This window comes from Brevibacillus halotolerans, assembly GCF_026891775.1.
GTDB lineage: Bacteria > Bacillota > Bacilli > Brevibacillales > Brevibacillaceae > Brevibacillus_B > Brevibacillus_B halotolerans.
On sequence record NZ_JAPTNK010000027.1, the window covers coordinates 1 to 49,419 of the forward strand.

45 protein-coding genes and 10 pseudogenes are annotated in these 49,419 nt (G+C 38.7%); 12 read left to right on the top strand and 43 right to left on the bottom strand.

Going from position 1 to position 49,419, the window contains the following annotated elements; translation table 11 throughout:
* Positions 1-838: 838 nt before the first annotated feature.
* Positions 839-2,293: an MDR family MFS transporter gene (locus O0550_RS22525; RefSeq protein WP_258427266.1), complete on the bottom strand. Its 1,455-nt coding sequence runs from the start codon at positions 2,291-2,293 to the stop codon at positions 839-841.
* 174 nt (positions 2,294-2,467) lie between these two features.
* Between O0550_RS22525 and O0550_RS22530 the strand changes: the two genes are divergently transcribed.
* Both O0550_RS22530 and O0550_RS22535 read left to right on the top strand, forming a co-directional pair.
* Positions 2,468-3,061, top strand: coding sequence for a TetR/AcrR family transcriptional regulator (locus O0550_RS22530; RefSeq protein ID WP_003339298.1), 594 nt, complete (start codon positions 2,468-2,470; stop codon positions 3,059-3,061).
* A gap of 470 nt (positions 3,062-3,531) precedes the next feature.
* A complete protein-coding gene (locus O0550_RS22535; protein ID WP_255253013.1) occupies positions 3,532-3,666 on the top strand; it encodes a hypothetical protein in 135 nt (44 codons plus the stop codon).
* A gap of 892 nt (positions 3,667-4,558) precedes the next feature.
* Here O0550_RS22535 and O0550_RS22540 read toward each other — a convergent pair.
* From O0550_RS22540 to O0550_RS22555, 4 genes are all read right to left on the bottom strand, one after another.
* A complete protein-coding gene (locus O0550_RS22540; RefSeq protein WP_003339296.1) occupies positions 4,559-5,230 on the bottom strand; it encodes a hypothetical protein in 672 nt (223 codons plus the stop codon).
* Positions 5,231-5,493: 263 nt separating this feature from the next.
* Entirely contained in the window at positions 5,494-6,573 is a 1,080-nt protein-coding gene (locus O0550_RS22545; protein WP_258427267.1) for a hypothetical protein, read from the bottom strand.
* Between the two features lie 136 nt (positions 6,574-6,709).
* On the bottom strand, positions 6,710-6,994 hold the full coding sequence (locus O0550_RS22550) for a hypothetical protein (RefSeq protein ID WP_268900763.1): 285 nt from the start codon (positions 6,992-6,994) through the stop codon (positions 6,710-6,712).
* Between the two features lie 148 nt (positions 6,995-7,142).
* Positions 7,143-7,811: a septal ring lytic transglycosylase RlpA family protein gene (locus O0550_RS22555; RefSeq protein WP_003339293.1), complete on the bottom strand. Its 669-nt coding sequence runs from the start codon at positions 7,809-7,811 to the stop codon at positions 7,143-7,145.
* A gap of 400 nt (positions 7,812-8,211) precedes the next feature.
* On the opposite strand from O0550_RS22555, the pseudogene O0550_RS22560 reads away from it, so the two are divergent.
* Positions 8,212-9,546: pseudogene (locus tag O0550_RS22560) on the top strand (IS1182 family transposase).
* On the opposite strand, the gene O0550_RS22565 reads toward O0550_RS22560, so the two are convergent.
* The 12 genes and pseudogenes from O0550_RS22565 to O0550_RS22615 form a co-directional block, all read right to left on the bottom strand.
* Positions 9,533-9,817 (bottom strand): hypothetical protein, encoded by a 285-nt coding sequence (locus O0550_RS22565; protein WP_003339288.1) that lies wholly within the window; start codon positions 9,815-9,817, stop codon positions 9,533-9,535. The pseudogene O0550_RS22560 and the gene O0550_RS22565 sit on opposite strands and share 14 nt — an antisense overlap.
* A gap of 164 nt (positions 9,818-9,981) precedes the next feature.
* Positions 9,982-11,166 (bottom strand): inositol-3-phosphate synthase, encoded by a 1,185-nt coding sequence (locus O0550_RS22570; protein WP_258427269.1) that lies wholly within the window; start codon positions 11,164-11,166, stop codon positions 9,982-9,984.
* Complete coding sequence (locus O0550_RS22575; protein ID WP_309304393.1) at positions 11,163-12,494, bottom strand: alkaline phosphatase family protein; 1,332 nt, start codon at positions 12,492-12,494, stop codon at positions 11,163-11,165. The genes O0550_RS22570 and O0550_RS22575 overlap by 4 nt, the downstream gene beginning before the upstream one ends.
* Positions 12,495-12,526: 32 nt before the next feature.
* Positions 12,527-13,405: a UbiA-like protein EboC gene (gene eboC, locus O0550_RS22580; protein ID WP_258427271.1), complete on the bottom strand. Its 879-nt coding sequence runs from the start codon at positions 13,403-13,405 to the stop codon at positions 12,527-12,529.
* The gene (locus O0550_RS22585; protein ID WP_003337532.1) at positions 13,402-14,232 is read right to left on the bottom strand and encodes a sugar phosphate isomerase/epimerase family protein; all 831 of its coding nucleotides are present in this window, start codon (positions 14,230-14,232) and stop codon (positions 13,402-13,404) included. Before O0550_RS22585 ends, eboC begins: the two co-directional genes overlap by 4 nt.
* A 14-nt stretch (positions 14,233-14,246) precedes the next feature.
* A complete protein-coding gene (locus O0550_RS22590; protein WP_101668228.1) occupies positions 14,247-15,044 on the bottom strand; it encodes a TatD family hydrolase in 798 nt (265 codons plus the stop codon).
* 13 nt (positions 15,045-15,057) lie between these two features.
* Positions 15,058-15,909: a sugar phosphate isomerase/epimerase family protein gene (locus O0550_RS22595; protein ID WP_258427272.1), complete on the bottom strand. Its 852-nt coding sequence runs from the start codon at positions 15,907-15,909 to the stop codon at positions 15,058-15,060.
* A gap of 73 nt (positions 15,910-15,982) precedes the next feature.
* Positions 15,983-16,551, bottom strand: a pseudogene (locus O0550_RS22600) (hypothetical protein).
* A gap of 441 nt (positions 16,552-16,992) precedes the next feature.
* Entirely contained in the window at positions 16,993-18,423 is a 1,431-nt protein-coding gene (locus O0550_RS22605) for a PQQ-dependent sugar dehydrogenase (RefSeq protein WP_258427273.1), read from the bottom strand.
* 299 nt (positions 18,424-18,722) lie between these two features.
* Positions 18,723-18,962, bottom strand: a complete 240-nt coding sequence (locus tag O0550_RS22610) for a hypothetical protein (protein ID WP_396125776.1) — start codon at positions 18,960-18,962, stop codon at positions 18,723-18,725.
* Positions 18,963-19,000: 38 nt separating this feature from the next.
* Positions 19,001-19,096, bottom strand: a pseudogene (locus tag O0550_RS24770) (hypothetical protein); the annotation flags it as partial.
* Between the two features lie 146 nt (positions 19,097-19,242).
* Positions 19,243-19,422 (bottom strand): annotated as a pseudogene (locus O0550_RS22615) (IS3 family transposase); the annotation flags it as partial.
* 157 nt (positions 19,423-19,579) lie between these two features.
* Here O0550_RS22615 and O0550_RS24775 point away from each other — a divergent pair.
* The gene (locus tag O0550_RS24775) at positions 19,580-19,708 is read left to right on the top strand and encodes a helix-turn-helix domain-containing protein (protein WP_003339275.1); all 129 of its coding nucleotides are present in this window, start codon (positions 19,580-19,582) and stop codon (positions 19,706-19,708) included.
* A 182-nt stretch (positions 19,709-19,890) separates the two neighbouring features.
* Here the strand turns inward: O0550_RS24775 and O0550_RS22620 are convergent, their stop codons facing one another.
* The 4 genes from O0550_RS22620 to O0550_RS22635 all read right to left on the bottom strand — a co-directional run bounded on the left by O0550_RS22620 (position 19,891) and on the right by O0550_RS22635 (position 23,752).
* Complete coding sequence (locus tag O0550_RS22620; RefSeq protein WP_258427276.1) at positions 19,891-20,823, bottom strand: phage tail tip lysozyme; 933 nt, start codon at positions 20,821-20,823, stop codon at positions 19,891-19,893.
* 729 nt (positions 20,824-21,552) lie between these two features.
* Positions 21,553-22,254 carry a DUF4367 domain-containing protein gene (locus O0550_RS22625; RefSeq protein WP_258427277.1) on the bottom strand — a complete coding sequence of 234 codons (702 nt, stop codon included), beginning with the start codon at positions 22,252-22,254 and terminating at the stop codon, positions 21,553-21,555.
* Positions 22,238-22,735 (bottom strand): sigma-70 family RNA polymerase sigma factor, encoded by a 498-nt coding sequence (locus tag O0550_RS22630; protein ID WP_121474856.1) that lies wholly within the window; start codon positions 22,733-22,735, stop codon positions 22,238-22,240. The genes O0550_RS22625 and O0550_RS22630 overlap by 17 nt, the downstream gene beginning before the upstream one ends.
* A 99-nt stretch (positions 22,736-22,834) precedes the next feature.
* Complete coding sequence (locus O0550_RS22635) at positions 22,835-23,752, bottom strand: stalk domain-containing protein (RefSeq protein WP_258427278.1); 918 nt, start codon at positions 23,750-23,752, stop codon at positions 22,835-22,837.
* A 696-nt stretch (positions 23,753-24,448) separates the two neighbouring features.
* Here O0550_RS22635 and O0550_RS22640 point away from each other — a divergent pair.
* Positions 24,449-24,835 carry a YybH family protein gene (locus O0550_RS22640; protein ID WP_258427279.1) on the top strand — a complete coding sequence of 129 codons (387 nt, stop codon included), beginning with the start codon at positions 24,449-24,451 and terminating at the stop codon, positions 24,833-24,835.
* Between the two features lie 240 nt (positions 24,836-25,075).
* Here the strand turns inward: O0550_RS22640 and O0550_RS24780 are convergent.
* From O0550_RS24780 to O0550_RS22650, 3 pseudogenes are all read right to left on the bottom strand, one after another.
* Positions 25,076-25,576 (bottom strand): annotated as a pseudogene (locus O0550_RS24780) (LCP family protein).
* 26 nt (positions 25,577-25,602) lie between these two features.
* Positions 25,603-25,835: pseudogene (locus O0550_RS22645) on the bottom strand (hypothetical protein); the annotation flags it as partial.
* Positions 25,825-26,381 (bottom strand): annotated as a pseudogene (locus O0550_RS22650) (sigma-70 family RNA polymerase sigma factor). The pseudogenes O0550_RS22650 and O0550_RS22645, both read right to left, overlap by 11 nt.
* Before the next feature lie 64 nt (positions 26,382-26,445).
* Between O0550_RS22650 and O0550_RS24875 the strand changes: the two are divergent.
* Entirely contained in the window at positions 26,446-26,535 is a 90-nt protein-coding gene (locus O0550_RS24875) for an alpha-helical endospore appendage domain-containing protein (RefSeq protein WP_487277094.1), read from the top strand.
* Between the two features lie 214 nt (positions 26,536-26,749).
* Positions 26,750-27,355, top strand: coding sequence for a prolyl hydroxylase family protein (locus tag O0550_RS22655; RefSeq protein WP_003339262.1), 606 nt, complete (start codon positions 26,750-26,752; stop codon positions 27,353-27,355).
* Between the two features lie 211 nt (positions 27,356-27,566).
* Here the strand turns inward: O0550_RS22655 and O0550_RS22660 are convergent.
* A pseudogene (locus tag O0550_RS22660) lies at positions 27,567-27,738 on the bottom strand (transposase); the annotation flags it as partial.
* Positions 27,739-27,768: 30 nt separating this feature from the next.
* Between O0550_RS22660 and O0550_RS22665 the strand changes: the two are divergent.
* Entirely contained in the window at positions 27,769-28,098 is a 330-nt protein-coding gene (locus O0550_RS22665) for a hypothetical protein (RefSeq protein ID WP_258427288.1), read from the top strand.
* A 523-nt stretch (positions 28,099-28,621) separates the two neighbouring features.
* Here the strand turns inward: O0550_RS22665 and O0550_RS22670 are convergent.
* From O0550_RS22670 to O0550_RS22680, 3 genes are all read right to left on the bottom strand, one after another.
* Positions 28,622-28,870: a hypothetical protein gene (locus tag O0550_RS22670; protein ID WP_096885612.1), complete on the bottom strand. Its 249-nt coding sequence runs from the start codon at positions 28,868-28,870 to the stop codon at positions 28,622-28,624.
* A 108-nt stretch (positions 28,871-28,978) separates the two neighbouring features.
* Complete coding sequence (locus O0550_RS22675; protein WP_003339258.1) at positions 28,979-29,233, bottom strand: DUF2325 domain-containing protein; 255 nt, start codon at positions 29,231-29,233, stop codon at positions 28,979-28,981.
* 70 nt (positions 29,234-29,303) lie between these two features.
* Positions 29,304-30,143: a DUF2325 domain-containing protein gene (locus tag O0550_RS22680; RefSeq protein ID WP_258427280.1), complete on the bottom strand. Its 840-nt coding sequence runs from the start codon at positions 30,141-30,143 to the stop codon at positions 29,304-29,306.
* Positions 30,144-30,884: 741 nt separating this feature from the next.
* Here O0550_RS22680 and O0550_RS22685 point away from each other — a divergent pair.
* Entirely contained in the window at positions 30,885-31,664 is a 780-nt protein-coding gene (locus O0550_RS22685; protein ID WP_101669459.1) for an alpha/beta fold hydrolase, read from the top strand.
* Between the two features lie 239 nt (positions 31,665-31,903).
* Here O0550_RS22685 and O0550_RS22690 read toward each other — a convergent pair whose 3' ends face one another.
* The gene (locus O0550_RS22690; protein ID WP_081476680.1) at positions 31,904-32,161 is read right to left on the bottom strand and encodes an SOS response-associated peptidase family protein; all 258 of its coding nucleotides are present in this window, start codon (positions 32,159-32,161) and stop codon (positions 31,904-31,906) included.
* Between the two features lie 27 nt (positions 32,162-32,188).
* On the opposite strand from O0550_RS22690, the gene O0550_RS22695 reads away from it, so the two are divergent.
* Together O0550_RS22695 and O0550_RS22700 are read left to right on the top strand one after the other, a co-directional pair.
* Positions 32,189-32,848, top strand: coding sequence for a GntR family transcriptional regulator (locus O0550_RS22695; RefSeq protein WP_003339254.1), 660 nt, complete (start codon positions 32,189-32,191; stop codon positions 32,846-32,848).
* Entirely contained in the window at positions 32,835-33,827 is a 993-nt protein-coding gene (locus O0550_RS22700; RefSeq protein ID WP_035317992.1) for a DMT family transporter, read from the top strand. The genes O0550_RS22695 and O0550_RS22700 overlap by 14 nt, the downstream gene beginning before the upstream one ends.
* Positions 33,828-34,336: 509 nt before the next feature.
* On the opposite strand, the gene O0550_RS22705 is transcribed toward O0550_RS22700, so the two are convergent.
* Positions 34,337-35,089 (bottom strand): hypothetical protein, encoded by a 753-nt coding sequence (locus tag O0550_RS22705; protein ID WP_258427283.1) that lies wholly within the window; start codon positions 35,087-35,089, stop codon positions 34,337-34,339.
* A gap of 317 nt (positions 35,090-35,406) precedes the next feature.
* On the opposite strand from O0550_RS22705, the pseudogene O0550_RS24785 reads away from it, so the two are divergent.
* Positions 35,407-35,499, top strand: a pseudogene (locus O0550_RS24785) (DUF4062 domain-containing protein); the annotation flags it as partial.
* 54 nt (positions 35,500-35,553) lie between these two features.
* Here O0550_RS24785 and O0550_RS22715 read toward each other — a convergent pair.
* From O0550_RS22715 to O0550_RS22775, 13 genes and pseudogenes are all read right to left on the bottom strand, one after another.
* Entirely contained in the window at positions 35,554-38,145 is a 2,592-nt protein-coding gene (locus tag O0550_RS22715; protein WP_258427285.1) for an ABC transporter permease, read from the bottom strand.
* Positions 38,142-38,825 (bottom strand): ABC transporter ATP-binding protein, encoded by a 684-nt coding sequence (locus O0550_RS22720; RefSeq protein ID WP_003339250.1) that lies wholly within the window; start codon positions 38,823-38,825, stop codon positions 38,142-38,144. Before O0550_RS22720 ends, O0550_RS22715 begins: the two co-directional genes overlap by 4 nt.
* A gap of 24 nt (positions 38,826-38,849) precedes the next feature.
* Positions 38,850-39,788, bottom strand: coding sequence for a VanZ family protein (locus tag O0550_RS22725; RefSeq protein WP_035317990.1), 939 nt, complete (start codon positions 39,786-39,788; stop codon positions 38,850-38,852).
* Between the two features lie 101 nt (positions 39,789-39,889).
* Entirely contained in the window at positions 39,890-40,891 is a 1,002-nt protein-coding gene (locus O0550_RS22730) for a sensor histidine kinase (RefSeq protein WP_003339245.1), read from the bottom strand.
* On the bottom strand, positions 40,892-41,575 hold the full coding sequence (locus tag O0550_RS22735) for a response regulator transcription factor (RefSeq protein WP_003339244.1): 684 nt from the start codon (positions 41,573-41,575) through the stop codon (positions 40,892-40,894).
* A gap of 12 nt (positions 41,576-41,587) precedes the next feature.
* Entirely contained in the window at positions 41,588-41,800 is a 213-nt protein-coding gene (locus O0550_RS22740) for a hypothetical protein (protein ID WP_003337490.1), read from the bottom strand.
* Position 41,801: 1 nt separating this feature from the next.
* The gene (locus tag O0550_RS22745; RefSeq protein WP_258427289.1) at positions 41,802-42,134 is read right to left on the bottom strand and encodes a hypothetical protein; all 333 of its coding nucleotides are present in this window, start codon (positions 42,132-42,134) and stop codon (positions 41,802-41,804) included.
* A pseudogene (locus tag O0550_RS22750) lies at positions 42,059-42,286 on the bottom strand (helix-turn-helix domain-containing protein); the annotation flags it as partial. The pseudogene O0550_RS22750 and the gene O0550_RS22745, both read right to left, overlap by 76 nt.
* 266 nt (positions 42,287-42,552) lie before the next feature.
* Complete coding sequence (locus tag O0550_RS22755) at positions 42,553-43,212, bottom strand: ankyrin repeat domain-containing protein (protein WP_174888166.1); 660 nt, start codon at positions 43,210-43,212, stop codon at positions 42,553-42,555.
* A gap of 110 nt (positions 43,213-43,322) precedes the next feature.
* On the bottom strand, positions 43,323-44,804 hold the full coding sequence (locus tag O0550_RS22760) for an S-layer homology domain-containing protein (protein WP_258427286.1): 1,482 nt from the start codon (positions 44,802-44,804) through the stop codon (positions 43,323-43,325).
* 132 nt (positions 44,805-44,936) lie between these two features.
* Complete coding sequence (locus tag O0550_RS22765; protein ID WP_003337477.1) at positions 44,937-45,632, bottom strand: response regulator transcription factor; 696 nt, start codon at positions 45,630-45,632, stop codon at positions 44,937-44,939.
* On the bottom strand, positions 45,629-47,110 hold the full coding sequence (locus O0550_RS22770; RefSeq protein ID WP_258427287.1) for a HAMP domain-containing sensor histidine kinase: 1,482 nt from the start codon (positions 47,108-47,110) through the stop codon (positions 45,629-45,631). The genes O0550_RS22765 and O0550_RS22770 overlap by 4 nt, the downstream gene beginning before the upstream one ends.
* Positions 47,111-47,716: 606 nt before the next feature.
* Positions 47,717-48,169: a nucleoside deaminase gene (locus O0550_RS22775; protein WP_181748568.1), complete on the bottom strand. Its 453-nt coding sequence runs from the start codon at positions 48,167-48,169 to the stop codon at positions 47,717-47,719.
* Positions 48,170-49,419 lie beyond the last annotated feature (1,250 nt).

Here is a 49,419-nt window from a genome sequence, read left to right on the forward strand (position 1 = left end):
TGGTATAACCGAACCCGAATACATGGTAGTCTAGGCTACAAAACACCTCAAGAAGTAGAAGACTTGCAAAGAAAAGCATCCTAGTACTTAACTTAATTGTGTCCAAGATATTGACTCAAATCCAATTATTCTTGTGTGCTCTTGGTTTTTCCAATTGAGAATTACTGTTGGTATTTATATGTTTGTAATTAGTATAAGTTATTAAAACAACAAAGACAATTTTAGACTTAATCCGGTTGTTTATAAGGTAATCTTGTGCAATCAAACAGACCAAAATCAGTTAAAAAGATTAGTCCACCAAATCAATATTTTACGATTATATAAATTACTTTATTATCCTTTTTATTTACATTAATTGTTAACAATCTTATAATATAACGGAACTATTATATTGGAAGGATTTAGAAAGTGAATTTTAGATTACTTACATTTGTACTTTTACTCAGCTTAGTTAGTCAAACCATTTTAACACTGTTTCAAGCATTTGCTGCTTCAGATGAAAACTATATAACGAACATTCTTTTTTAAGAAGAACAAGTGCATAAGGAAATATTTTATTTTCCTTGTTACAAACGTGAACAACCGGCATGTCCGAATTTAGTTTTTTCAATATCCAATCCTTATTTTTATAATATTGCAAAATAGACTGCCCTAAATAAGGACTACTTTCAGAAACTGTATATGGAGCAACTTCGTCATACACGTAACTAATATGGTAGAATCATATCTGCTTTTGTTTCCTTTTCCATTTTTCATTCAACACCCCAACTTCGCTTTATTTCCCATTTTTCAATCAATTCATAATGTTTCCGTTCCTAATGGTCATAATAGTGACTCGTTAGGTAGGATCTTGAGGTGGCTTCAACAGCAGACTGACAAATGCTCCGCCTAAAGCAAAGCATGCTGTCAGTAAAAAGGTGTCAGAATAAGCAATCATTTCAGCAGCAACCGGATTATCCTTATATTCATTTACTGTATGACTAAAGGTACGCATTGTTTGAAAGTTACTCAAGCAGGCAATCGCCACCGGTATGATTAGATTAGCTCCTGCTGCAGTTAAAGGTGTAATTCTACTGATCATCGAAGCTGGAGCTGATTGTAGAATATATGTGTTTAATGACATCATGCATAATCCCATTCCAATCCCAAGCAAACCGACTATTCCTGCAATTTGTAGATAATGTGTTATGTCACTTATCCGGGAAAGTAGTAATAAAGCCACAGCAATCGTTCCCATACCAGAGCAAGCTAATGGCCGGATCCCGAAACGGTCGTATATTTTCCCACCTACTGGCATCAGCAAACCAGAGGTTATAGCAAGCATGCTCATAATTATTCCCGCATCGAAAGGGCTGTAAGAACGATATTTTTGCAAAAATATCGGAATAAATACTAGCGACCCATTTAGAGCTGCATATTGAATTGTACTGACAATCATGCCCCTACGAAAGCAATAGGCACGAAATGCCCTTAATTCTAGAATAGGATTTTCATGACGGAGCTCATGGATACACAACCAAATCAGCAATAAAGTTCCTGTCCCCCCCATCAGAATGGATCCCCACTTATTGGTACTATGCTGATTTATACTCAAAGCAAGAAGTACAAAAGCTGTTGGTGCTAACATAGCCCCAAGTCGATCAAACGGCTGCTGTTTATTGTGAGTTTTTTGAAGATGTACATGTTTACACAGATGGCGCAAGCCAAGCCAAACAGCAAGCGTTCCGATCGGAAGATTGATCACAAAGATCCATCGCCAACCCATAGCCTCAAGAAACCAACCGGATAAAATCGGTCCTGTTGCTGGTGCAATCAGCATAGGTATACCAATCATCCCCATAATCTGTCCTTTTTTGTCTGGAGGCGCCAGCCTATAAATCATTGCCATGCCAATCGGCTGGATCATTCCCCCACCCAGTCCCTGAATGATACGGAAAGCGATAAGCTGTTCCGAATTTTGTGCCATCGAGCATAGCAGTGAACCAAAGATAAATAACATAATCGTCATTAAATAAGCCCGGCCTGCGCCAATTCTGTCAGAAAACCACCCTGAGATTGGAACGGTAGCTGCCATTGCCAGCATATAACCGTTGATGACCCACTGTAATGTCTCAAATGAAACCTGAAAATCTTGTGTCAGGCTTGGAATAGCTACATTCATCGCTGTACTATTGAGCATAACCATCATCATGCCAGGAATAATTGCAATCATGGCATAAATAAACGATTTACGATTTAACGTAACTACAGTATTTATATTTGAAGTTGCAGCAGATGCGTCTCTTTTAAACATGTACCTCTCTCCAATTCATATTGAAATAATGAACACGGTGTTGATTAACATTGATAATAAAATTATAATTGATTGACTCGGATATCCAATGTTCATCCGCTATCCTTGTGTTCATTAATCAACGGCAACTAGAAAAATGATCAGTAAGTTACTGAAATTTTGGAGGAAAATAATATGGCAAATAGAATTGATCGCCGAATTCTCAGGACTCGTCAACTGTTACGCGAAGTGTTTCTTGATCTGGCGTTAGAAAACGGTATAGACAACATTACCGTAAAAGAACTGACCGATAGAGCTGGTTTGAACAGGGGCACCTTTTATTTGCATTATCAGGATATACAAGATTTTGTTGAACAATTTAAGAACGAAATACTGGAAGGCTTTTATTCAATAATTAAAAAGCTTGGTCACGACATCGATCGGAAAGAGCCTTTTGGTGCCCCGCCACCTTATGGCTATGTTCGCCCCTTTGAATACGTGGTTGAACACAAACGATTCTTTCAGGTATTCATGAGACCAAATGGAGACACGTCCTTCGGATCTCGATTGACCCAATTAATACGTGAGCAGTTTCATGGTTCATATCGCTATTTCAAAACCGAAAACTTGAGTGAGATCCCCGTCAAACAGCAATATTTATTTGCCTACCTTGCCTCTGCCTATGTGGGAACCATTCACTTCTGGATACAGCGAGATCTCGACCTGTCACCAACAGAATTGACCATATTATTCTCACAAATCTCACGCCTCGGATCGGCACACCTTTAATTTCTAAATCCAATCCCAATAAAGCTCTCAGAGTCTCCCTAAATCCATAATTCCACGGTGTGTCCAGATCACGAATAGTTCTTCTTTACCTGCTTTCTCTTTTACAATTCGAATCCCATTTTTTGAACTTCCGCAATACCTCCTGCTCATTTGCGTAGGATCGGCTACCCAAATAACCCATTTTGAATACATAATAATAAAATAAGACTATTATAATAGAAGCAATAAAATTAATAAAAGTCTACGACATTAAAACACGTTTAATATTTGGATACTTCTCTACGCTGGAGCAAGCCAAAAAAGCTATTGAAAAATCATACCCATTTTGGCGGGAAGGCGAACCTGCTTTGAAGGAGCTTACAGGAATAGATTACTGTATGTAATAGGTAAAAGACCGTCCTAGGATGATAAGCTCCCTTAAAGTAGACAGGTGAAATACTAAAACCTGCTGCTCTAAGGGGAGTTTTTTCATGCATAAAAAATGGAGTGCGCAAGAGAAATTGGCGGTTTTACAGGAAATCGAAAGAGGCCAAATAGGATTGGCAGTTGTGCCGCCGCTTGTTCTGCTTTCTCAACTTCAAACTCATGGCGAGCTTCTTCAGTAAGCTTCTAGAGAAGCCTTTTTAGTTTCTTGAGTAGTTTTCTTAGCCACTTTTCTCATTTCCCCCTGTTTTCTCTTGTTTGGTTGCAGATGGATATGAGATCGAAAGTGCTATGAAATAGAGAAATTAAATCATTTGCAACAAAGCATGGGTTTAAAAGAAAAGAGGACGGGTTTACATCAGAAATTACTATTACTGGGAAGTAAGAATATCGCCCTCCTAATAACTGAAAAATAGCAAGGGTGGATAAAATAACCACTCTTGCTATTATATAATTTGAAGACTCTTGATCACGATTTGAAGGAGGTCACAAGAGTACCTTATCCGGAAGAGAAATCTTTGTTAGTTTTATCGTTCAGAGGATATTTAAGCTATTTCTTCCGTCATATAGCCTTGTTCTGAAACTCTTTGAATCGCATAGGCCGCAGCTTGATCTGAGTATAAGTATGTTTTACCAATGGTAATTAGACTTGGTAATAAAAATACAATGGTTACTATAAAGATTAATATGAAGAGGTAATACTTACGGTCATACTGATATTGTCCTTTAACAATTGAAGTAGGTTGCCCTTAGCTTCAAAACTTAGTGTTCCTACCTCAACCTAGAAATGAGGCCCCCTTTGAAGGAAACTCTATATGGACCGTAAGTGTTAGCCGCACCTGCTTCCCGTACTAGTGACAGTACATATTATTATATCACTATAATCTTGTAAAAATCTGGGATATAAATAAATTAAATCAGACTGTGTGCTGTAGCAGCCATTTTAAGAGGTTAAACTGGCCTAGCTCTTATACCATCCACATAGAAAAAAAGCCGATTTCCTGTACGCTAGGAAAAGTCGGCTTAAGAAAAGTAGGTATCTTTAAAAATATTGATCGTTTTACAAGTATGTTTTTAAAGCTTTTCTGCTCCAATCATAATTCCAGTATCTTCAGGGTTTTTCATTTTTATATTTGTAATAAACCATCCATCTTTATATTCTTTTTTCATTTTTTGTACAGTAATAACTGCTTTACCTACACCTATTGTTCCACTTTTATCAATAAGTGGATAATCAAATGTAAACTGGACGGTAGTATCATTGACATTTTTTGTTACGATGTTTTCTACTTTTCCCATATGAGGACTTGATCCACCTGTTACCCAGTAACTTTCATCAAAGTTTTTCTTTGTCTTTTCACGAAGATCAGGAGAAAAAACTGCGTATTGTACCGCACCATTACGATCTTGTATTCCTCGAATCCATGTTTGTAAAGCACCTTCAGCAGTTATGGGCTGTAAATCTCTTTCTAAACGCTGTACTTGATTTAGTAGATTTGTGGAATCCGGTAACACTACATTTATTGAGTTTTTATTTTCATCAATTAATATGTCTCCTTTCAGATTTTCTATAATACTCCGTAAAGATACCATCGTTACCCCATTTTCTACTTTCAATTTTAAAGATCCAAGGTCTTGTCCTTGACCGTTGATGAATAACTGTAAATTTGGTTGGGCCCAAACAGTACCAGCAACTATAACAGATCCAATTACTGAACTAAGAGTTAACTTCCAAATTTTCTTCATAACAACATCTCCTTTATGGAATATTTTTATAATAGTGTTATTTTTGTATGTTTATTAAACATAAAAAATAACTAAAATATTTTTTATTTTCTACGTTATTAATGCATATAACCACCAAAGTGTACAAAAGATATAGTTTACAAAAATAAGCTTAAACAAGCGTTTATTTGTTTTTAAAAGTATAATTTACAAAATTAAAGAAGAGCTTTATTAACACAAGGTATATTTATGGCGTTTCTCCAATAAGTATTTGAAAGTAACATCTAATATGTAACTGTCAAATCTGTAATAATAGCCGGTTTTTTATACTCATAGACTTTTTTAATTTCTTTATCACCTATGTCATACTTATAGATACAACGTATCTTAGAAGTTATGCCTTTAAAATTAACTTCCTTTCCATTGCTAGGTATACCAGCAAAATAAATGAACCGCTCATTTTTAGATAGTACCGCTAACCTTCTAGGGCCAATCTCTGATAATATAGGATTCCGACTTTTTTTAATCATTTGATCTGTTAATATGGTTGTTAATGTTTTATTTGGAAGAGATAACTTATAAATACCACTGCCTTCATCTTTATTTACGTTCTCTCCTCCAAGGATTATAGAATTACCATCAGGTCCATAAGCAATAGAATCAATATTGATAGCTTTTATACTAGTTATCAAATTCATGTCGGATCCATCTAAATTCATTTCGTATATTGAATATAAAATTTGCTTTAGATTTCCCCCATTTTTATTTGCTTCTTTCCATCTTGCAGTGTTCTCTTTCTCAGAAACAAATGCTCCAATGATTTTGTTTTTAGAAATGTCATACATTTCTACAGCACGATCAGATTGTTTAGCATCAAGTATAATAGAATCTTTCTTTTGAACATCTACTTTCGCGATCTTTGAAACAGGAAATGTTGACCCTATTATTATGCTATAGATTGTTTTTCCTTCCTTATCACCAAATCTAGGATTAAGTTGTCCTAAAGTGTCATTCGTGACTTGATAAAATTTTTTATTTTTTATATCTAATAAAAAAATATCCCATGGTCCATCCCCTCTAGCACTAGTATAGACAAGATACTGCTTATTATCTGAAAGTTTTCCATTCAACCAAACAGTTTCATTATTAACTAGATCTTTTTCTGTTTTTTTTTCGGCATCTACTTCCACTATGCTACTTTTACCTTCGTTATCATATATAGAAATAACGAGTTCTTCATTATTGTTAATAAGCGTACCGTCATCTTTTTTCTCTTGACATCCAGACAGAATAACTAACAAAGATAAAAAAATTATAGCAGTAAAACACGTTGCTTTTTTGCATTTACAAAAGAATTCACGCATTATGCTCCTGATCCTTTGCGAAGTTATTTTAGAAATTATAATTACTAAACACCAAAAACAATCAAAACGCTACATATTGTTTTGATGCGATATTTAGTTATTTTCTAGGTGAAAAATTACACTACACGAGTATTAATTATCCACTTTTAGGCAGACTACTCCCGTATAAATCGATGTAGTTTTTTATGAATTGCTGAATGCTCAGTTTCCATTCGGCAAAAAGACGCCCTTCAATGAGTTGCGGAGTAAAACTTACAGAACTCACAGTAGAAACAAAACGTGCCGTTTTACGCTCTTCATCTAATACTTTTAGAATAAGATAAGCAATAAAACGTCGCATAAAGTTGGTTGAATACGGCATTTTCTGTTGTCCCAAATAAGGTAGGAACGTTGAGATGCTGTTTAATACAGAAGACTTCAATGCTCCATCGAGCTTGAAACATAGAAGCAATGGTTTCCACAATTACTTGATGAAGGTTGTCACAAGTTGTAATAATGATTATAACAGGCTCCTATCATTATAATGGTAGGAGCCATTATTGCCGAATAACCGTCCGTTAACTTCTTAATTACCAGCTAATAGTACCTTTAAATAGCCCCTTATCTAGATCATGAAGTTTGGCGAATGACTCTTCAGACATATCTAAAATTCTTCCTTTTACATAAGGACCTCTATCTAAAATTCTAACTTTTGCAGATTTTGAATTTTCATTACTTTTTACAGTGACAGTCGTTTTAAGAGATATTGTTTTATGGGCTGCACCGTCATCTGCTTTTAGACCAGATGCTGTATCATCTTCTTCCCAAATATTAAAATGAGAAACTATACCGCTTTCTGTGTTACTAGCAAGAGGAACTACTGCTTGTGGACTAATTTCTTTCATCTCTACATTAATTGATTCTCTACTTTCTGGCATAACCACTATTGGTGCGCCTAAAGCATCGTAGACTACTGTCATACCAGGTTTTATAACTGGTAAATCTGTTTCGCTATTCTTTGCTTCGCTATTCTCTGCTTGAAGTTTATATTGTGTTAAACTTGTTTTTTTATCTCCTTCTCTTAAAATAACAGGTTTTTCCTGTTCATTAAATTTAACAACTGTACCAGGTTCCATGTATGCGGGAATAGTCGTTTTGTAGTCTGTACTAGTTGAGATGCTTTCACTTGAATTAGCAGCGAAAACAAAATTTGGTATAGCTACAGCGGATACTATACAACCTAATAATAATTTTTTCATTCTAAATCTTCTCCTTTGTTTTTTATTGTATAAATAGTATATAAATACCATACTATTACTTATAATACCAATTATCCTTATTTGTTCAATAGTTTTTTGTATTTATTTGTATAATATAGAAAAAATATGTAACGTAATGCGAATCATAGGAATAATATATCTTTAAAAAAATGTCGATTTTGCCTTAGAGAAACCAATTCAGACCGATGGTTGAGTAAGGTTTTGATGTCCAGATGTTACGGGAACAATCCAAACCCCAGATAATATATTTCCAAAAAACGTCAAATAAAAAAGCCGCCCTTGCAGGCGGCTTCCAGCGTGTAGACAAAATACCGAAAGGTATGGAGGTCTGCACGCTTTTTTGTTGAATGTATGAATATAGCAGAAAGGAGTGAGTTACTTGTTAAAAAAACAAGATGCAGAAGGCCGTTACCAACTGTCCTTTGTTTCGTTAGATGAACTTGTCCCTTCTGATCATTTAGTTCGTAAAATTGAGAAAGCAATTGATTTTACTTTTATATATGATCTTGTAAAAGACAAATATTCGGAAGATAATGGGAGACCAAGTATCAACCCTGTTGTGCTAATAAAGATCATATTTATTCAATATTTATTTGGTATAAAATCTATGCGTCAGACAATTAAAGAACTGGAAACGAATGTAGCTTATCGGTGGTTTATCGGTTATGACTTCACTCAACCAGTACCTCATTTCTCTACATTCGGTAAAAATTATGCTCGCCGTTTTCAAGATACAGATCTCTTTGAAACCATTTTTGTACATATTCTTGGAGAAGCTCTTAAGCATCGATTTGTTAATTCTTCTGTTATGTTTATTGATTCTACTCACGTAAAGGCTAATGACAATAAGAAGAAATACAGAAAGACCATAGTTGAACAAGAACCTAAAAAATATCTATCTTATTTAGAAGAAGAATTAAATCAAGATAGGATCGATCACGGAAAGAAACCCTTGCCAAAAAAGTCTGAGTCTATACAAAAGGAAGTGAAGTTGAGCACTACTGATCCTGATAGTGGTTGGTTTATTAAGGATGAAAAAGAAAGATTATTTGCATACTCTTTCCATGCCGCAAGCGATAAGAACCGATTTATATTGAGTGCAAAAGTAACAGCTGCTAACGTTCACGACAGTCAAATGTTTCAGGATGTATTTAAATCAAGCTATTCATCAAGTAGGAAAACCCTATGCAGTAGCAGTAGATGCAGGCTATAAAACCCCTTATATTGCTAAAATCCTCATTACTTCTGGTATACCTCCTGCAATGCCATATACACGACCACGTACAAAGGATGGATTCTTTAAGAAATACGAATATGCTTATGATGAATATTATGATTGCTATGTTTGCCCTGCAAATGAAGTATTGTCTTATGAGACAACAACCCGTGAGGGTATCGAATATACAGATCGAATCCATCAATTTGCAAAGATTGTTCCTTTCGGAACCAATGTACAAATAGCAAGGATACAGTGAAAAAAATCAGTCGTCATATATGGGCAGAATATATAGAAGAAGCTGATCATCTTAGACATACACTCAAAAATAAGGAAATCTATTCAAAAAGAAAAGAAACGATTGAGCGAGTATTTGCAGATTTGAAGGAAAAGCATGGCTTGAGATGGACCACTTTACGAGGGATTAAAAAAGTGACCATGCAGGTGATGCTTGTTTTTGCTTCTATGAATTTAAAAAAGCTCGCTACGTGGCTTTAGAATCCTGAAAAGGAGAAGCGTAAGCTTCTTCAACTACTAACCTTTTACCAGCAAAAAAATAAAACAAACTCCCCTTATAACAGTAGATTAAGAAGAGTTTGTCCACAGCCTGCAACAACAATATTTGTTGTTTTCCGCTGGCTAAATTCCCCATCCATTCTCGATATTTACCCTGTCCAATACCATCATATTCACATAGTAAAGTATCTTGAATAACACTCCGTTTCCTTTTAATTTCATATTCCAAACAAAATGGAAATTCACCTTCCATTTACGGTATTTCCCATGCCCTTCATCTAAAGGAATATCCTTTGCAAAGAGTATTGGATGTTTTGTCGGTTAAGTTCTTACAATGAACTTATAGGAGATGAGTACGGATGATTGAAACCAGCTTATTTGCTGTGACTTCCAAAATAGTCAAGGCCACCAAGGAGATTAAGCATTGTATTCAAAATGTTTCACATACTTCAATAACATTTGGTATTGTTGATCAAGGGCATATTCATCTGTTCCAATTGGGGATTTAAAGAAAAGTGATAGATGTTCCATTATTCCTGTCTTCCCCTTCTGAAGTGCATGATCCATAAACCGGGAAAGGTCAATTATAAGGGGAGCAGCTAAAATAGAATCAATGCCTAGCCAATTGATTTTCATTGTCATCCTCTCACCTAACCACCCTTCAAAGTCAACCGTATCCCATGCTTCTTTTCTATCTCCTCGGACAGGAAAGTAATCAATCCTAACTTTATGATCAAAATGACTGTACCCTAATATACGTTCTAATCCAATGGACTTTGAATCAATCTTTGTTGAAGAATGCCTCGGATGATCCAAAATTGCACCATCTTGATTCCCTAAGATATTCGTGCTGTACCAACCAACAACATTCAACCCTCGCTGTTTGAACATTTTCCCTAAAACATGTTTATATAAAGTCTGTCCTGTCCTTCCATCTTTCCCTGCTGTCGGGACACCCTGAGTTTCTGCAAGCTTTTGCAGCGCCGGTATCTCAGCCGTCACACTCGGCGTAAAGTTCACATAAGCACATTTTGCCTTCATTGCTGCATAAGCATAAAGCATACCTGGTCGAATATCCGGTGAATTTTCCCTTAACCCGGTCTCAAATGCTTTTAATGATTGATATAATGAATGAGTTTTTGTTTTTTCTTCTGTTGAAGCGGTGTTTATCACAACAATTCTCTCAAGATCATATTTTTTCCTAAATGCCTCGATGTCTTCTTGGATCTTATCCACTGCACTCTCTAAAGTCTCAGGCTCTCCTTTCAATCTATATACTCCTTTGACAAAATCATTCACATTAGCCAGTGGCGCTTGCCAAACAGGAACATCATTAAGATTCATTTCAATCTTCTGCAAAATAGGTTCCTGAATGATGCCATGTCTTTTTACCGCTTCTATCAATGAATCTTTTTGTATATCCCATCCACCAAAAGCAATCTGGTCAAGCGGAGTTAGCTGCAGCGTCTCAAATTCCTTCTCTGAAGAAATAACTCCCCTTAATGGGGCTAGATTTTGATTGACTGCAAAGAGTCCGGAAATCGTTGTTGTTGCAACTGCCCCTAGCATCCCCACAAATAACACACCCGTTTGATATGTCACTTTTTCACCTCTTCTTTTTTTCTTGAAAGTTGTAACAATAAGTCATGGACTTCGGTCGCTTCTAATGTTTCTGGAAGTTCAAAATCTTTCCCTGTTACTACAAGTGATACATAGTCCCCTTCGTCCTTTGGCGGTAAACCGTGAGATCCTTTGATTCGCTCCGGTTCTAGTGGGATTTGGAATGTTTTTGGATTTACAAACAGCTCAACTGGATCATAACCGGGCTTCCTATGAATATCCACATTGTATGCAAATTCTGGTGCCTGTTCGTTGTTTAGCCACCAGTAGTACACAAACCAACTGTCGGGTTCTGCAATTGCAACTAACTGACCCGAAAGCTCATGATCAATCTTATGAGCTCGTTTCTCTTCTTCTCCCCATACCTCGGCTATACCTGGGATTTTTTCGAGAATTGCTTTAACTGCCCCAATATCATGTGGGTCTTGAATATACACGTGGGCCAATTGATGGTCTGCCAAAGCAAAGGCTCTCGACATCTCTAAATCGAGAAAATCCATATTTTCAACACGCTTGATAGCCACATAGCCCTCTTTATTCAGCGTTTGATTGATAAGGATAGGTCTATTAACTGACTTAAAGTTATATTCTGACAAAATAACAAGACGTGTGTGCTCCCTCAATCCGCGCTCTTCCAGTTGCCCGATAAAGTTTCCAATCAAATTATCAATTTCTTTAATCGATCTCCTTGCTGCTTCACTTTCAGGTCCGAACCTTTGCGCGTTATAATCTATATTGGGTAAATATACAAGTGATAATCTTGGTTTGTATTCTTCTAAAACATCTATTGCTGCATCTAAGATCCATTCACTGGACTTGACAGAAGAGAGTGGACCCCAGAAATATTTCAGATCAAATTCCCCATATTTCTCCCTCAATTTTCCGTATAAGTCCCTCGGCTTCGAATCACACCACAAAATCATTTTTTTATCGAGATGGATAGGGGCAGGTGTAACTACATAGTCCGCTGTGCTCAACTTGCTGAACTGCCAAAATAGCACTGCTGTTTCAGCTGTCGGGTCTTCTTTCTTCAGCTTCTCCCAGATTTTTTCGCCTTGAATTGGAACCATCGTCTGATTCCACATTGTAATCTCTTTAGTATCCAAATTGGGGAGTCCATTACAAATAACTCCATGTTCAGCTGGCGGAATTCCAGTGATATAAGTAGCCTGTATTGATCCAGTTACAGCGGGAAATACAGGCTTAATTCTTGCGTGTTGCCCACTTTCTAATAAATTTCGAATATTCGGAGTTAATTCAGCATCGTTCAGATGTTCTGTTGTTAAACTGATAATATCTAATACAACCACGTTTTTTTTCTCCAAAGATACCATCCTTTCATCTATGTGACCGGAAAGATACGAGACATGATATAACTCAGAATTAGGAAAGAGGATACGGAAAAAAAAGCTGGCCATCCTCCGAACGAAGCGGCAACCGCCCCATCCAATAATGGAAGACCTAGTATACATGTTCCGACAGCCTTTCTAATGTTAGGTGATGTCGGTTTTGCTAGTGCCGGTAAAATTCCTGAAAAAGTCCATAACAAAAAAAAGATTACTGCAATAACTGTTGCTCCCCATGTACGGTCGAATTGCAAGAACAGAATAACAATAGCACACGTTAAAACCGCCCCTGCCATAATTCTTACTCGATTCGGATGAATGCCGTTTCCAACCTCGCCTTTGGACATCACAGTAACAGTGAAAATATATAAAAATCCTAATCCCGCTATCCACCAAAATTGCGCTAATTTATCTGGTGCCACACTCAATCCTAATAATAAATTGACTCCTCTACAAATTCCCATTGTCAACGGTCCAAAAACGTCATGATGCTTTGAATAGCGATTATAAACGAATACTAAAACAATGAGAATGCACGCAATCAAAAAACTTATTTTGGACACAAAGCTTACAGATACAATACCAGCCGTAAGGAGTACAAGACCAAAACGGAGCGCTGAACGAAGTGAGATACGGCCAGATGTCAAGGGTCTCTCAGGCCGCTCTTTTTTATCTATTTCAAAATCAAAAAAGTCATTTAAAATAATTCCTGTCGCATATATACATGCACTTGCAAATATGAGAAGGATAATCTGAATGAAGTGATTCTGATCCAAAACTACCCCTGCAATCCAAATACCTGCCAATATATCTGCCATAGCTGTAAAGGTATTCGGAAATCGTATGAGCTCAAAATAGGTGCGAATCTTTCTCATAGGCTGTTAAGGATACTTTTCACATAGTCATAAGATTCTTTGGCAGCCTGTATCGCCTGACTTTCATAGGGGTATAATTCAATGGTAACAAAACCATCATAACCCGTTTTCTTTATAGATTGTAAAACTTCTAGAATAGGAATAGCACCATGCCCTGGTATGAGATGTTCGTGAACTCGGTCCCCGGCAATATCCTCCAGATGATAATGCTTTGTATAGGGTAGCAACTTATGAACTAATGTAGCCGGATCCTCTCCGACACAAAAGAAATGTCCTATGTCAAAATTTAATCCAATCGCCTGGGAAGGAACAGCCTTCTTGAATTCAATAAATTGATCAGATGTTTCAATCAGTAAGTCCGGCTCCGGTTCAACAAGAATTGTCACACCAGATTTTTCGGCATGATCAGCCAATTCCTCCATTGCCGAAATAAAAACTTTATTTGCCCATTCTCTTCCTACATTGATGAGTGGTCCCCCTGGTTCGGTAGACAATGTCTTTGCACCAAGTTTTTGAGCCAAGTCAATGCAGTTATGCGTATGTTCTATACGCTGTCTTCTTTCTACTTCATCTGCCTCAACAAAAGACGGGTGCCAATTATCTTTTATTCCATACAGCATGAACGCATTCAAATTTGATATAGTCATGTTTCGTCGCTTCAACCTGTCTTTAATCATTTCTAACTTCTCATTGGTCACTTCAGGTGGAAAAGCATGCGGGATATCTAGTAAGATTTCTATTCCTTCATATCCGATTTCAGCCAATAAGTCGATTGTTTTTAACAGGTCATATCTTTTAAATCCATTACTGCTATATGCGAGTTTCATGATCTTTTCACCCCTTATGAATCTAGTTTCAATTTTCCAGATTGCTCATAAAAACGGACCGGATTATTCCAAACTAGCTCTTGAATGATATTTTCCGAATACCCTTTCTTTCGAATCTCAAGCGCAGTTTTTACTACATTAAGGGGATTAGACGGGCCCCAGTCTGCTGCCGTATTGATCATGACCTTATTTGTGCTGTAATGTTCGATTATTTCAATTGCTTCGCCAGTTGAAACTTTCGTCGGATAAATTGTCATCCCGCTCCAGCCGCCATATTCGACGGAAAGATCAATAGTATCTGAATTATTATGGTCTATTAATACCCTGTCAGGTTCAAGCCCTTCTTCCCTTAGGATTTCTATCGTTCTTCTTGTTCCCTCCCGCTTATTTTGGTGAGGAGTATGTACCATAACCAACATATGGAGATTCTTAGCCAATTTCAGTTGTCTGCGCATCACGTCTTCTTCCTCTACAGTGATTCTATCAAATCCAATCTCCCCAATCCCTAGACACCGCTCATGTTGCAAGTACTCGGACAGTCCATCGATTACTTGATAGGCAATATCAAGGTTATTTGCTTCTTTTGGATTCATAGCTAAACAACAATAATGATCGATTCCATATTGCTTAGCACGCTGCGGCTCAAAGGTAAGCAAATGTTGGAAGTAATCAAAATAGGTCTCAGGATATCGGCGTTCACTTCCAAGCCAAAATGCTGGTTCCACAACAGCGCGTACACCAGCCAGACTCATATTTTCATAATCATCTGTTGTGCGAGAGTAACAATGGATGTGCGGATCAAAATATTTCATAGGTTTTCTCCCCTCATAAATGGCTATTCTTAAAGTATGGTGTAAGGAATTCGATAGACTCCTTTGCTGCCATAACCGGATTGTCACTGTAGGTATATAATTCTACGGTAATGAATCCTGTATATTCGATTTGTTTTACATGATTAAACAATTGATTAAAGTCAATGTTTCCCTTACCAGGTATAAGATGATAGTGTTTGTGATCTGCAATATCTTCTAAATGGATATTCCATATTCGTGACGTTAGACTTGATAACAGAGTGGGAATATCTTCTCCTATTACGTCTGCATGCCCGAGATCTAGGTTTGCTCCCAACCTATTTGACCCTACTATTTGAATCAGTTCATTTAATTCCTTGCCGTTTTCTATTAGAAGACCAGGTTCGTATTCAATCCCTACGTTGATTTCACGTCGTTCCGCATAGTCCATAATTTCCATTAATGAGTTTATCAGGTGGTTAATTGCCTGATTTGGTGGGTTTTCAGAAAGACACCTACCACTTGTAATACTGATGTTTTTTGCATTTACTTTTGCAGCTAAATCTATTAATTGCTTCGTGTATCTAATTCTCTGATTTCTCACCTCTTCTCTCGCGTTACATAGGGACGGCTCAAATGTAGGTTCTCCAGTAGAATGTGAAAAAAATCCGACTGCCGTATTTCCGTTTATATTTGATATCTCAAGATCATATTGTTCTATTTTTTTTTGCACATCACTTACCCAAGGGGCAGTATGCAAAGGTGGGAAAGCATGCGGTACATCCGCTAGAATTTCCACACCCTTATACCCCAAACGTCCAATTTCTGAAATAGATTCGGGCAATGTGTATCTAGTAAATGCATTTGTACTAAATGCCAGCTTCATCTAGTCCCCTCCTTCTTTTGAAATATATGTGGCATTACAACGCTTATTTGTTCAAAAAGATTTCACTCAACTGTTAAGGCAATACCCGACATAATCTATTCATGAGTATTCTACAAAGTTCCGCGAAGAGCCAGCAGTATAGAAAACTCAATATAAATATTATTGCAATAACCTTTGAATCCATAGTTGTATCAACAGTAGGGCCTAGCACTGGAAAACGGAATACATACAGAATCACCATAATACCCGTAAGTAGACATATTGATGAAAAAGAACAACCATAATTCTCCTCTTCAATTGTAAAAAGGCCACACCATCGCTATACCTAATAAACCTGTTGTAAAGGGAAAGATGATTAGTTCACTCGGCTGAATAATAAATAAAAGGAAAATTGTAAGGATATAAGAGAGGATTCCTTGGGGGTAGAAAGCAAGTAACTAAAAAGATTGGTAATGTGGCTTGAAAACTAATCAGATAGTCTATACCAGGCATAAAGCCCCTGCTGATTGAAACCATAGTGGCAAATGTACTCAGTAAGGCTGTAATAACGAACTTGGCTGCAAGAGACATCTTTTTCAAATGAACATAGTCTTCATCTATCTCTATCATAGATTGATACCAATAACGAACAAACCGTTTTATTAAAATAACCTCCTAAAAATATCCAACCAGTCACTTTCTATACTATTCATTCCCTTGTAATTTTATGCGGTATTGCCAACGTTATTGATTGATGGGAAATGCTAATAAGATGCTGAAATCCTTTTTTCATGACCATTCCTGCTCCTTTATTCTGCTAGTTGGACAAAACTTTAGAACAAAAAATTATTTATCCGGTGTTTCAAGTGAGCAAGTATGGACAGGCGCATTCTCTCCCTCTGGTGTTCCTTCCTATTTTTCATTTTAAGGAACAAAGAATTCCATAAGTTGATGGGCATAGGGTTTGCAAGGTATTGTTGAACAAACCTTATTTCAAAGCTACAATTAGCCCTATTTTGAAATTTTCTCCTTCTTTGGATTTATCGTCATAAATGTAGTAAATGTACGATAAATACGCCAACCGTCCAATTCTATAGTTATAAATCATGGAACAATTTCAAAAATAGTACCTTGGTTAAAATCAGTCACCTTCATAGAGCCATAAACCCCTAAATATAATCTGGTTTGATCCAGATTCGTTCCCAAACTAACATAATAAGCTGATTGAGATCCAAAATTATAATCGGTTTCAATAACACTAAAATCATTTAGTTTACCATCTGTACTTGCCCTAGTATAAGCTAAAACCCCTCTAACCGGAGATCGAGATTCTTCCTTCTGGGCAAGATCGGTAAACACAACGCTTCCCGTTAAATTTGGGATTCCATTCCCCATATATGGCTTTACTCCTGTAAGTGCAGTTCCTCCAAACTTATCGGGTCGGGGATCTTTATGAAAATAACTAGTTAAAGGCTGAAGACGCCTCACTGAAGTTTTGACTGTTTCATTGTAATAAGCCATTGTTTTCTCATCCAAAGTCGAATTCTCAGAACAGCCCCTTATAAACGAAGTAGGAAAATCACCTTCCCACCCTCGCCAACCAAAGTTAATAAATCCTTCTTGGTCAGGATTAGATCTCATTAAAGAAGCTTGAATAAGCTGAGTAACCGATATTGGTTTATAATGAACGAACGAAAAAATCGACTCTACCAAATCCTGTCCGACATTTCCCACATATTTGATATACTGATTATAAAACCTTTGAAATGAAATGCCTGGTATATTGCGAACTCCTTTAGCAATTACCGTAAGCGTTTCCTGAATAGATGAGGGAAGTTCATTAAAACGCGTGACTACGGGTGGATTATTGATAAATGTATTCTTAACTACATCAATTTCAATTATTTTACCAGCTATCTCCATATCATCTTGACTTAAATTAAATGGATCATAGCCTGATCCACCATCTCCAGTTGTTAAAACAAGTTTTCCTGTTTCAGGTGAAAAGTTTAAGCTATTAACACCGTTATGATTAAAAAATGGTCTTCTTATATTAAGTAATGTCCGTCGCTTTTGAGGTTGACCATTCGATTGTAAAATCCATTCTTCAACTGTATCTATATGATCATATTGAGTTTCTCTATTTATCCATCTTAGGTTTAAAGTTCTGGGATCACACGGATTAGGCTTAAAAGATTCAGAAAGAGCCCCTGGACCCTGTGTTCCCGCTACTGAATAATGAAGATAAAACAAACCGTTATAATAAAATTCTGGATGAAACGCTAGCCCTAGCAATCCCCGTTCGTCATATCCAATACCAGAAACACCTTGTTCAGACTTACCTAATTTTATAATTCGCGGGCGAATATCTAAAAAAGTCCTTATAACTCCGTTTCCTATGTAAAAGATCTCTCCTACCTGGGTTGCAATAAATAATCTTTCAATCGAGTCACCTGGAAGTAAAGTTGTTTTCAAAACGGTGGGTAAATTTATCTTACTTACAATGGGTCGTAAACTAATCTTTACTTTTATCACCTAACTTTACACCCCTTTTTATTGTTTTCTATTATAAGAATATGATTAGAACTGTTCTATTAGTATTAAATTAGGGCCAGGGAGTTGGGGAATTTTCCGTTTAATATTGGTCCGTTTTTGGTACGTTCTATGCGGATATTGAAATGGACAAATGGAAATTTAAAATTATTTAAATTACTCAATGCATTTGTAGGTCAAATTTCTGTTCATTTGTTTTGTAAGGAGTTTTTACTGTATGGATTTTAGTACATTATTGAAAGTAAAAAAGAATTTACTTAATAATATTATGAATTAATTATTTAAAGTAACGGAGGCTTGGTAGTATCTTGCTTGTTTCCAATATTGTAGGCGATGATCTCGCCATTGTATAAGTCCATATACTGGATAAGTGCAACATTTTTCCGTCGTAAGGCAGGTAAGTAATGTCTGTGACCAGCTTCTGTAGCGGATGATTCGCCTGAAAATCCTGTTTCAAAAGATGATCCGCAACCTGTATCGGTTGTCCGATTCTCTTTCGCTTTTTTACTTTGAATCGACATTGTAATCCTTCTTCTCTCATAATTCGTTGCACTCGCTTATGGTTAATTTGCATCACTCGTCGCAAAGGTGCAGTGATTTTACGGTATCCATAACGAAAGCGATGTTCCTGACACAAATCTTCGGATATGGACAACCAAAGGATTCACCAACCTGTAAGTCTAATTGTTTTCTCCATCGATAGTACGTAGAGCGAGGAATCCGAGCCACTGGCATGCTAATTGCGTTGATACTTCTCCCTTTATCTCGTTCATCCATTGAACTACTACTTCTGGTGACACCTCCTTTCCCATACGTGTACTGTTTACCTACAGGCTGCTCAAAACGATGTGTCTCGCCATTTCTGTACCATCGCATCCATGTTTTAAGTTGTGTTTTGTTTTTAATACAAAGCTGATCCATCACTTCTTTCACGGGGATACCAGCCAATCTCATCTCAACAGCCTTCATCTTAATTTCCATAGGGTAACTCACTCTCGTTGCCAAAGAAAAAACACCTCCAGGTTACTTCCAAACGGGGGGTCAGTCCCACATTCTACTTGGAGGGGATTTTCCTATGGCTAAAAAAGGTCAAAAATTCAAATGTTATTCCGAGGAGTTAAGCTGAAGGCATTAAAATTTGTATCAAGAAAGAGGGATGTCCTATAAAGCAATAACTAAAGCATTAGGAATACCAAGTTCAACTCAGGTTAAGCAGTGGGTTCGAAAGTTCAATAGCGGAGAAGGGGTTATGGATAAACGAGGATAGAGCCGTTCTGGTGACCACCCTAGGAATGTGAATCACAAACGAACCCGTTTAGTTTACATTCTAATTAATCATCTAATTTAGGGGATATTTGGAAATCTCCTTTTTTATTTGGATATTTTAGACGTATACCCCGAATTAAGTCGGAGGCTGTAACAAACCGCTTATCCTTCTACTTTAACTCCCTATGCAAATCGCTTGTAAATCTCATAAGCATATTTTATGCGGCTAGAATAATCAGGGTCTCCTGCTCGTTCAAAGGACCACTGAAATGCTTTAACGGCCTCTTCTATACCCAACTGTTTAAGTCCTTCGACTCCACCATACTTTTGTAATCTGCGTTCAGTTTCTGAGTCACCGCCTTTTAATTCATACAAAAGGAATTCAAGTTGAGTATTTAACGCATATTCATCCTTACCTTTATGCTTTGCCCAAGCCACTAAGTTTTCCCAACGTCCTGAATATTTACTTGACCATTTAGAATATTTAGTCTCCCATTGACAAATTCCTCGTCCAGGTTTTCTTTCATCATTACCTTGAATTTGATGTGGATCCATATTAGGAGACTCGTGTTTTAAGTTACCCATGATACCAGCAGTTGCTCCATCTGAGAATCCTTCTGATTTAAAAAATTTCCAGGCTGTTTTAAATCTATCACCGCTTGGTGATGAGTCGGGCAGTGGTGTTAGTCCGCCCTCCCCACTGGCATTAGGTATATTGAGCTCTTGTCCAATTTGAAGATTTTTTTCGTTAATATTTGGATTTGCTTTTTTAATCTCCTCAACATCCACATTATATTTTTTAGCTATAAGCCAGAGGCTGTCACCTTGCTGAATCTTATACTTTTTTACTTGAGGAATAGTGTTAACTGCTACTCCTTGAGTCGGTTTGGAATATTTCTGTAACAAAGCCCATGTGTCCTTTCCGACTATCCCATCCACCTTTAGATGATGGTCTATTTGAAGATATCTTACAGCCTGATCTGTTTTTAAGCCAAAAACTGAATCAATGCGTCCTGGTGAGAATCCTGCATTTTGAAGTGCTGTTTGAATCTTAGCTACTTCTGGACCTTTTGAGCCTATTTTAATTACTGGTCGGGTAATTACAGCAGTAGTCATTTCAACACTCCTTAGGAAATAGAATGAATACATTTGTGCTTTTGACATAAATAATTTCTGTAGAAGCGTTTAACTTTATGTGGCCTATTTTTTTACATTTATACAAAGGAAACAGATGACTTAAAGTGGTCTTATCAACTTGTTTATGTAATGAACGAATGAAAAAGTTAAATCACCAGATATAATCCCTAATACATTTATTAGGAATTACAATTGGCTTTTCTATTAATTCTCCCAAATCCGTTGGAGATAACGATCTAAATCATTCCTACGATAAGGACTCTTATTTTTTTATTATTTTCTTCTTTTTTCAATGTAACCTTAGGTTTACCAGTTATTAGATCTAATAGAACAGTATTTTTGGCAATTGTAGCAATCAAAATGTAATAACGATAGGTAGATGCTTATTTTATTTATCGGTACCCCTTCAGCCTGACTTCTATAGAATTCCATTAGTTCTAGATGATCTGGTGTAACTTTCTCATTAAACGGTATTAATATTTGAGAGCTTTGGTTAGGAGAAATCATTAATCTTTGAACTGGTATATGTTTGCTCCTAATGATCGCATATGGAACTTCTTTATCCCCTACCTTGGATAGCAATAAAGTCGGTTACACCTTTGCGCAGTGAATACCGGCTTTATTGCTGTTCAAAATACCTTAGCGTAGGAAAAAATCGGCTTTTTGTATATGCAAACGTCCTAGCAGTAGGATTTCTTTTCGCATCGGTCATGCTTTTTCCATACTTTCTATAATCAAAATCACTGCATTTTTTTCTATTCCTCTTGAAAAAGACAAGGAGTAGGAACAATCATCCTTTATCCACGTGGCGAGATTGATAAGCGAGTTACTTCCCTTGAGTGTTACCTCAATATCGCCATTTTTTACAACATCGGTTTCTTCATAGGATGTATAGTCACCACTGATATCCTCTGCTCCCTTTGCTACTCTATATGTGATTTTTTTACTTCCGTCAGAATAAATAATTTGTGCTAGTTTTCCTGAAATAACTGAAAAGTTATCTATTTTATACCCGGTTGGGATTTTTCGCGGTACAAACAGTTCAAAGGGAACAGCTTTTTTAAGCTCGTCAATCCCTTTCATATTCTCAATCGGGCTAGTAACGAAAACCCGATTCGTTCCCGTTTGTGCGCTCATTCCCTTCTCATTGTCTGCATGTGGAGATGTTTGAATCTGTTTATTGCCCCCGTTGTTATTTATCAATGATGGATAAATGGCCATACCACCAAGTATAACGGCACAACAGGCAGCAATAGTGCTCGCAGGCCTGATCCATTTGAGGTATTGTTGTTTTTTTATCACGGTACTCGCTTCTCTTTTCTTTGACACATTACTTAGAATTCTTTCCTCCATTTGAGGAGTAACTTCGATTTTTTCCATTGCGGAACGATATTTATTCTTCAAAATCATATGCTCCTTTCAGGTTTTTTTTGAGCATATCTCTTGCCCTATACAGAAGGGAACGTACCGTAGATTCTTTCTTTTGGAGAAGAGAAGATATTTCAAATGTGGAATAACCCTCGTAATAATAGAGGTGGACGACTTCGCGGTACTTTACCGGCAGAGTATGAACTGCTTCCAACACCTCTGATTCTTTTTCCGTAATACTTTCTATTTGAAGATTTTCGGGAATTGCAATGGTTTTAAACCATGAAGATTTTAGTTTATTTTTACATAGGTTGATAGCGACGCGCATCAGCCAAGCTTTTTCATGTTCAGGACTGGAAAAAGCAGGCTTATTCCTCATCAAACTGAGCAAAGTATCCTGCAGAACATCCTCTGCATCAGAAAGATTATGTAAATACGAATAAGATAATCTTACTATCGTATTGCCGTAGAATTTCAATGCGTGTGCGACTGTCTCATCCGTACACAATGAAACATCGGGCACCTTGCTTACACTCCTTTCGCCTACAAGTATAAAATCTATGGAATCTAAGAAAGGAGCAAAGAGTATCACCCAAAGCTCCTTTCTCATTAGATAAACTTATTATTTGATCCCGTCAATGATTGTTGATAGTGTTTTCTCATTGACAGGTACGTCAAAGGATAGAGAGAAGCTTGTTCCGTCCTTTGTCCATGTAGCAAGATTGATACTGTCACCTTTACCTTTTACAGTAATTTGGGTATTTCCAACAGGAATCGTTTTAACTTTATCATAAACATTATAATCACCGCTGATGTCAGCATTTCCCTTGGCAGTGCGGTATGTAATTTGATTGTCACCATTCAAATAAGAAATTTTCGCCAGATTGTTACTTATCACGATAATCTCTTTCATTTGATAACCATCAGGCAGGGTTTCAGGTACCGCGAACGTAAATCCTACCGCTTTTCGAGCTTCATCCAACGTGCTGTAGTTTACCAAAGGGTTGGGTAGTCCGATGGAAGCTGGTTTTTTCGGTTTCATCGAGTCGTTTGATATGTTGATAACACGATCTTTTATACTAACACAATTCGGATCAGTCAATAATACCTTGTAGAGGTCAACAGGCACATAAATTGATCCTTCAATGATTGCCGGAGCCACGCCCAAGCTTAGAGGTGCTGTCATTCCGATCGCTTTGCTGCTGTATGCAAAATAGGTAGCATTACCCATGCTTAAATCGGTTTGCATGGTACCATTATCCATATGGATGGTTTGCTTCTGTTCATCCAACGTCAAGGTGAATCCAAGTGCTTCTGACGTAATTTTGAGCGGAACCATAATTTGGTCTTCCATTACAACAATTTTTTCAGTTCCAAGCCCCACCGTCTTGTTATTGATTGTAAGAGTATACTGCGCTACAGGAGATATCTGCGTCACTACAGAAGTGTGTTTCGGAGAGAATACATTGCTTGGCTCAGCGGCAAAAGCAGGAACTGACATCATTGTTGCAGCACATAAACCGACAAGTATTTTTTTCATTTTTAAAACAGTCCTTTCTTTGTATGATTTGTTTTGAATGTGAACTTCTATCCTAAATACAAATGAGCAGTTAAAAATGTTGCAAGCTGAAAAAAATTATTTAGAGTTTTAATTGTGAACTCAACTTTCGCATTATAAAATTCGGTGCAACCGCTTGAGACTCATGAGAATAACGCGAAAATTCCGCGATTGACAAAGAACTCCCTTTCTTGTTTGATTTCTTGGAAGTGACGAACAACCATACAAAAAAAGGGTTGTGCCCTATGCTTCAAGCAACAATATTAGAAGAAATATTTTTAAAATACCTCCTGCATTAAAAAACACATAAGAAAAAGATCTTATGTGTTACGTGGTATTTCCACTTTTAGTCTTTTAAATTCAGGACTATCGAAAAAGAAAAACGGTTTACAATAACGTCCCCGCGTTCCCATTCAAGGTTATCGCTTGCCAGCTCGAATCGGATTAGATCCGGATTATAATGAAAGCACATACAGCATATTAATGAATTTCTGCTAACATCATTTGTATTTGAAATGACAGATACTTATGATAGCCTACGATTGTCAACATTCAATGTGTAGTCCCTATTCAAAGGGTCAGATTAGCACACAAACAGAAGAATTAATAGAAAGGTAGTTCAATAGATATTTATGATGTAAAATTTATCTAATATACTATTTAGGGGAGGAATACTTTATGGAACATGAATTAAAAGAGCTAATTAAAAAGTGTGACCTTGCAATAAAGCAAGAAGATTTTGATACATTGATGAATTACTATACAGATGATGCAATTTTAGTTGTAAAACCTGAAATGATTGCACGAGGCAAAGAGGAAATCAAAAAAGCATTTATTGCAATTGCAAAATACTTTAATAACAGTATTGTACCAACACAAGGGGAAATGATTATTTTAGAAGCAGGAGATACCGCTTTAGTTTTATCCCAAACGCTACTTGATGCTGATAAAGAGGATTCGGAATATTCAATAGATAGAAGGGCAACATATGTGTTTAAGAAAAATCGACAAGGCGAATGGCTTTGTGCAATTGACAACTCATATGGTACAGAATTAATTAATTAATTAATAAAGAGACTTTAAAAGGATTGTGAAATTTTGAACTTAAACTATCTGCAAGAATAAGGGAAACCCTTGATAAATAGGTTTCCCTTAATTATTTATATAAATTTCAATAGTAAAGTTTAACAGAGCCATTTTATTAATAAGTACCTTTACTACTTCTTTCGTTTATTCCTATCCATGCCATTAGAAAAGTAATTTAATCCTAGAGCATCATGCCGGGTGCCTTACAAAATCTAACGCTTATTTCCCATCCAAATGATGGTTTCCTGGTTGTGAGTTTATATTGGTTCCATCTGAGGGATCAGTATAGTTTATTCGCTTATCAACTACGATATCAATACCATTTACTTGATCTATAATTCTTTGGAATCCCTCAAAATCCACCAAAACATAGTGGTAAATTGGTATCCCTAATAAATCTTGTAAAGTCTTTTTCAGTAAATCAGATCCCGTAGTTGTGATATCTTTTTTCTTGTTCCCCTTAATACGGGCAATTTCTACTCTATCATAACAGAGTTAACTTTATAGAACACTCATATCTTGTATTTTTACCTTTGTATCACGTGGAATAGAGACTATTGTGATTTTCTTATCTTTAGGATTAAGGACTATAACCATAATGACATCTGTATTCAAGCTACTCCCCTTCTTTCTAGTGCCCTTTCCTACAATGTCAATAGAAATTGGTACTGCAAATTGTAGCAGTATCTGTAAGAGGTAACAGACGCTCCTACTAATCATACTTGTTTCAATCTTGAGTGTACCCTTGCAGTCATTGGTGTTCTAGTAAGCATGTCAATCGCAAATGCTGCTGCGGTTGGAATCAAAATCGAAGCAGCAACTATTCCACCAATTAATCGTTTTCTCATGTTACTTTGCTCCTTTTTTGTTGTAAATATTGAGAATAGGATCGTTCTATTCGTTTGGAAATGGCTGGAGGACACTCCATAGTTTCTGCTTCTTTGTGTCGATGTTCACGGATTTTGCGTTCAATAGTCATTGATCTTTTCCATCCTTTCCGTGGGGAGATCCCTTAAGTTTTTTCGAAGCGTCTGGAGGCCAGCATAATATCTGGACTTGACTGTACCCAACGGAATATCGAGCAAAGTCGCAATTTCTACAAGAGATAGTCGTGAAAAAAGCGGAAGATAACACTGTCCGCTGTTTGTCGGTTAGTTTTCGTATTGACTGCGATATCTCCTGGTTCATCCCATCCATCAACTAGTATCTTGATCCCAATAAGACTCTTCCCGAGTGAAGATACGGATGCGTTCAAAAATTCAGAATTTCTTCCAACTCTTGACCCGAAATCTCTGCACTTGATGGATTACCAAGCCGTGTAGCCAGAATTGGAAAGGACGGTTCGTATCGTAGTTAGCAAGTGAGGTCCACATTTGCATATAGATCTCATTCATGACATCTTCCCGATCCTGCTGATGATCCACCAGAAAGGAGACTGTCCGGTAGACGTCCTGATAGTGGCATCATACATCGTATGAAACGCCTGTTGATCACCGGCCCTCCTGAGTAGCAGCTTACACACTATATTGTCTCTCTACCGCAAACAGTTAAGTTCAAGAGGCTGTCGGTGAATTAAGTGAAGAACTTGATTGGCGCATATTATGAATGCAGAAGCAGAGAAAATACAGTTTACTCTAGATACTTTGGATACAGATACACACCCTTGTAGACGCAGCTAAAGAAAAGCCACTGCAACAGGCTTTTTTTGCTGGTAGGAATTCGGAAATAGAAGAAGAAGCTCCTACGTGTTTCTTGCGAAATTCTGCAAAACACGCTAGTGAAGTGATATATAAGGGTGAAAAATATGTATGCGTGGAGGAGCGAAATATCACCAAAAAAAGTCCTATACATAAATTAACTTAACTAAATTTACATGTTGGGAGATGAATTTCTATGCAAGAACCTACACAGCTACTGAATCAACAACCGTTTATCGGGTGCTATCCTTCGTTGATCTCTTCAGAAGCTTGTCAATCCTTGATTAATTTAGCACGTGGCCAGTTAACACCGGCAACCGTGGTCGGTCAATCCGGGTTAGAAGTTTCTCATGTAAGGATTTCAGAATTGGCTTGGTTTTGCCATAATTACAATGAAGTTGTACAAAGCATATGTAAGCAAATCGCAGAAATTGTTGAGCAACCAATTCACTACGCGGAAAAATTACAAGTTGCTCATTATGGAGCAGGCGGGAAATTTGAGGCTCATTTGGATTGTTATGATTCGCAAGAAGCAAACAAAACATTTCTCGAGCATTCAGGTCAACGGTTATATACTGCGATCCTTTATTTGAATGATGTTGTGTCTGGAGGAGAAACATATTTTCCGAATTTAAAAATCGAAGTTTCTCCTACAACTGGAACGTTATTAGTTTTTGAAAACTGCCAACCAGATACATCCATTCCTGACCTACGATCGTTACATGGATCAAAAATTTTACAGAGTGGTGAAAAGTGGATTGGTACACTTTGGTTTTGTGAGCGACCACAATATCAAGTATAAACCTTTCTTACATTAAATCTAGAAGTGAGAGTCTTCTGCGTTATGTTAAAATCAAGAAAAGACGGTCGCTTTAAACTAGTTCCATAGACTAGACACTTAGAAAAAAGGTGTTTAGTCTGTGGAGAGTACTGCAAAAGCCTTGTATTTTGAGAAGGGCTCTTCGGTGAAGGGGGCCTCATAGGTGTACATTAAAAATGCAGCGCGTATCCGGTTAGGACACGGGCTGCATTTTACTTATTAGCTTTGTCATTCGTTTGGCATTCACTACAAACGCTGTTAGCACTGACTGTATTCGCATTCGAATAAGACCGTGGTATCTAGCCCGGTCCATTCCGAAAACCTTTCATTTCGGCATTCTTATGTTCAATGATCGAGCGGCGTCTTTGCCATGTCGACTCAGGTACTCAAAGCCGTTGTTCGTCAATGCATCGAAAAGGTCTTATCAAATCCAAGACGTTGCTCATGGATTCCACACACACCCTTGCAGACGCAGCTACAGAAAAGCCACTGAACGCCGCCAATTTAAGCGTATGACGCGTTACCAATGTGAATTGCTTAACGTCTCACGTTCAGGCTATTACAACTATTTAAAAGCCGCAGATGCCCGCAAAGAGAGGGCTCGACTTGATGCAGAGGCTGGAGAATTAATCAGAGAGCTTTTGGTCGAAGGGGTTTGGCTACCATCCACCTTTCTTTCGTATCTGCTTATTTTAGCAGTTCAAGCTGGGACTCCAGAAGCTTGATTCGTGGATCTTGCTCAGCGATGATCTCTTCGTGTGACATCTCTCGTTTAAGCGGCCTTCCTACTGTTTCTTTTCGGGAATCCGTGAGGCCAATAATTCCTTCCCTCTCATAAGTCTTCTTCCAACGGTCCGCACTTTGCTCCACACGCTTCATTCTCAGAGAGATCTTTGAACCCTTGGGCTTCAAAGATCTCTCTGGGCGTCTTGCCTTCTTTACGTGATAGAGATCCATATCCACCGTTCCAATAAAGCTTCTAACCAATTCGAAGCCTGACGCTCCCAATAATACGATACTATACCAATCAATTTATCATTAACAAATAACCACAAACGGTTATCTTGTTGTACAGAAGACGATTTCTTTTCTTCAAGAAAAACATCGTATGTTAAAAGGGGAGTCACAGAGTTGCTGCTCTATACCGTCACATTATTCACATAAAATGGAATTAAACTGATCAGCTATGGGGTTTCTAGGGTTCGTTTCTGGATAGATCGGTATAAAGATGCCAGTTGCTTCTATAAACTAACCAATAAACCATCCTGATAATAGCCACAAAGAACTTTTAGCATGCTTTAAGGGTATCTTCATTTTTCTCATCTCACGGAATATAACAACCGTTCGTGTAACTAACTTCTGAGACTGATACTTTACTTTTCCGTTTGTAAAACCAGCTTCTCTGGCAAGCTCTTCAAGAGCTTCAGGCACTAAGCAACGCTGGAGTTCTTGAGAAAAAAGCTGTAGCTCGTCTAAGATTTCTATAAAAAACGCCATCCTCTCCTATGAATCTACGGAAAGAATAGCGTATTTTTCGTTTTAGGGGTACTAAATTATTTTAAGTTGAGGCGATGTGGTGGGACCCAAATATAGAATTTAAATCCCTCATTTACTAATAAGGGCTTCGGACACGATCTGAGTAATTTTATCTGCACCGATGTTAAATGTTGTTTCGAAAGGAACATTCCACTCTTTACAAAGTTTTTTTACTTGTTTCATTAGGATATGTCCTAACCTAGCCAAAAGCAAGATAACAACATCGGCTTTTTTGACACAAGCTTCAATGGATGCTATTGAATCTTTATCATCAACCGATAAAAAAATGCCCCCTCTCGATTCAATTTTTTCTTTATAGTGCACCTTATTAGGATCGTTCCCAACAATAAGTACGTGCTTTCCTTCTAAATTTAATTCAACTGATTTTAGATCTTTAGTAAATTGAATGTCCTTTTTTTTTTTGAAATTTGTTACTCTTCTGGTCTATTTCTAAATGCTCAACTCGATGGATATATGTTATTCTACACAATTCTGGCTTTTCATCAGGAAATGCAATATCAATAATATCCCCTTCGCTTAGAGGTGGTTTAATTCTCGATATTTCAAAATCAGGTATGCGAATAGATTGTGGAACCCCATCGATTCGTATATCTAAATCGGTTTCTAAGCTTTTTCGAACAACCAAAAGTGATCCATCCGATTCAATCGGACAATATTTATATTCAACCCGATCGATTGGAATTACAATATCTGCTTTTTTAGCAAGTTCATAATGATATTTTTTAAAATGATGAAAAGAGGCCACCTCAGTCGCATAAACATAATCGTGGTGTTCAAGCCCCAATCTTCTTACGATTCCCTCTGGAACAATTGCATCAATTTTTGGAAGATATCCTCCTAAAATTTTTCGTTCAAAGAGATACATTGGCTTTTCAATTGTTTCTATCTGATTATCAATATTTTCGAATAAAGATGATTCAGAAGAATTAATAGTATCCTCTTGTTTCACATCCCCTAATTTGTCTGGTTTATTAGTGATTAGTATTTCCGCATCTGTAGAAATCGATCTCTTTTCTCCACCTTCATCTAAATGATTACTCCAATTAGACATGTTTTTCTTTTTTGTTTCGATTAATTGTTCTACTGATTTTAATACTTCAAAATAGGAATCAAATAAATCTTTATTTTTAGATAAATGTTCTGGCATTGTATCTTCTAATGTCTTAATCATATCATCTTTGATTCTTTGAAGGACCTCATCTAGCCTTAGCACGTCCTCTCCCCTTTTCCATATTTATACAATAATGATAGCATCTATGTATGTCTATATACAACTTAAAATTCCCCACACTCATCTCTCCTTTGACCCACATTATCTCCTGGTGTTAACTAATAATAAAGTCATTTTAATGACTACTTCTATTCTCTCTTCTGTAATTGGCTACTCTTTTATTCCATAGCAATTTACTTCCACATACACTATGTCTTTCTCAAGGTTAAATCTTAGCTATACAATCAGGAATATCATTTAAATAGACTATAATAAATAGAGGATAGATAGTTTCGTATGATACTATTTATCTCTATTATAATAGAAACATTAATCAGACAAAACAAAACCTCAAATACCTTGATTCATCCAAGTAGGGCAGATATTCATCGAGCCACAAATCCGAATTATCATCGTAGAGTAGCTTGAGTGCAGGTATTGCTTTCAAGAGTTCGGCTATTACAGTGGTGTATACCATTTCATTCGCCACGGATAAAATTTCCTTTCCAAACAAACCTGCCCTTTAGTTGAACAGACTGCCTGAGAAAATGCTGGCAGCCTGCTGTCATTGTGCTCTCGTGTCCCGTTAGCTCAATGATCTGAAGAAATTGTTTCACTCAAGCTATTCCTCAGAAATCTCTACGCACTATCTAAACCCAATTTGACGCAGAAATTAGGCATTCACCTTACCTAGGGCGAATATCTTAATGGGGAAGTACATTTTTTAAAATTGAGGTGATACACTTGGGATACTTCGTTACTGTGGAACCGGGCGTAAAAGTATTTATAGAGGACATCAATCCGAAGGGAAATAAAACGATACTTTTTATTCATGGATGGCCGCTAAACCATAACCAGTTCGAATATCAGTTCAATTTCCTTCCTAAGCTCGGATATCGTTGTATCGGAATGGACTGGAGAGGATACGGCAATTCGGATAAACCATTCGACGGTTACGGTTTTGACAGATTAGCAGATGATCTTCGTATGGTCATCGAAGCGTTACAGCTAAAAAACATAACACTGGCAGGACACTCTACCGGAGGCGCGATCTCGATTCGTTATATGGCTCGTTACAAAGGGTACGGGGTATCTAAACTCGTCCTGATCGACGCTGCGTCTCCATCAAGCGTTCCAAAAGAATTTACGAATAAAATCATCGAAGAAACAAACAATGACCGTCCGAAAATGCTGCAAAACCAAACGGGGATTTTTTTCTTTCAGTACATTTCTGAACCGAAATCCGAATGGTTCTTTCTAATGGGTTTACAAGCTGCGAATTGGTCGACTTCCGCCATTATGGTCACGCTAAGAGACGAGAATGTTTACAACGATCTTGGACAGATCGATGTGCCCACATTAATTATTCATGGAATTCATGATAAAGTCGTTCCGTTTACCCAAGCTCAGGAAACAAATAAGTTGATTAAAAATTCGCGATTAGTTCCATTCCAATACAGCGGCCATTGCCCTTTTTTGGAGGAGCGTGATAGATTCAACCAACTATTATCTTCTTTTGCATAACGCCTCTGATTAGCCGCACCATCTCTCCCCATAAATATAAGCCGATATGCCGGTACCAATTTCCGTAGCTAATTAATATAGCTCCCTCTTCTTTGTTCTCATTACACGATTATAAGTCAAATGTAATATTCTGTAAAACACAAAAGAATGTATTCTACTTACATATCCCTATTTAAGAAAATAAGCTACTTAACATATTAGTTATGTACAATATGTCAAGCAGCTTATTTTAATCGATTCTATAAAGTTAGGTCTTGATAAATATCATATCTAACATTACCAACCATTTTCGAAACAGAATATACTTTCATTTGCCTTTCATCATTACGGCAATAATAAAGATTCCAACAATTCCCTTCTTGCACCTCTCTATCTAACCACAATGCTTCGTCTTCTCGCTTATGGATTACAGGCATCCGATCATGTATGTTCCATAAACGTCTGTTTTTAGAACTTGTTAATTGAATGTATTTCATTGAAAAATTACAGTTGAACATAAAACCAATATCCGATATATTGGTTTTATGAAAAAAGATATTATTAAACCCATTAAACGTATGTCATTTAGAGATGAAGTATATCTAACTCTGAAAAAAGCAATCGTTACATTAGAGATGCAACCGGAGCAACGCTTAAATGACCAAGAGTTAGCAGAAGAATTCGGAATTAGCCGTACTCCGGTTAGAGAAGCTTTAAAACGTCTTGAAGATGAAGGACTTGTTGAATCTATTCCTGGTTCAGTTACTCGTGTTGCACCATTAAATCTTGAGGAGGCGAAACACGCATTTACTGTAGTAGCAGCTTTACATTCATTAGCTGCTCGTTTAGCAGTACCATTACTCAAAGAGGCAGATATTCAAGAATTAGAGTTCAGTAATAAAGCCTTACTACTATCTATTGAGAAAAAAGATATTATAAAAGCAATTGAAGCTGATGAGTTATTCCACAATGTTTTTTTAGATGTGGCGGGAAATCCTGAAATCATTCGTGCGTTAGAACGAAGTATATTTAAGATTCAACGCCTCGAAATTTCTCAGTTCACTTCTATAAATGGTTTAAAATCAGTAGAACAACATCAGCAAATTATAGAAGCGTGCAAAAATAAAGATAAAGAAACAACAGCACATCTTGTAGAACAAAACTGGTTAAGTCTGGGGAAATTGCTGACTTATGAGACAGATTGAGGTGAGAAATTTGCGCCCTATTATTTTAGGTATATGTGCTGCTTTCTTTTTTGCTTTCACATTTATATTGAATCGAGCAATGGAATTATCAGGTGGTAGCTGGATATGGAGTGCCTCATTAAGGTTTATTTTCATGCTTCCATTCCTTTTACTTCTTGTTATGAGTAGGAAAAAATTAAAAGTATTATTACAAGTTATGAGAGAGGATTTAAGAGCATGGTTTTTATGGAGTTTCGTAGGTTTTGGTCTATTTTATGCTCCATTATGCTTTGCCGCTGCACATGCACCAGGATGGATAATTGCTGGGACATGGCAAATTACTATTATATCAGGATCTTTGTTAGCTCCTCTTTTTATTCAAGCCATTCAAACACCAGATGGAATTCTTAAGAAAAGAGGAAAAATCCCAATGAAGGGTATGGGAATGTCATTGATTATTCTTCTTGGTATTTTCCTTATGCAAATGGAACAAGCAAAATCGCTTGACGTAAAAGATATTTTGTTAGGTATTATCCCTGTTATTGTGGCTTCTTTTGCTTACCCGCTCGGTAATCGTAAGATGATGGAGGTTTGTGGAGATCGTTTGGATGCTTATCAACGTGTACTTGGAATGACATTAGCTAGCTTACCATTCTGGTTTTTACTATCCTTGTATGGTCTTTTTACAACAGGAGTACCTAGTAAAGAACAAGCTATGCAATCTATCTTAGTTGCTATTTGTTCAGGTGTAATTGCAACTATTTTATTTTTTAAAGCAACTGATATAGTTAAAGGAGATATGCAAAAATTAGCTACTGTGGAAGCGACACAATCCATGGAGGTACTGTTTGCTGTTATCGGAGAATTAGTTTTATTACATTCTTCATTTCCTTCTATTTTATCTTGGTGCGGTATGTTTGTAATAATGTTAGGAATGATAGCACATAGTTATGTTTCCCATAAGGGTGAAGTGGCACATAACCAAAATATTAGTGCCTAAATAATTCTTTAAAATGTATATTTATAGGTAATTTTATTACTTTTTGAAACTTGTAGTTCTATAAGTTTCATGTCAAAAAATGATTGATTAAGTAAAAGAATATAAACAACAGCCGATGCCCTTGAAGTGACACCCAAAAGTTAGACAAGTTATTTCATTAGGCAGCTTTCTTGGGCATGGGCCCGGTATTGTACCGGGCTCATGCCTTGCCTTTATTCTTTTATGATTATAGTACTAGCGGGTAAACTAGGTATGACCGTACGACTCCGATTACCAGACAAGTCGTAGCAACCATGATTCAAAAACTTAAAGCAAATTCCAGCGATTTTTTGTTAAAGAAGCAAAACAATTCTTTCCTTGAGCTATCTGACTCAATGATGACGCATGTTAGATAGCCTGTCCATCTTTTTTAATAAATTAAGTTGTTTCATATATTCTTACTTCCTACTTATACAATGAATTCTGAATTTTATAATATCAAAAATACAAAAAAAGACCGCTTATAACGGTCAATTAGTTGTATATTCTAATTCTTGAATGCAATATTCTAATCGATCAATATATTCTTGAATCCTATCATCTTCGTAGACATCTAATGCCTCAATAATATCATCAAGAACACTGTATTTTTCTTCTAAGGACTTTCTTTTGGAATTAGATAATTTACTCATATAATCTTCTAAGTCTATCTTAAAATCTTCTAATAAATCCCTCGCGTCTTCGATATCGCAGTTTTCAACCAATGATTGTAAAAAATTAGACTCTACTTCTTTCCTTTCATTAGCTTCTAATTGCTCAAGTTTTTTAACTACCGTTTCATAACGCTCAATATCTTCTTGAAGGTCTTGAATTGCATCTTCAATTATATCGATTACCTCGTTTATTCTTTCTTTCCGTTCTTTTTTATTCTTAACCCCTTCATTCGTGTAAAGATCATGCCTTATCAAACCAATTAGATGAAAAAAAAGCCCAATCAATCCAAAGATTACACTTGTTAATAGCCCATAATCCTTAAATAGTCTAGTATAGCCAAATACCGTCCATAAAATAGCCATAATCACTGATAAGAATACACAGAATATAATATGATAGCACGATCTATAAAATTTGATTCCATAGTAAACCAGCATACAACTAGCAAGTATAATCATAATATTATATGCTGTATAGTTCCAAGTGTAATAGATTGCAAGGAACAAAAAAAATAGAATTTCGAATATTATGCACTGACGAATATTATCGGCTTTACGTTCACCACTCAAAAATAAAGATCTTCATCTAGATACTGGAGAAAGAAAAACCCCGCTGTTGCCAGAATACACAACATACCCTACCCATTGTAGTAAGGGGGAATCGTAATATATGAAAATTATTTTTTAAAAGGCTTTAGTTCTCATTGCTTGATCAGTTTTTTATGGAAATGTTTCTACCAAACTCCACTATAAGTGAGAGGCATATGAAAGGAGTGTTTTTTTATAAAGAAATTCATATGATTCTGATAGACATACCTCTGTTGAAGCCGTACTTCAAGCCGGCCATATTCCTGCTGGAATCGAGCAATTTTTCAAGGACAATTTGGTATGGCTGGGTTTCCGGCAAAGATGTCCCGGATGTTCAAAAGCTGTTGGAAGAGAATGCAAGATTAAAGGCGGAGTTGGAGAAAAAGAAATGAAAGAGGGGCTGGCACAACCAGCCCTGACTTCAACCAAGTCAGGGCCGATGGCTATCATATATTCTCTTGCTTTAATGCATCAATAATATTTTCCTTTTTTACTTTCGCGCCGGAATAAACAATCGCGGAACTGACAATGACAAATACGGCGACAATGACAGACAGAATGCTCATCCAAGGGAGGGTGAACCCGTAGCTGAATTTGTTCGAAAATGCTCTATAGGTCAGATACATCACGACGAAACTAATGGGAAGCCCGAACAACAGCGATTTGACCCCATAAAAAATACTTTCATAGTTCATCATTTTCGCAAAGCCTTTTGGAGTCAAGCCTACGGATTTCAGCATCGCAAATTCTCGTTTACGAAGAGACACCCCCGTCGAGATCGTATTAAAAATGTTCGCAATGGAAATCGCAGAGATTAATACTATAAAACCGTAAGAAAAGACGGACATCAATAGAATCTGTTGTTCTTCGCTTTTTCTGGATTGATATACATTGTAGACATTCAGATTGGTCTCATGCATCTCTTCAATTTCCTGCTGCGTTCTCATCGGTTCCGTACTTTTCAAGTGGAGGTACGTCGAAACGTTAACTAGATCCTCGTCGTCTGCCAGTCGATTCATGACACGTTCCGACACGATCATATTTAACCCGCCTACGCCTGTCGGGTTCATCCCCATAGGGGCTTGATCCGTCAATGCGGCAACGATCACTTTGTTTGCCTTCGTTTCTTCCCTATTCTCTTTATAGAAGTTCGTTAGCTCGATACTTTGACCGACATTCGTATAAATGGCCTTCGTCTGAACATATTTCCCCGTGCCCATATCTTTGTAATGAATCGTATCCATCACGATCGCGGCGGGATGATCCGGATCCGTAAGCTGTTCGTAATCTACGCCAACCTCTTTGGCATAGGCTTGCAGACTCGAATCGTTCAATGCATGAACTTTAATATCGTAAGGGTATTTCCCGTCTTGCAGCATACTCTTATCCTTCTTAACCTTCTCTTGCAATTCATCGGCGATAATCGCTGCATCGACCCAAGCGTTCCCATATAACTCTTGAATCACGTTGTATTCAGTGACGCCATCCAGGGATACAATCGATCGCATCAACCCTTCATCTATTCTTTTTCCATTGCTGTACGACACTTCAATATCGTAATTGACGCCTTCCCGTGACAGTTCCAGGGATTGTGTCATGCCGGCCGTAAAAAATGATACCGTCAAAAACAAAACGATGCTGATGACAAGCGAAAATACGATGGCATGATATCTCCGTTTGTTCCTTTTTAAGTTTTTCAGCCCGATTTCCGCTTCGATCCCGAAGAACTTGCGAATGAACTTCGACGTTTTCACTGCTTTTGCCGTAAGCTTTACGTCGGCAGTTTGTCGAATCGCGTCCATAGCAGATACCTTGGATGCTTTGATCGCCGGGAGATACGTCGAAACGAAAATCGTCAGCATCGAAACAAGACAAGCAATCAAGAGTGATAACGGCGTGACGATGAGCCTCAGCTTTTCACTGGTCCATAATGCCCCTTCAATCATCGCGTTCATGAACCAAAAAGTGATCCCGATCCCGGCAATACCGCATAGGATGCCAATGGGAATGCTGATCAAGCCAATGACGATACCTTCAAAAAGCACTGAATTTCGCTTCTGCCTTTTCGTAGCCCCCACGCTCGCGAGCATCCCTAAATGGCGGAAACGTTCCGAGACGGATATCGCAAAAGCGTTATAGATGAGCGAAACCGAGCCAATCAGAATAACCCCCATAATAATGGCCGATAAGGAGAACATCATGCTGTACGAGGCTTCGCTTTTGGACAAGCCGTAATAACGTAGCAATCCGTTATTATATTGGACCGTTTCAATTTGGTTTTGCTTAGCCAAATCCTCTGCATGAGCGAACAAGGACGGATTGACTTTCTGCAAGACCACCGCCGCATCGACTCGATCGTTTGCCCCGATGATATTGTCATCGACATAGCTAATGATCGTATAGCCCGGGGCCCAAGCCGTTTCCCATACGGGACGCTTGATGAAGCCAACCACCGTATAATCCCTTGTCTTGATATGCTGCAACGTCTCGGTCAATGTGCCGTCTTCCCTACGCAGCGGTTCGGTCTGATCCAAGGGATGATCGCCCCCTTGTTCGAATCGTTCGCCGACACGAAGGGTTAGACGATCGCCGATTTCGTACTTCACTTTGGCGTTCGTTGCAATGGGCTCGGAGATAACGACTTCCTTGTCCGTATGCGGAAGACGCCCCTTGCTTAGGTCAATCGGAAATTGCGCGAAACCCTGCGCATCATATTCCTTGATGAACAAATACGGTTTATTGGGATTTTGCCCCCCTTCTAATGGGGCATAGCCAAGGTCTCTTGAGATCGCAACGGTTTTGGTTGCGTCATCGCCCTGTATCGCCGCAAGCTGTTCCTTGGTTACATCTTGATATTGGACATGCCACTCCCCTGTATCTGCGATGGCTTGCCTGATCATTAAATCCGAAAAAGAAAAAACAAGCGTAGCGACAGCGGTCACCATGGCAACCGAAATGATGACGCCGATGATGGTTACGAGCGTTCTTCTCTTGTTCTGCTTCAGATGCCGGATGGTTAATGTGTTGACAATATTCATCGTCGGATCACCTCGTCTTTAGCAATCCTCCCGTCTTCAATCGAAATGATCCTGTCGGCTTGCAAGGCGATCCGTTCGTCGTGCGTGATAACGATCAGCGTCTGATGATAGGTCTTATTCAGCATTTTTAATAAGTCGATGATCTCGCTGCTATTCTTGCTGTCCAGATTCCCGGTCGGTTCGTCAGCCAGCATAATGGCAGGATTGCCGATGAGTGCTCTGCCGATCGAGACCCGTTGCTGCTGTCCGCCGGATAGCTGATTCGGCAGGTGGTTTAATCGATGCTGCAAATTCAACGTATTCACAAGACCATTCAACTGCTTTTGATCTACCTTTTGTTTATCTAGCAAGAGCGGCAACGTAATATTCTCTTCTACCGTCAGGACGGGAATCAGATTGAAAAACTGGTAGATCAGGCCGATTTGCCTGCGCCTGAAGATGGCCAGCTGCGTCTCGTTCAAGGCATACATGTCCGTATCCTGAACATAAACTTTACCGCCAGTCGGCCGATCCACACCGCCCAGCATATGAAGTAGCGTCGATTTCCCCGAGCCGGACGGGCCGATAATCGCCACGAATTCGCCCTTTTGGACCGAAAAAGAAACATCGTCAAGCGCCTTCACCGCCGATTCGCCTGTGCCGTATTCTTTAGACAGATGCTCGATTTTTAAAATTTCCATGTCCATACCTCCTTCCCTAAATGCTCAATTCCAGGTATATACCATCTCTTTAAATCCAACATCCCATAGGGTTTCATTCCCCTCAATGGTTATCGTAAGCTCATTTGCTTGTGGGAGAAAAATTAAGCTCGTATCCGGTTCATGGCGTTGATCTTCTGCAGATACGGACAGGAACTCATGTCCATCAACGGTAAGCTTGATGCTGCCCTGGAAATCCTTTTGATCGGGAATTCCATAATTCAAGAAAAGATACAACTCCTTCTTATTGCCTAACGTATACGTGTACGTTTCCTTGTTTTTACCTTCGATGCTATACACATTATATTTGGGTTCCACGTCTTGACCGCCAATCTTAAGACTGGACTGTTTGGTTCCCGTTGATGGATTCCCGGTACTATCCTTCAATTCGTTTATCGCCACAAAGGGGCCCATTTCTTTGGTGAACACTTGGTCAAGCATCCCGAAGACCCCCCACACCCCAAGCATCAAGACAACACTGAAAATACCCGTAGTGGCAATATTTCTCCAGTTGTTTTTTGTACGAAAGCCAAGTTTGTACGCCCCGAATCCGACTGCCGCACCCAATGAGTTCGGTATGACGTCGTTAATGTCAAAGCTGCCGAGGAATGTTAGTGCCTGAATAGTCTCCAGCACGAGAATGGACAGGATGAACAAAGTCATCAAGCGTACAAAGTTGGTTCGATATAACAACGGAATCAATATGCCAAAAGGGATGAAGGCTGCGATGTTCCCGAAATCTATTAAATCCATCAGCGTAGGATGTAGAAGATCGTATAGACCTGGCAGCCTAAAAAAACTGTCCGGTAAAAAAATAAAGGTGTACTTGGTGATTTGATCTACCTTACCTACTCTGCCGAAAGCGAAAAACAAAAAATAAAGAATCAAAAGGGTATAGAATATAGTAATTGCAAAAATAATCTTACGCTGTTGCTTCAAATGCATTGTCTTACCTCCATCGTTCATCTGATGAATATCATTTTATCTGTCTAAAATGACTTTCCAGTGACAATGGAGGTGACAATTCAGTCACTTACGGAGTGCCGTTAAATCACGTGCTTATAAAATTTAATCCGAAACTGCGTACCATTCTTGCTGTCGCTCGTCACATCGATCACGCCGTTCTGGCTGGCAATGATGCTGTGAGCCATCGCAAGCCCTATACCAATGCTCCCCTCGCTAGCGTTCTTTCCTTTGTAAAAACGTTTGAAAATATAAGGCAAATCTTCTTTCGGAATGCCTTTTCCGTTGTCAGCAATGACGATTTCCGTAAATAGCGCGTTTTCGGAAAATGCGATGTCGATCGCTCCGCCCTCAGGCGTATGCTCCACGCCGTTCCTCAAAATATTGATGACCGCCTCAGCAGTCCAATTGAAATCTCCGACAAAAGAGACGTTGTCATCGCCCGCGATGGAAAACGTCTGTCCCTTAATATCCATCGGAATCATAACCGGCTCTAATGCCTTTTGGATCAGGTTTTTCATGGGGATTCGATCTTTTTTGAATTGGATGGTCTTCGCGTCCATTTTCGATAGCTTTAATAAAGAAGAAACAAGCCAGTCGATGCGTTCAAGCTGGATGCGAATATGATGGGTGAATTCCGTTCTTTTAGCCGGAGGCAGGTCAGGGGCACTTAACAAATCCGCCATCACCGTCATGGAGGTGAGCGGTGTTTTGAGCTGATGCGAAATATCAGATATGGCATCCGTCAGTTGAATTTTGTCGCGCTGCAATAGCGACCGGTGTTCCGATAGCATGAGCGTCACTTTGTAAATATCATTCTTTAAAATACTTAGCTCGCCTTCTTGGTTATCGCGAACGTCGAGGGAATCATTACCGTTGCTTATTTCCCTCAAATAGTCGGACAGCTTCGCTAGCTCGCGATATCTCCATCTCGTGAATAACAAACTCGTACCAATAAGCAGCATGGATACAATGAAAACGAATATCGCTGCGACGGACGAAAAGAAAGCAGCAACGGTGGTCGCCGTTATGCTGATCGAGCCCATGACGAGCAATAACATTTGAAATTCCCGATTCCGCAGCATCTAATCACCAACCTTATAGCCTAAACCGCGTACCGTTTTGATCAAAGTCGGATGTCCTGGATCATCCTCCAACTTTTCCCTCAGCCTTTTGATATACACCGTTAATGTATTGTCGTTCACGAATTCGCCGGCCACGTCCCAGATTTGCTCTAAGAGCTGATTCCTTGTGAGGACCTGTCCAACGTGGTTGCCGAAGATCAGCAATAAGCGATATTCTAAGGCGGTCAGCGGAATTTCGGCGCCGTTTTTATGCACTTTGCCTTCTAGCGTATTGATTCGAACATTGTCGATGTCGATGATCGCTCTAGCATGGGACCGCTTCTGGTATCTCCGCAAGACGGACTTGATCCGGGAGAGAAGCTCACGAACTCGAAAAGGTTTGGTAATGTAATCGTCGGCTCCCATGTCGAGCCCCATCACGACGTTAACCTCATCGTCGATCACCGTTAAGAAGATGACCGGAATGTCTCGTCGCTCTTTCACCATCTTGCACAATTCATAACCGCTTCCATCCGGAAGTTGTAAATCGAACAGGCATAAAGCGAACTGATCGATGTCTTCGGCGAGCACCTTTTTGGCTGAAGCAACATCATGACAGAGAACGGTTGAATAACCATCCTGCTGAAGCGAATATTCCAGTCCCGACGCGATCGTCTTATCATCCTCGACTAATAAAATTTTCAATGCAGATCATCCTTACGTTAGAGTAAATTCACTCCTCATCTTAGTTTCGATATTATAACAGATTTTCTCAACAGGTTTCACCGTTTTATTCTGTGGCTCCTGCCCACTTGCAACCCTTCCCCGATCGGTAAGCTCCCCAAGGTATTTCGCTTGCTCCTTCATCCCCATTGCGTCACTAACCTTCCATTGTGTTTTCAATACCAAAATGAGTTCATTTGCTAACATTCTATCCACAGTTGTTTCCCACCTTCAAAATTCCAGTCCAAAAGTCTTTTTCCATATAGTTCATGTCCACATTACCGTTAATACCAGCCACTTTCCCACAATCGGAATACTGAAAGACCGCCCAGCGGCTCCATATAGGGTTTTGAAGTGCATCCCTTAAAGTAACCAAAGTTCTTCTTTCAGCCGTAGGAGGTGCAGCAGTAGGGAAATTAAAAAACAAAATTGCATCCACCTTCACACGCTGCTTGTTCCAATTGTGGAAATGCTGTCCACTTTTTTTAGCCATACGAATTCTTTTTTCAATTGAGTCAGCTCGGCATAGCACGTATTGCATGTTAATCCTTTACCCGTTCTCTTGTATGTGCTGTTTCATTGCGCAAAAAAATGATTGAAAACAAAGCGAGAACAACCGATTGTTTTAACGATTAAAATTTCTTGTTCTTTATTCGGATAGATACGAAACTTATACACCTTGTTTACAATCACTGTTCTCACCTCAGCTTTTTAGTATTACTAACCTATGATTATACCAACGGAGTAAGCTAACGCCTACCGACATTTATCCCCCACTTACTCATTGGGCTATGCCCTACACAATGATATCTCCAAAGAAAACAAAAAAAGATTATTAGACATTACTTTTCATCAAGAATCACCTGCAAACAAGATTCGTTTTTGGATTCAAGATCGGCGATGCTAAAAAAAGGATAGAACCACACTGAAATCATCAGGGCTCTATCCTTTTTGAGTGATTATTTTCCACCAGCGCTCGTCAAAACGTCAACCATTTCCTGATAGCCGTGTTTTTTGGCATGCTGCAAAGGTGTTACTCCACTTCTGTCAGCCAGATTCACATCGGCTCCGTGCTCAATCAGCAGATTTACGATCTCCTGATGATTTTTGCCGCCATCTCCAAGAATAATGGCTTCCAGCAGAGCGGTCCAGCCCAGATTGTTGACGTGATTCACATCTACATTGGAGTTCGTGAGCAGCTCTCGAACAATCTCAACATGCCCGCGATCAGCCGCTGGAATAAGGGCGGTACCTCCATAACGGTTGGTAATCGTCGTGTCAGCACCTGATACAATGGCTGCTTTCAAAAAATCCAACTTACCTTCCGCTCCTGCATAGAGTAAAGGATTGTCAAGTTGATTGTCCCTGATGTTGATATTAGCCCCCTTCTCGACTAGAAACGTAAACAGCTCTAATTGGTTCGTGTGTACGGCAATCATAACAGAGGTTCGGCCTCTTTCATCCGTAGCGTCAATATCAGCACCATCCGTCAGAAGTTTCGAAATGGCTTCTTTGTCTCCCTGATTTGCAGCTTTCAACAGAGCGCGATTCAACTTGTCCATTTCTTCGTTCACCACTTGGGTTGTTTGCCGCTTTCCGCTTGATAACAAAGAGTCCATATTTATCTCGCTCCCCGAAAGAGTGATAGCCAAGATCAAAAGACTAATTCCACGTAGCACAGCGAACCCACACCTTTCCTTTGATTTCTAAAGCTTCATCTACAGATTTGTTATTTGACCGTCAGCTCAACCTTGGACTGGCCAGCCCAGTCGCCAACGGGGGTAACGGTATAAGCTACTCCTTTAGTCAGTTTGCTGTCCTGCACAAGATCGAACACGCCCACTGCACCCTTGCGACTGGAATATTTATAAGTACCGGTCAGTTTATTACCCTCTCCATCGGTCAATTCCACACTGCGGCCGGAAAATAGCTCATCTCCCGGGTCCTCCGCCAAAGTAACGGCTATAGATGTTTCACTGATTGCCCCCGCTTTGACAATTTTTAGCGGTGGGATATCCTCGGCTACGAATGTCGGATTGGCGATTTCCGTCCAATTCGAGGTAACGGTATACTTAACTCCGGGTGTCAGCACCTGACCTTCCGGCAAACGGAATTTTGGTTCTTGCTTACCATCCGTTGATTGGGTGAACGGGACGTATTTAGCTACGATCGGTTGACCGCCTTCCGGTGTAATCATGACTTCTCTACCTTGACCAGAGGAGATGATCTGATAGGTTCTTCCATCCGCTCTGTTGTCCTCATCCAGGACGAATGCATTCGCTCCGCGGCCACCGCTGTATGCGCTGATAACATATCCGTAGTCTACAACTCCGTTAGCCTTGAGAGCTTCCAATTCGAAAGTATCGTTCGAAACCTGTCTAGCTTCCGTCATGTCAAGTTTCGTTGCGTTTCCTGTAAATGTACTCACTTTTTTGCCTCTGTAGGTCAGGGTATACGTTGTGCCTGGTTTTTGTACGGTTGTTGGTACGATATACGTAGCAATCGAACCCGTTTTTAACCGCGGCATATTATTCAAGGTCAATCCATCGTTAAATACAAAGTCTTCTTTTGTCTTGGCAAAGACTTCATTCTCGGCTGTCAAAGGAGCGTCAAAAGTCACAATCAAGGTAATGGTATTCAACGGACGAACGCTCGTAATTTTCGCATTTGCCGAAGGAATCGCCTGACGAGCGATATTCAGCAAGTACGCTGTCTCGCCGTGAGTGGCATTGTTATCGGCTCCATAAAAACGTTCCATCCAATAATTCACGGATTTCATATCACGTTTCAACGCTTTGGACACGATTTGTACTAACTCCGCATGTGTCACAGTTCCATGTGGATTAAAGCGTCCTTCTTCCGCCTGCATGATTTCTTGTGCTACCAGTTCAGCGGCATACTTGTAGTACAAATCATCCTGATTTACATCCGTGAAACTAGGTAAATTGCCCCCTTTCCCTTGGAGACCAAACGTGAGGACGACCATTTTCGCCAGTTCGGCGCGAGTGATCTGGTTCTCAATCCGTATGGAGCCTTTTTCGTAGCCGTGCATCACGCGAAGTTCAGCGAGATTATTGACTGCTTGTTGAATTTCCTGTGATGAGAGACTCGTTGATGCAGCTTCTACATGCAGAGCGGTAAATGGAATGGATGCCGTTCCCAGGGCCGATATCAGCATCATGACAGCCAGTTTATTAGAATATTTAATCATCGGTAACTCCTCCTTCAAATATTAGGCATGGTAGTAGTTCGTCATAACTGTATGATAAAGGAGGGATATAAACCCCGAAGAAACTCGGGATAAACCGATTCTAAAATCTTTCTTAACAAATTATAAAAACGATCACACGGAAAATCGGTATCCGGCACCCCAGACCGTTTCGATATACTGCGGGTTGGAAGGATCGACTTCTATCTTTTCCCTCAACTTGCGAACATGTACGGTAACGGTTGCAATATCCCCACTGGAATCCATGCCCCATATTCGTTCAAATAACTCATTTTTGCTAAAGACACGATTGGGATGGCTTGCAAAAAACTCAAGCAGGTTAAATTCACGGGTGGTAAATATTACTTCTTGATTTCGTACGTAGACTCTGTGGGCAGCTTTATCAATGACCAGACCGCGAATATGAATTTTGGACTTATGATCGGTCTCCTGTTTGCCCAATAGCCGTTCATATCTCGCTAGATGAGCCCTGGCTCTCGCCACTAGCTCACTAGGGCTGAATGGTTTGGTAATGTAATCGTCGGCGCCAAGATTAAAGGCCCGAATTTTATCAATCTCTTCTTTTTTCGCAGAGACAATCAGAATCGGCACTTCCTTGCTTTGTCTGATTTGATTGCATAATTCAAAGCCGTTCATCACAGGAAGCTGCAAGTCCACAATAATAAGATTGTAATTCCCCTGAAGTGCAAGCAGTAAACCCTCATTGCCTGAATAACATAAATCAACGAGAAATCCATTTAGTTCAAAATAATCCCGCTGCAGCTCAGCGATCGTAGTTTCATCTTCAATGATGAGGATTCGTGTCGTCATAGGTTAGGTATACCTCCTTCGTTCGTTATTCGTTTCAGGGTAAAGAACAAGCTCGTGCCGATGCCTAGCTCGCTACTTACCCAGATGGAGCCTCCGTGTCCTTCTATGATTTGATTTGCAATGGCAAGCCCCAGTCCGCTACCGCCTGTTGAAGAATTGCGGGATTGCTCTGCACGATAAAATCGTTCGAAAACATGGGGTATGGCTTCAAGTGGGATGCCCTTCCCGTTATCCCATATTTCAATGGTGACCCATACTGGGGTAACTTGTACGGAGACGCGAATCATTTTTTGTTCTTTGTCCATAAAATTCTGAGCATTGCTAATAATATTAAGTACTATACGTTTTAATTTCTCTACATCGGCAATTACTTGAATACTATGATCTGGACGATTCCCCCACTCAAGCAGGATTCCTTTTTCCTCCAATTCATAATACAGTTCATCAATACACTCATCCAAAAAACCAACAATATCTACATGCTCAAAGAAGAACGATACTTGCTTTAAATCAAGCTTGGAGTATAGAAATAGTTCGTCTACGAGTTTATCCAGATCAACGGCTTTGGAATAAATGATGTTCACGTACTTGTTCATTTTCTCAGGAGTATCTGCGACCCCATCTCGAATTCCTTCGATATAGCCTTTTATATTAGTAATAGGCGTACGCAAATCATGGGAGATGTTGGAGATTAATTCTTTCCGATTCTCCTCGTCTTTCAATCGAAGCTGAACCGATTCAAGCAGTCTCTTTCGCATATTTTCAAACGCCGCGTTCAATTGACCGATTTCGTCCTTTGAGCGCAGATCAAGTGAAAATTGGAGATTACCCTCTTTGATGTGATCAGCTGAGGTCCGAAGTAAATCAAGGGGTTTGACGACGCTTCTGGTAATCCAGCGGTATAACAACATATTCGCAACCACGACGACGCCGATGAGAATCAGAATGAGGATGGGTAACAGCCTGCGTATCACTTCACCAAAAGGGCTTCGCTCGCGTATAACGAAGACGCCGCCTTTGGCGCTATCCGAAAAGCGGAAGTCGTATTTAGCGTAGGCATAAAATCTTTCGCCAATGTTAAAGGTATTGCGAATCTGATTGTTGTCCAGATCATAGGAAGGGAGATTCTCCTCCAATGCAGGCTGATTAAAGGTACGCGACGCAAATACCTGATGGTTTTCCCGGCGGACAAAGAGACCTGCCCTCACGGTTTTAAGCTTGAAATCGTAGTCCAGCAAAAGCTCTTCATTTTGCAATTGATCTGGTTCGTTTTTGGCGAGATATTTTAATTCGAGAAAGATCGATTCCTCTTGTTCAGTTAGCGGATTAAGCTGGTAATGGACTTTATAGAGATCCCGAATACTGTTAATGTCACCTGTCGCTGCGATCGTGACCAGACTGGCAGTCAAGAAAAAGACCGAAAGACTAATGATAAGCATACCTGTATAAGACAGCAATAGTTTGACTCTAATGGACATAGCTCACCTCGTTCGAATAGGGGAATAGAAAATACCATCGTTTTTTGACTATAACTCCTGGACTAGCTTTGAAAGTACTCTCTTGTATTTGTTCAATAAATGCTTTGGCTGCTCGGCTCAGATAACGGTCGGAGTGGTAAATAATTGACAAGCTGCGGATGAGCGCGCCATCCTTGATGCGTATCGTGTGTAAAACCGGATCACAAATTTGCCGTATTAACGGATGTGGCTGTCCGGTTGCACCAATATTGGCTTACATCAGATTCATAATCGAAGAAGTAACTGAGCTGGTTTCAAGAACGGAATGGAGCTTACATCCACATTGACAGACAATCTCTTCAACGATATCACGCCCCAGAAAATCTTCGGGATACAGGACTATGGGAAGGTCTCTCCGTTCATCCAAAGCAATGCAGGTCCGGTTAGCCAGCGGATGCCTCCTTAGACACTGTCAACACATACTCCTCCTTGCATTATGGGATGGTCACAAGGCGGTCCAGTAGCATATAAAGCTCATCCTCCTACTCGTCGCTTCCATTTTACAAAGGTTCAGCTTCTTGGGGTTTGACAATAGAGGGACGGTCGGGATCTGTTTCTCCACATGAACTATTTTTTGTTCAGGTTGTGGAAATGCTCAAATAAATAATCGCAATCTTCTCTTTTCTCGACCTTGACCATGTTCAGAATGCTCTTATCCTCTTCTGTCAAATATTTACGAAGATGTATATCGGAAAAACCGTGCTTATCCGCGTCTTCTGCGGTGTTGCAATAGTACACTTTTTTTATGCCAGACCAAATGATTGCCCCTAAACACATCGGGCATGGCTCGCATGTTGCATAAATTACGCAATCAGACAAATCCATTGTGCTTAATTTTTTGCAAGCTTCTCTGATTGCTACCATTTCCGCATGTGCAGTAGGATCCGTATCCCACATCATTGTGTTGGCTACAGCGGCAATAACTTCATCTCCTCTAACAATGGTTGCGCCAAACGGCCCTCCCGCTTGATTATCCATACCTTCGATCGCCGCTTCAGCAGCCAATTTCAAAAAATCCATTGTTTTATACCTCCATCTCATTTGTTTACTCTAGCGAATAAAGTGTACAAGAGAAACAACACAATCAACCTGCTGAAAAAAGCAAATTCATTCAATGCTATCTATTCTTTACCCTTTACTCTTTCAAGCTTTTTCCTAGAAGGATTTCTGCCATTTTATAAGCATACTTGTAAGTTTCAAAATCCTCATAATTACTTAATACGACAATTGTCAATTTTACTTCCTGTTATTCTGTACCTTTTTTACATAGAACATGGTACCTATAGAAACAAGGATACAAATACCCCTGCCGTTAATTAAATTAATGGTAGGGGTATTTATGTAACTCATTTATAATAGGAATGGCAATAGATAAAATTAACTATATTGAAAATAATGAATAATTCATTGGAAATAATTTTAGATATCAAGCCATGCTAGTGGTTAAAGTGAAGCTTACCAATACACTAGAATCTCCACTAGCATCATAATCCCATGAATAATCAAATCCTCCATCATCGTCACTAAAAGGCAAGGCTGTCATCTTAAGTTCATGATTTACATGCGTTCTCCAGTTCTTAAGACCAAAATCATCATTATTATAATTAGCATAACCTTTATTGGTAATCTTTGAGTTGTTTTTGTTAAAATACCCTCCTTTTCAAACTATTTATATGGACAGAATCGATTATATAATCTAAATTAATAAATTTCAATATTTTCCAAATTTAGAATATACGTATATCTGTTTGGTAAACCTATACTTAGAACTATATAAGAGGTGAGTAATATGAAAAGAAATCCTTATTTATTTTTCGGTTTTTTATGTGGTTTTATTGCTTCAGTAATGAGCATTTATTTATGGTATGTAGCAATAATTCGTGATGAAACAATTAAAGGGCTATTCTTAGTATTTTTGTTCTTTATACTATTTCCTGCTATTTTTCGATTAGTATCGTCATTCGTTTCTCCACCAATAATCATTATTTCATTCGTCTGGTCACTACCATTAAGCATCTACTATATGTTTTCAAGTACTGGTATCTGGTTGCTTTATGTTGTTTCCTATATGTAGTCTCAGCAATATTAAAATTCAAAGGGGTAAACAAATTATCAAATAGTTAATAACATGTTGGTTGGTTAGAATTGGATTTGAGTCAATATCTTGGACACAATTAAGTTAAGTACTAGGATGCTTTTCTTTGCAAGTCTTCTACTTCTTGAGGTGTTTTGTAGCCTAGACTACCATGTATTCGGGTTCGGTTATACCA

What these genes read in the sequence shown, in the direction of transcription:
- O0550_RS22525 (WP_258427266.1), bottom strand. Translation starts at nt 2,293, where the DNA reads ATGTTTAAAAGAGACGCATCTGCTGCAACTTCAAATATAAATACTGTA.
- O0550_RS22530 (WP_003339298.1), top strand. Translation starts at nt 2,468, where the DNA reads ATGGCAAATAGAATTGATCGCCGAATTCTCAGGACTCGTCAACTGTTA.
- O0550_RS22535 (WP_255253013.1), top strand. Translation starts at nt 3,532, where the DNA reads ATGCATAAAAAATGGAGTGCGCAAGAGAAATTGGCGGTTTTACAGGAA.
- O0550_RS22540 (WP_003339296.1), bottom strand. Translation starts at nt 5,230, where the DNA reads ATGAAGAAAATTTGGAAGTTAACTCTTAGTTCAGTAATTGGATCTGTT.
- O0550_RS22545 (WP_258427267.1), bottom strand. Translation starts at nt 6,573, where the DNA reads ATGCGTGAATTCTTTTGTAAATGCAAAAAAGCAACGTGTTTTACTGCT.
- O0550_RS22555 (WP_003339293.1), bottom strand. Translation starts at nt 7,811, where the DNA reads ATGAAAAAATTATTATTAGGTTGTATAGTATCCGCTGTAGCTATACCA.
- O0550_RS22565 (WP_003339288.1), bottom strand. Translation starts at nt 9,817, where the DNA reads ATGGAAGGTGAATTTCCATTTTGTTTGGAATATGAAATTAAAAGGAAA.
- eboC (WP_258427271.1), bottom strand. Translation starts at nt 13,405, where the DNA reads ATGAGAAAGATTCGCACCTATTTTGAGCTCATACGATTTCCGAATACC.
- O0550_RS22585 (WP_003337532.1), bottom strand. Translation starts at nt 14,232, where the DNA reads ATGAAACTCGCATATAGCAGTAATGGATTTAAAAGATATGACCTGTTA.
- O0550_RS22590 (WP_101668228.1), bottom strand. Translation starts at nt 15,044, where the DNA reads ATGAAATATTTTGATCCGCACATCCATTGTTACTCTCGCACAACAGAT.
- O0550_RS22595 (WP_258427272.1), bottom strand. Translation starts at nt 15,909, where the DNA reads ATGAAGCTGGCATTTAGTACAAATGCATTTACTAGATACACATTGCCC.
- O0550_RS22610 (WP_396125776.1), bottom strand. Translation starts at nt 18,962, where the DNA reads ATGTCGATTCAAAGTAAAAAAGCGAAAGAGAATCGGACAACCGATACA.
- O0550_RS22620 (WP_258427276.1), bottom strand. Translation starts at nt 20,823, where the DNA reads ATGACTACTGCTGTAATTACCCGACCAGTAATTAAAATAGGCTCAAAA.
- O0550_RS22625 (WP_258427277.1), bottom strand. Translation starts at nt 22,254, where the DNA reads ATGATTTTGAAGAATAAATATCGTTCCGCAATGGAAAAAATCGAAGTT.
- O0550_RS22635 (WP_258427278.1), bottom strand. Translation starts at nt 23,752, where the DNA reads ATGAAAAAAATACTTGTCGGTTTATGTGCTGCAACAATGATGTCAGTT.
- O0550_RS22640 (WP_258427279.1), top strand. Translation starts at nt 24,449, where the DNA reads ATGGAACATGAATTAAAAGAGCTAATTAAAAAGTGTGACCTTGCAATA.
- O0550_RS22655 (WP_003339262.1), top strand. Translation starts at nt 26,750, where the DNA reads ATGCAAGAACCTACACAGCTACTGAATCAACAACCGTTTATCGGGTGC.
- O0550_RS22670 (WP_096885612.1), bottom strand. Translation starts at nt 28,870, where the DNA reads ATGGCGTTTTTTATAGAAATCTTAGACGAGCTACAGCTTTTTTCTCAA.
- O0550_RS22690 (WP_081476680.1), bottom strand. Translation starts at nt 32,161, where the DNA reads ATGTTCAACTGTAATTTTTCAATGAAATACATTCAATTAACAAGTTCT.
- O0550_RS22695 (WP_003339254.1), top strand. Translation starts at nt 32,189, where the DNA reads ATGAAAAAAGATATTATTAAACCCATTAAACGTATGTCATTTAGAGAT.
- O0550_RS22700 (WP_035317992.1), top strand. Translation starts at nt 32,835, where the DNA reads ATGAGACAGATTGAGGTGAGAAATTTGCGCCCTATTATTTTAGGTATA.
- O0550_RS22715 (WP_258427285.1), bottom strand. Translation starts at nt 38,145, where the DNA reads ATGAATATTGTCAACACATTAACCATCCGGCATCTGAAGCAGAACAAG.
- O0550_RS22720 (WP_003339250.1), bottom strand. Translation starts at nt 38,825, where the DNA reads ATGGAAATTTTAAAAATCGAGCATCTGTCTAAAGAATACGGCACAGGC.
- O0550_RS22725 (WP_035317990.1), bottom strand. Translation starts at nt 39,788, where the DNA reads ATGCATTTGAAGCAACAGCGTAAGATTATTTTTGCAATTACTATATTC.
- O0550_RS22730 (WP_003339245.1), bottom strand. Translation starts at nt 40,891, where the DNA reads ATGCTGCGGAATCGGGAATTTCAAATGTTATTGCTCGTCATGGGCTCG.
- O0550_RS22740 (WP_003337490.1), bottom strand. Translation starts at nt 41,800, where the DNA reads ATGTTAGCAAATGAACTCATTTTGGTATTGAAAACACAATGGAAGGTT.
- O0550_RS22745 (WP_258427289.1), bottom strand. Translation starts at nt 42,134, where the DNA reads ATGCAATACGTGCTATGCCGAGCTGACTCAATTGAAAAAAGAATTCGT.
- O0550_RS22755 (WP_174888166.1), bottom strand. Translation starts at nt 43,212, where the DNA reads ATGGACTCTTTGTTATCAAGCGGAAAGCGGCAAACAACCCAAGTGGTG.
- O0550_RS22760 (WP_258427286.1), bottom strand. Translation starts at nt 44,804, where the DNA reads ATGATTAAATATTCTAATAAACTGGCTGTCATGATGCTGATATCGGCC.
- O0550_RS22765 (WP_003337477.1), bottom strand. Translation starts at nt 45,632, where the DNA reads ATGACGACACGAATCCTCATCATTGAAGATGAAACTACGATCGCTGAG.
- O0550_RS22770 (WP_258427287.1), bottom strand. Translation starts at nt 47,110, where the DNA reads ATGTCCATTAGAGTCAAACTATTGCTGTCTTATACAGGTATGCTTATC.
- O0550_RS22775 (WP_181748568.1), bottom strand. Translation starts at nt 48,169, where the DNA reads ATGGATTTTTTGAAATTGGCTGCTGAAGCGGCGATCGAAGGTATGGAT.